We start from the raw sequence: 55,989 nt of genomic DNA, 5'->3' as shown, positions 1-55,989 counted from the left end.
TGGTGGTCACCGCAACGGCGGCGCTCAGCAAGCCCCGTCGTCTCCCACGCCACACAATGTTCATGGGAAGCCCTTTCTGAATCGCCCTCGCGAATGGCAGCACCCGGGCTGGAGCTGCCAAGATACAGATTGTGGTCGCTCGGTACCGTTTTGTCACGCCGTCCAGTGAATAACTAACAGTTGTTTCGGTAACGTTTGGTGCATGGCTGAGCACGGACGATCACGGTCCGCGACCGGCGTTGTTGCCGGTTCAACCGCTGTGACCAGTGCGAACGGTCCGCACACGAGCATGGACGCGGTGTGTGGGCGGTCGTATCCTGGCCGGTGCCACGCAGGTGGGTGCGTGCGCGAGATTCGCCGGAAGGTGTGACGGTGGCAGGCCCGACAACCGCAGGGCGTGACGCGTTCGTGGCTGCGTGGACCGACGTCCTCGCCGCGACCGGCTACGTCGCGACCGGCCGCGCCGACCTCGGCGCGGACCTCGAGGGGAACGCCGACACGCTCATCTCGGCACTGACCTCGGCGCCGTTCGACCCGGCGTCCGCCGAGCGGGTGGGCGCGGCGCTCGTGTCGCTGCGGTTCCTCGCCGCGGAGTCGCTCGCGGGGACGATCGAGCTGATCGGCACGCACTTCGCCGGGGAGCGGGTGCCCGCGGTCCAGGCCGCGGTGACCGCCGGGTTCGTGCGGGCCGCGCAGTCGCGGATCTTCAGCGAGCAGGAGGCGCTGCGGCGCTCGGCGCTGGAGGCCAGGGACGGTGCCGAAAGCGCGCGCCGGTCCAGTGAGGCCAGGTTCCGGGCGATGTTCACCTCCGCCGCCGTCGGCATCGGGATCACCGACACCCGAGGCAGGCTGCTCGAGGTCAACGGCGCGATGGCGGGCATGCTCGGCTACCGGCCCGAGCAGCTGCTCGACCTCAACCTCGTCGACTTCCTGCACCCGGACGACCCGCTGGAGCTGCGCAGGTTCTTCAACGAGATGGTCGCCGGGGAGCGCGACCACTACCGGATCGAACGCCGGTTCCGCAAACGCGACGGCTCTCCCCTGTGGACGAATGTGACCGTGTCGCTCGTGCGGGACGACGACGGCATGCCGCAGTACCTCGTCGGGATGGTCGAGGACAACACCGAGCGGCACGTGCTGTCGGAGAAGCTGCGGCACCAGGCCAACCACGACCACCTCACCGACCTCGGCAACCGGGCGCTGTTCACCGAGCGGCTGCACGCCGCGTTCGGCGGTTCGGCCGGGCGGCGGGTCGGGTTGTGCTACCTGGACCTGGACGGGTTCAAGGCCGTCAACGACACCCTCGGCCACGTCGTCGGCGACCAGCTGCTCGTCGAGGTCGGCAGGCGGCTCGACCGGCTGGTGTCGGCGCCGGACAGGCTGGTGGCCAGGATGGGCGGCGACGAGTTCGTGGTGCTGGTCGAGCACACCACCGGCATGGCCGAGCTGGTGGCGCTGGCCGAGCGGATCCTCGCGGAGATCGCCGCGCCGGTGCTGGTCGGCGGGCACCGGCTGACGGTGTCGGCGAGCATCGGCCTGGTCGAGCGGTCCGTGTTCGACGCCTCGCCCGCGGAGACCATGCGCGACGCGGACGTGACACTGCACTGGGCGAAAGTGGACGGCAAGAACCGCTGGGCGTCCTACGACCCGGAACGCAACGCACGCGAGATCGCCAGGATCACCCTGTCCAACGCGATGCCCGCCGCGCTGGAACGCGAGGAGTTCTACGTCGACTACCAGCCGATCGTGTCCCTCACGGACGGCACGCTGGTGGGCGTCGAGGCGCTGGTGCGGTGGGCGCACCCGGAGTTCGGCAGGCTCGGCCCGGACCGGTTCATCGGGCTCGCGGAGGAGACCGGGCTGATCGTGCCGCTGGGACTGTGGGTGCTGGAGACGTCGTGCAGGCAGGCGCTGAAGTGGGCGAGGACCCCGATCGTGAGCGTGAACCTGGCGGCCAGGCAGGTGGCCGAGCCGGACCTGGTGGCCGATGTTTCGGCGATCATCGAGCGGGTGGGTTTCCCGCCGTCGGCGCTGCAGCTGGAACTGACGGAGAGCGCGATCATGGGCACGACCGGCGAGCCGCTCTCCGCGTTGCGGCGGCTGGCCGACCTTGGCGTCCGCATCGCGATCGACGACTTCGGGACGGGGTACTCGAACCTCGCCTACCTGCGGCACCTGCCGGTGCACGCGCTGAAGATCGCCGGGTCCTTTGTGGAGGGTCTGCGGGTGGGGGCGGCGGACTCGGTGGACGCGCGGATCGTGACGGCGCTGGTGTCGCTCGCGCACACGCTGAAGCTGGACGTGATCGCGGAGGGGGTGGAGACCGGTGAGCAGGCGGAGCTGCTGCGGCACATCGGGGCGGACTCGGCGCAGGGCTGGCTGTACGCCAAACCCGGGCCACCGGAGGACGTCGAACGCTGGCTGACGTGAGGCCGGACCGGACTACCCGAGCGCGGCCGCCGGGAGCAGTGCCGTGATCGGGCCGATCGGGTTGATCACCAACGGATGACCGCCCAGCCGCGCGGCCAGCTCCCGCCCGGACACCTCCCGCCACCCCGGCCACGCCGCGGGCACGTGCGCGACCGACGTGCAGGCAGGCACCATGATCCGGCCCGAGCGGTCGGGGAAAGCGGTCACCGACCGGTCCTCCGGCGCCGTGGCGTACACCAGCAGCCGGGCCCGCAGCACCGCCGCCGGCAGCTCGGCCTCCGCCCGGTGCCCGGAGGTGATCCACTGCAACAACCGCTCCAGGCCGCTCGACGCGGCCGGCATCCGCAGTGCCGTCGGCGACGGGCGGTACTCGGTGTTGCGCCGGAACGTCGGGCCGATCTCACCGGCCGCGTCCACCCGGTACACGCCGACCACGCCCCACGGCGGGATGTCGGCGTCGGCGTCGAAGGCCGGGTCGATGACGTACAGCCAGGTGTTCGGGTTCGCCATCGCGCTGGCGCGCATCCGGGAGGTGATCTCGGGCGAGACAACGGGCGGCGGGGTGTCCGGCATCGGCCCATCGTAGGTCGGTACGTTGCGGTCATGCGCAGGTTGCTGCTCGTGACGGGACTGCTGCTCACCGCCGGTTGCACGGCGACCGAGAACGGGACCCCGACCACCGGGGACCAACCGACCACGACCACGACGACAACCACAACCACCACCGCGGAAACGCAGATCCGTCCCCGCGACATCGACATGGCCGGTGTGGACGTCTGCGGTCTGGTCGCGGCACTCCCGCTCACCACCTTCGGGCTCGACCAGCGGCCGCCGACCGGCGGCGAGTCGACCAGCTTTCCCGGGTCGCGGGACTGCTTCGCCAACGGCATCGCGGCCAACCTCGGGCTCACGCTGGTGGCGGTGGTCGACGAGGGCGCCGCCGACTACGCCGACGGTGCGAACGCCGAGGTCAGCGTGACCGAAGTGGACGGCTTCCCGCTCCACGTGCTGAAACCACCCGTCCCCGACAGCTGTTTCGGCGCGCTCGACGTCGCCGACGGACAGATGCTGTACGTCAACTACGGCCTCAGCGCACCAGGTGAGCAGCCGGTGACTCCACAAGCAACACTCTGTGAGCGGGTGCCGAGGATCGCCGCCGCGGCGCTCGCGCAGCTCTGAATCGAGTGAGTGTCCACCGGACGGTGGAATATCCCGTGAAAAGTTCTTCTGAGTATCGGGTTGCTGGTGGGAACCACTCCACGGCGTCATGCATCAGAGCTACAGTCGTCGCAATCGCACAGACTGAGGGAGACGAACCGTGTTCGTGGCAGATGGCGGTGGTGGTGGCGGGCGAGCGTTGTCGACTCCGGCGTTCTCCGGCCCTCAGACCCTGCACGTCGAGCCCTCCGCGATCCCGGAGGCGCTCAAGGCGTTCACCGACGCGTACGACCGCGTGTCACGCAAAGTCCGTGACCTCGCCAGTCTCCCGGTGCGGGAATGGGCGGGCGACCCGGTCAGCGGTGAGACGGCGACGCAGTTCGCCGAGCGCACCAACACCGGCGGCGCCGACTCCGCGTACGTGTGCCTGACCGGTTACCAGAAGCAACTCAAGGCAGCGATCGACTCGCTGACGAGCGCGCAGGAGGAATACCTGCGCGTCGAAGGCACGAACTCCGCCCGCTGGGGCAAGTACGACGGGTGAGAGGCGACTCCCATGGGTTACCGCTGGCGGGGCTACGAACACCCCGAGCTGTACAAGATGATCAACGCCGGGCCCGGTCCCAAGGCGTCGGACCCGCAGACGATGTACTGGACGTCGCTGTCCGAGGAGCTGGCGCAGGTCGACCAGGACCTCAACGCGCGGCTGACCCAGCTCGGCTCCCGCTGGGAAGGCAAGGCGTCCGAGAACGCGCAGACCGGCCTGACCCCGCTCGCCGAGTGGGCCGGTGACGCCGAGACGGGCTCGACCGTCATGAAGGTCTCGTCGGAGAACCAGGGCGAGTACATCGCCGACGCGCGGGCCAAGATGCCGGAGCCGATCGAGGTGACCACGCAGGCACCGTCCGGCTGGGACAAGTTCCTGGCGGGCGCCGCCGCGGCCACCGGCAACATCGGGCCCGCCGCGGACGTGGCCGCCCAGGCCGCCGACCACGAGGCGCAGGAGGCCGCGCAGAGCGAGGCCGAGCAGCGCGCCATCGAGACCATGCAGTCCTACGAGTCGAGCAGCATCTGGAACCGGGAGACGCTCGGCACGTTCGTCGCGCCGCCGGACGTCGTGGTGGCCACCCCGGCACCGCAGCCGACCGGCGGTGTCAGCCCGGTGCTGATCAACAACCTGTCGGTCGACCCCGGCTCGGACCCCGGCGGCGGCTCGGGCGGCGGCAGCGGCTCGAACCCCCCGTCCGTGCGGCAGCAGCCGCCGAACCTCCCGCCGAACACGGGCGGCGAGCTCGTTCCCGGCACCCCGCCGCCCGGCGGTGGCGGCGGCGGTGGTGGTGGTGGCGGCACGGTGATCACCAACCCCACCAACCCGGTCGGCACCCTGCCGCCCTCGGTGACCACCCCGCAGGACGTGTTCGTGCCGCCGACGACCGGGCCCAACACCCAGTTCCCGCCGCCGAACCAGTTCCCGACGAACCCGACGCCGACCCCGAACCCGGGCGGGCAGCCCCCGTTCCTCGGTACCGGCCCCAACCCGTTCGGCCCCGGCGACAACGCGAGCGACATCGCACGGCGTGCGCTGCCGCTGCGGCCGGGCCTGCCCGGCCAGGGCGGACCGTTCGGCCAGCACCCGTTCGGCGGTCCCGGCGGGCTGCCGGGTGGCGGCGCCGGCGCCGGTGCGCTGGACGGTGAGCGCGCCCCGTCGCAGCTCGGCCGCGGCGGGCTCGCCGGTGGCGCGGTCGGTGAGGGTGGCGTGGTCCGCAACGGGCCCGGCGCCGCCGGTGCCGCGGGCGGCCGCGGCGCGAACGGTGTGCACGGCCCGGCCGGTGCCGGTGGCCGGCGTGCCGACGGCGAGGACGACGACGAGCACTTCGCGCCCGACTACCTGCTCGAGAACGACGACGTGTTCGGCGACGACCGCAGGGTTTCGCCGACCGTCATCGGCGAATAGTCCGTTCCACCTGCGCGGGGAGTCGCCTCAGCGGCTTCCCGCGCGGATTTTCGTAGGTAGAGTTGCGCTGTGACCAGCACCTTCTCGATCGGTGACCGCGAGACCGCGCCGATCACGCTGTCGGCCCTCGAGCTCGACGTGCTGTGGGAGCACCTGCGGCTCGGTGCGCTGCCGCTCGTGGTGAAGGTGCCCTCACCGGGCAAGACGTTCGAGGAGCGGGAACGGATCGAGGCCCGGGTGTGGGCCGGCCTGGAAGCCCGAGGGCTCGGGCGGCCGGTCGACGTGAACCCGGAGATCGAGGCGCTGCTCACGGTCCTCGCCCGGCCGGAACGCGAGGTCGACGTGCGTGCCTACGTGGGCCGCAACGTGCGCGTGCTCGCCGCCTCCGCCGGGGAGTCCGCCGCGGTCGCCGAGCTGTCGGAGGGCTCGGTGACGTTGCGGTCGGCGTCCATGACCGGGCTGCCGTCCGCCGCGCTGGCCGTGCTGCCCTCGGTCGCCGCGGGGCCGGGTCAGTCGGTGACGCTGCGGACCGCCGACTTCGAGGCCGCCGCCAACGGGGCGGCCGGGACCCGGGAGGGCTTCGGGCACGCGCTGCTGTCCGGCGGGCTGCGGCCCGACGACGCCACCGCGCTGGCCGAGATGATCAAGGACGTGGCGCACATGGGGAACTTCGGCGCCGCCGCCCGCGACCGGTTGGGCAGACGCAGACGCGCGACCAGGGTGGTGTCGTTCTTCGACACGGAGGACGGCAGGTACGTGCAGGTCCGGCGGCCCGCGGACGACGGCACGCTGTGGACCACCATCTCGCCCGCCGACCTGCGCAAGCTCACCCACCACGTCGGTGAGCTGCTGGACGAGATCGTCGGCGAGGTGTCGCAGTGAGCTCTCCCATCGACCCCCGCGAGATGCGGGACGCGGTCGCCGCCGTCCTGCCGTGGGACGCACCTGCCCGCCCCGACCTGGCGAAGGCCGTGCGGCTGAGCCTGCGGACCCTCGCGCAGGTCGCGCCCGGCCGCAGCGTCGAGGTGCGGGTGCCGCCGTTCGCCGCCGTGCAGTGCGTCGACGGGCCGCGGCACACGCGTGGCACGCCGCCGAACGTGGTGGAGATGGATGCCCGCACCTGGCTGGAGCTGGCGTCCGGCAGTCTCCTGTGGACGGACGCGGTCGCGGCGGGCCGGGTGTCGGCGTCCGGGAACCGCGCGGACCTCGCCGCGCTGCTTCCGCTCGTCCGGCTCTAGTGTCCCGCGCCGGAAATCAGGCAACTAATTCGGCGGCCCAGCTTCCTGCTGGCGGCGTTGCCGGTCCGTCCGAGTACGATCCAGTACGAGGACGAACCGGCGCCTTGCCAGCAGAAACCTGGATTCACCGACTTAATCACCGCATTTCCGGCGCGGGACACTAGAAGATCCGGCCCAAGGTGTTGTCGTAGACCGACTTCCCGGCCTCCACGAGGCCGCCCGCACCGCCGATGAGGACGTCGCCCGCGTCGTTCAGCAGCTCGCGGCCGGTGTCCTTCAGCTCGTCCCAGGCGCCGTCCCAGTCGCCCTGCAACGCCTCCCGGCCCGCGTCCCACAGGCCGCCACCCGCGTCGGTCACCAGCTCGCCCGCGGAGTTCGTCTCCGGCGTGCCCTGCGTGACCGCGTCGTAGTTGCCGGTCGCGATGTTCGCCAGGTTGTCGAGCGACTGGTCGGAGTAGTACGTGCTGTGCGCGCCGAGCAGGTTGTCGTCGCCCTGCACGCCGAACTGGTTCGCGCCGAACTCCTCGTCGTACGGGCCGACCGCGCTGCCGTCCGCGGTGAACCAGCTGCCGCTCGTGCCCTGGACGACCGGGTCGTGCTCCGACACGCCCGCCCACACGTGCCCGGCACCCGGCGACAGTTGGTCCACAGTGGACGCACCGACACCGGGTGCGCCGAGGAAGGCCACGTCGTCGGCCGCGAGACCGTTCATGCCCGCGTAGCCGACCGTGGCGGCGCCGTAGCTGTGCCCGATGACCGTGATGTGCTGCCGCGTCTCGGCCGCCGCCCGGTAACCGTCCACATCGGACTTCAACTGCTCGCCGCCCGCGATGGCGTTGTCGGGGCTGACAACCGTGGTGTCCCAGGTGGGCGCGTCGTAGCCCAGCCACGCGATCGTCGCGTTGCCGCCCGGTCGCGCCTGGTCCATCGCGGCCCGCAGGTCCTGCGCGCTGTCGTTCGGGAACCCGTTCTCCAGCGTGGTCGCCGTGCCGGGAACCACCACGGCGACGTTGCTCGCCTGGTCGGGGTTCCCGTACGCGATGGCGAGCGTGCCCTCCTGCTTGCCGGGACCGACCGGGTCGTAGGACAGGACGTACGTGTCATAGCCCGACCGCATGGCCTCCTCGACCCGCGCGTTCGCCTCCGTCGCGTTGTCCAGCCACCGGTTCGTGTCCTGGCGCTGGTCCAGCAGGTCCGCCAGCGCCGGGTCCGCCCGCAGCGCGCCCTCGTCCGACGGGTCGATGCCCAGCTCGGCGGCCCGCGCGTCGATCTGGTTCGTCAGGTCGGTGTTCGCGGCGGCGAACCTGGTCAGGTCAGCGTCGATGCGGTGCTTGTTGGCCTCGTCGAGCACCGGCGCGGGCAGTCCGCCGAGGCGGCCTAGCGCCTCGAACCGGGTGGCCAGCAACTCGTTCCGCGTCGCCTCGTCCAGCGACCGCCACCACTGCGCGACCTGGCGCGGGTCGGTGCCGGGTGGCGGCACGGTGGCGCCGGACGCGCTGGTCAGGCCGCCGGTCGCGGCGGTGACGGTCGTGAAGGCGGGCCGGATGCCCCGCAGCGCGCCCGCGTAGGAGCGCAGCACTTCCTCGTAGCTGGTCTTCAGCTGGTTCAGCACCGAGGACGCCTGCGTGTCGGGGATGCCGCCCGCCCGGTACGCCCGGATGGTCTGGTCCGCGGCCGTGCGCATGCGGCCGTACGCCGCCGCGGCCGCCTCGACCACGGACATCGCGTCGCCAAGCCGGTCACCGGCCGCCGTGACGGCCTTGTTCGACGTGGTCAGCCGCGCGGCGAACGCCTGCGCCGCCGTGCCCGTCCACTCCGTGACCGGCTTCAGCTCCACGCCGGTGAGCAGGGTCCTCGCCGCGCCGACCGGTTCCAGCACGGCCAGGATCCGGCCGGTGTCGCCGGTCGCGAGCCGGGCGTACAGCTCTTCCGGGTCGCTCATACGCGGAACACGTCCTTCCTGACGTACTCGTCCGCGTTCTCGACCAGGCCGTCGCCGGTCTCGGTGACCCACGCCGCGCCACGTCTGATGTCCTCGGCGTGCTCGCCGACGAACTCGGCGAACGCCGCCGCCAGCTCGTACGCCGCGTCCACCTCGCCGAGGGCCGCCGGCACCAGCTGCGCCACCGACAGCCGCGCGGCCGCTTGGTCAACGGCTGCCGCGCCCGTGTAGAACCCACCCGACGCGGCGCGCAACGCCGCGGGATCAACCTCATAACCGTCGGCCACGGAACTGACCGTAACCCGGGGACGGTGGGCATAGGGTGGTTCCTCGAACACTGTGTGCGTACGGGAAGGACGACATCACGTGTGGACGGCCCGCCGGTGGACCGGCGTGTTCGCGCAGCAGGCGGGGCTGTTCCGTACCGCTGTCGCCACGGCAGCCCAGGCGGACGACGTACCGTCGTGCCCCGGCTGGACCTTCGCCGACCTGACCGTGCACGTCGCGCGGTTCCTGCACACGACGACCAGATACCTCACGAGTGGCTCGATCGTGGAACTGCGGCCGGTGCCGGTGCGCAGGGACGTCGACCCGGTCGTCTACCTCGACGAGCAGCTGGCCGCGGCCACGCAGGTCCTCAACAACACGTCCGGCAACCGTCCGGTGTGGACCTTCTCGCCCGCGGCACCCGACCTCGCGTGGGTGTGGCACCGGCGGGTGGCGCACGAGCTCAACCTGCGCCGCTGGGACGCGCAGGCCGCGCTGCGCACGCTCACGCCCACCGACCGCGAGCAGGCCGCCGACGCGATCGACGAGCTGCTCGGCACGCTGCTCGCCGCACGGCTGCGTGGTGACTCGCCGCCGAGGTACAGCGGTACCGCCGTCGTGTCCTGCACGGACGGTCCGCAGGCCTGGTACGTCCGGTTCGCGCCAGGTGAGGCACCCGAGGTGCGTGCCGCTGACCGGAACGAGAAGGCGGACGCGCGACTGTCCAATCGCACCGCGAACGTCCTCTACCAGTTGCGCGGGCGGATGCAGCTCGCCGGTGAGGGTGATCCCACAGTTCTGAAGGCGTTGCGGATGAGCTGAGCAGCTCTGGGTACGACCTACACTGGAAGTACCTGACACCGTTCTAACGGGGAGTTGCTCTCGGTGGTCACCGATCCGACCGTCATCGACCAGACCGACCAGATCGACCGACCCGAACCCGAGCCTCGTGAGGAGTGCGGCGTCTTCGGGGTGTGGGCAAAGGGCGAGGAAGTCGCCAAGCTCAGCTACTTCGGCCTCTACGCACTGCAGCACCGAGGACAGGAAGCCGCCGGCATCTCGGTGTCCGACGGTGAGAAGATCGTCGTGTTCAAGGACCTCGGACTCGTCTCGCAGGTGTTCGACGAGCAGGTGCTCGTCTCGCTGCAGGGGCACATCGCCGTCGGCCACTGCCGCTACTCCACGACCGGGTCCACGACCTGGGAGAACGCGCAGCCGACGTTCCGCACCACCGCCACCGGCAGTGGCCTGTCACTCGGGCACAACGGCAACCTCGTCAACACGGCCGAACTGCGCGACCGGGCCCGTGAGCTGGGCATCGCCACGAGCGGAGCCAACGCCACGGGCGCCACCAGCGACTCCGACCTGCTCACCGGCCTGCTCGCGGCGACGGCCGCGGACATCGGCATCGAGCAGGCCGCCATGAACCTGCTGCCGGACGTGAAGGGCGCGTTCTGCCTGGTCTTCGCGGACGAGACGACGCTCTACGCGGCCCGCGACCCGCACGGTGTGCGGCCGCTGGTGCTGGGGCGGCTCGAGCGGGGCTGGGTCGTCGCCTCCGAGACCGCGGCCCTCGACATCGTCGGCGCGTCGTTCGTGCGCGAGGTCGAGCCGGGTGAGCTGCTCGCCATCGACGAGCACGGGCTGCGGTCCTCGCGGTTCGCGAACCCCGAGCCCAAGGGCTGCGTGTTCGAGTACGTCTACCTGGCCCGCCCCGACACCACGATCGCGGGCCGGTCCGTGCACGCGGCCCGCGTCGACATCGGCCGCAGGCTCGCCGAGGAACAGCCGGTCGAGGCCGACCTGGTCATCCCGGTCCCGGAGTCCGGCACCCCGGCCGCCATCGGCTACGCACAGGGCTCCGGCATCGACTACGGCTCCGGCCTGGTCAAGAACGCCTACGTGGGCCGCACCTTCATCCAGCCGTCGCAGACCATCCGCCAGCTGGGCATCCGGCTCAAGCTGAACCCGCTGCGCGACGTGATCCGCGGCAAGCGCCTGGTCGTGGTGGACGACTCGATCGTGCGCGGCAACACCCAGCGCGCGCTGGTCCGCATGCTGCGGGAGGCCGGTGCGGTCGAGGTGCACGTCCGGATCGCGTCGCCGCCGGTGCGCTGGCCGTGCTTCTACGGCATCGACTTCGCGTCGCGGGCCGAGCTGGTCGCCAACGGCCTCGACCTCGACGGGATCCGCCGGTCGATCGGCGCGGACTCGCTCGGCTACGTGTCCCTCGACGGCCTGGTCGCGGCCAGTGAGCAGCCGCGCAGCAGGCTCTGCACGGCGTGCTTCGACGGCCACTACCCGATCCCCATCCCCGAGGAGGACCGGATCGGCAAGCACCTGCTCGAGAGCTTCGAGCGCGGGGTCGCGGGGTCCGCCGCCCCGGTCGTGCCTGCGGGGTACGGTGCCTCGGACGCACTCCAGCGTCCCTGACCCGAACCCGGAGCCATGACCGACACCAGCGCGACCCCCGAGCACCCGCACGCCACCTACGCGGCGGCGGGGGTGAACATCGAGGCAGGCGAGAAAGCGGTCGAGCAGCTCAAGCCGTTCGCCGAGAAGGCGACCCGGCCCGAGGTGCTCGGCGGCATCGGCGGCTTCGCCGGGCTGTTCAAGCTCAGGCTGGACCGCTGGAAGGAGCCGGTGCTCGCCTCGTCGACCGACGGGGTCGGCACCAAGATCGCGGTGGCCCAGGCGCTGGACGTGCACGACACGGTCGGCATCGACCTGGTCGCCATGGTCGTCGACGACCTGGTCGTGTGCGGGGCGGAGCCGCTGTTCCTGCAGGACTACATCGCGGTCGGCACGGTCGTGCCCGAGCGGATCGCGGCGCTGGTCAAGGGCATCTCGGAAGGTTGCGTCCAGGCGGGTTGCGCGCTGCTCGGCGGTGAGACCGCGGAGCACCCCGGCCTGATGGCCGACGGCGCCTACGACCTGTCCGCCACCGGCGTCGGTGTCGTGGAGGCCGACCAGGTGCTCGGCCCGGAGCGGGTCCGGCCCGGTGACGTGCTGATCGCCATGGGGTCGTCCGGCCTGCACTCCAACGGGTACTCGCTGGCCAGGCACGTGCTGCTGGAGATCGGCCGCATGCCGCTCGAGGGCCAGGTCGAGGAGTTCGGCCGCACGCTCGGTGAGGAGCTGCTCGAACCGACCCGCATCTACGCGAAGGACTGCCTGGCCGCGGCCGCCGAGGCCGAGGTGCGCACGTTCGCGCACATCACCGGCGGCGGCATGGCGGCGAACGTCGCGCGGGTCATCCCCAAGGGCCTGTCCGCGCGGCTGGACCGCGGCACGTGGACGCCCGCACCCGTGTTCTCGATGATCGCGCAGCGTGGCCGCGTCGACCGGGCCGAGATGGAGAAGACGTTCAACATGGGCGTTGGCATGGTGGCCGTGGTGGCCGCCGAGGACGCCGACCGGGTGCTGGCCGTGCTCACCGCGCGGCACGTGCCCGCGTGGGTGCTCGGCGAGGTCGCCCCGGCAGGCGACGACGGGGTGCGTGCCGAGCTGGTCGGCAACCACCCGAGGTTCTGAGACAACCGGACCCGGCGCGCCGCCGTATGACACCGGCGAGAGAGCGAGAGGAAGCCAAGGGGCGTGCTGCAGGACCGCGACGCGGAGTTCGGGGAGTTCCTCGACAGCCGGGCCGTCGTCATGCGGCGGACGGCGTACCTGCTGTGCGGAGGTGACTGGCATCGCGCGGAGGACTTGGTGCAGACAACGCTGACGAAGATCTACGTCGCCTGGCCCCGCATCCGCCGCGACGGCAGCGTCGACGCCTACTCTCGCAAGATCATGGTGCGGGCCGCGATCGACGAGTCCCGCCGCGCCTACCGCAGACGCGAGTCGGTGGTCGGGGACGTGCCCGAGGTGTCGGCCAGCCCGCCTGCCGGCGTCGAGGACGCCGTCGACGTCCGGCGCGCCCTCGCTCAGCTACCGGCAGGTCAGCGGGCCGTGGTGGTGCTGCGGTACTGGGAGGACCTGTCGGTCACCGAGACCGCGCACGCGCTTGGCAAGAGCGAGGGCACGATCAAGAGCCAGTCCGCGAAGGGCCTCGCCACGCTGCGCAGACTGCTCGGCGTCGACCTCGCCGAGGCGGGTGGGTCATGACCGACATCAAGGACCTCCTCGGCAAGGCCATCGGCGACGAACCGCCGATTGGCATCGACCGCGACGAGGTGTTCCGGGCCGGCAGGCAACGGGTCCGCAGACGCAAGGCACTGGCCGCGGGCGGAGTGGTGGCCGCGGTGGTCGTCGCCGCGGTGGGCGCCGCCACGCTGACGAACTTCGTCTCGCTGGACTCCGAGCCGACGCCCCCCGCGGTCGGCGACTCCCAGCACGCGCCCCCCGGCCCGGACCTGCCACTGCCGTCGACGCCGGTCTCCCAGAAGCCGCCGCCGCTGGGCCCGCGGCTGACGTCGCAGCATGCCGAGCAGCTGACAGACCGGCTGTTCCACTCGTGGTACGTGTCCAGCACCGAGGTGGTGCCGTGGCACGGTGACGCGACGCCCGGGTTCCGCGTCGAGGACGGCACCTACCGGTACCAGTCGGACCTCACGTCGCCGAACGCCGAAGGCGTCCTGCAGATGACGGTGGACTTCGTGGCCCCGGGCACCAAGGCTTCCTGCGGCGACATCCTGGGTCCGTACGACTCGTGCGCGGTGGTGCCGAAGGACGGTGTGGCGGTCGCGCAGGCCACGTGGAAGAGCCCGGCTGGTGAACGCCGCAACCTGGCGGTCACGGTACTGCCCGACGGGACGAGGGTCACCGCGATGACGTCCAACTTCTCGCGGCGGTTCTCCGACGCCGGGAAGGTGCCCTCTGGCGGGGAGCCAGTGCTCGACATGGAGAAGCTGACGACGGTGATGGTGAAGTCGGGGTTCAGTGTCTTCTGATCTGGTGGTGTCTTCGGGGTTCGTGATTCCCGGCACGGAGTTGCGTGAGCGGTTCTCGCGGTCGTCCGGACCCGGTGGGCAAGGGGTCAACACCGCCGACAGCCGCGTCGAGCTGTCGTGGGACGTGGCCGGATCGCCGTCGGTGCCGGAGTGGTTGCGGGACCGGCTGCTCGCCCGCCTGGGGCGGCGGTTGGCCGGTGGGGTGCTGACCGTGGCCGTCAGCACGCAGCGGGCGCAGCTGGCCAACCGTGCCGAGGCCCGCGAGCGGCTGGCGTCGTTGCTGCGGGCCGCGTCGTCGCCGCCACCACCTCGCCGACGGCCCACCAGACCGTCGCGCGGCTCGGTGGAGCGACGGCTGTCCGCCAAGAAGCAGCGCTCGCAAACCAAGAAGGGCCGTCGCCTGCGCTCCGACGAGTGACTCGCACCGTCCGACTAGTGTCCCGCGCCGGAAATCAGGCAACTGATTCGGCGGCCCAGCTTCCTGCTGGCGGCGTTGCCGGTCCGCCCAAGTACGATCCAGTACGAGGACGAACCGGCGCCTTGCCAGCAGAAACCTGGATCCACCGACTTAATCACCGCATTTCCGGCGCGGGACACTAGGCGCGCCAGTAGTAACGGCGTTCCGGGCGGCCCGTCCCGTACCGCAACCGGACGTCCGCCTGTGCCGTCGACACGAAGTGCTCCAGGTAGCGGCGGGCGCTGACCCGGGAGATGTCAGTCCTGGCAGCGCATTCCGCCGCCGACACGTCATCCGACGCGCGGAGCACCTCCTCCACCAGCGTCGCCGTCTCGCCGCTCAACCCCTTCGGCAGCGCACCCGCGCCCGCCGGACGGCCGCCGAACACCTGGTCCACATCGGACTGTCCGGCCTCCGACAACGCGCTCAACCTCTCGTGCAGGCCCGCGAAGTGCCGCAGCTGGTCGTACAGCGCCGCATACGTGAACGGCTTGATCAGGTAGTGCAGCACGCCGCCACGCATGGCCGCCCGCACGGTCTCCACGTCGTTGGCGGCACTGATCACGATCACGTCCGTGTCCGCCACCGCGCGCAGCTCGCGGAGGACCGAGACGCCGTCCCGGTCCGGCAGGTAGATGTCCAGCAGCACCAGGTCCGGGCGCAGGGCCTCGACGGCGCGAACGGCGTCGGCGCCCGTGTGCGCCACGCCCACCACCTCGAAACCCGGTGTCTTGCCGACATATCCACTGTGGACCTTCGCGACCATGAAGTCGTCGTCCACCACCAGGACCCGGATCACGCGCGCACCCCCAGCCGTGCCGTGAACACCGCGCCGGCCACGTCCACCGAACCGCCCCTGCGGCGGCACGTCTGTCTCGTCAGTGCCAGGCCAAGGCCGCGTTGCCCGCCTTCCTCCGCGGCCTTCGTCGTGAAGCCGCGGGTGAAGATCTCCTCCGCGATGTCCGGGGCCACGCCAGGGCCCGAGTCGGTGACCACCACCAGCACCTCGTCGTCGGTGTGCGTCAGGTCCACTTCTATCCAGCCCGCGCCCGGCAGCGCGTCGATCGCGTTGTCCACCAGGTTGCCCAGCACCGTCACCAGGTCCGCGGACAACCCGTCGTCCACCTCACCGAGGTGGCTGTCCGGGGTCAGGCGCAGGCCGACGCCGCGTTCGGTCGCGACGCTCGCCTTCGCGATCAGCAGCGCGGCGACCGCGGAGTCGTCGATGCGTTCGCTCACCTCGGTGTGCCACGCCTCGCGGGTGTGGCTCACGCGGTCGACGTACCGGCGCACCTCGTCGTACTCGCCCAGCTCGATGAGACCGGCGATCGTGTGGAGGCGGTTGGTGAACTCGTGTGCCTGCGCGCGCAACGCGTCCGTCGTGCCGCGGTTGGCGTCCAGTTCGTGTTGCAGCGTCACGATCTCCGTCCGGTCCCGCAGTGTCACCACCGAGCCGACCGCCGAGTCGCGCGACCGGATCGGCATGCGGTTCATGATCAGGACTCGGCCGCGGCGCAGGACGATCTGGTCGTTGCCCTCCGCCCGGCCGGTGAGCACGTCGACCAGCCGGTCGTTCAGCTCCAGGTCGTGCACCGAGCGACCGACCACGTCGGCCTGGAGCGACAGCAGACGCCGGGCCTGGTCGTTGACCAGCGTGATCCGGTGCGCGGTGTCCAGGCCGACGACACCCTCGCGAATGCCGTGCAGCATCGCCTCGCGGTGCTCGACGAGACCGGCGATCTCGCGGGGTTCCAGCCCGAACGTCTGCCGCTTCACCCGGCCGGCCAGCAGGAACGAGCCGACGACGCCGACGACCAGCGCGATGCCGAGGATGGTCAGCGCCTCGGCCGGGGAGCTGACGACGCCCTCCAGGAACGTCGGGGTCGCCACGCCTGCGGCCACGACGCCGACCACCTCACCCCGGTCGCTCATCACCGGCACGTGCGCGACGAGCGAGTCGCCGATGACGCCCACCCACGAGCGGCCCTGCCCGATCATCGAGTCGCCGAGGGGCAGTCTCGTGCCCAGTTCGTCCGGGTTCTGCGAGGTCAGGACGGTGAGATCCGGCCGCGCGATCGTGACGTACCCGGCGCCGGACAGGTTCCGCGCGCTCGTCGCGAACGACGGCAGCTGGTGGTAGCGCAGCGGGTCGGCCAGTGCCTCGCGGACGGTCAGCTGCGCGGCGACGTCCTCGGCGACCGACAGCACCCGGCGGCCCTCGACGTCGGTGAACGTCTTGTTCGACTGGATCGCCGAGAACCCCGCGACGGCCACGAGCAATGCGACGACGATCAGCAGCTGCCAGCCCAGCAGCTGCTTCGACAGCGGGCCGCGATCAGCCGTGACGACCTCCCCGTGACCACAACGACCACAACGACCGCTGTGCGACTAAAGACGACAAGAAGGTAACCCGGTGGGACCGTGAGCACGCAATCCCGGCGACGGGAGCGGAGCGACCCATCTCAACGCAGAGAGGCTCGTCAATGCGTGCTCAACCCTGGATCGCTGGACTCGCCGCGCTCGCGGCGGTCCTGCTGATACCGCCGCTGATCTCCTCCGGCGCGGACGACGACGCGGGCAGCCAGATCCGCGGCCTGCGGATCCTCGTGCCGAACACGCCGGGCGGCGGCTACGACATCACCGCCAGAACCGCGGCCAAGGCCGTCGAGGAAGCCGATCTCGCCAGGACCGTCGAGGTGTTCAACCTGCCCGGCGCGGGTGGCACGGTCGGGCTGGGCCGCCTGGTCAACGAGGCGGGCAACGACAAGCTGGTCATGTCGATGGGCCTCGGCGTGGTCGGCAGTGTCCACACGAACCACTCGCCGTCGTCCCTTCAGGACACCACGCCGATCGCGCGGCTGATCGAGGAGCCGGACATCGTGGTGGTGTCGAAGGATTCCCCGTACCAGGACATCGACCAGCTGATCGACGCCTGGAAGTCCGACCCCGGCGCGGTGCCGGTCGGCGGCGGGTCGTCACCGGGCGGGCCGGACCACCTCGCGCCGATGCTGTTCGCCAAGGCGATCGGGCTCGCGCCAAAGGACGTGCGGTACGTGTCCTACGACGGCGGCGGTGAGCTGCTGGCCTCCGTGCTGGGCGGCAAGATCGCGTTCGGCGTGTCCGGGGTCGGCGAGTACCGCGACCAGATCGAGTCCGGCGACCTGCGGGTGCTGGCGGTGACCAGCGCGGAACGGGTCGACGGGCTGGACGCGCCCACGCTTCAGGAGTCCGGTGTGGACGTCGACTTCACGAACTGGCGCGGGATCGTCGCGCCGCCGGGCATCTCGCAGAACGACACCGACCGGCTCGTGCGCCTGTTCACCGACCTGCAGGACACACCGCAGTGGAAGGAAGCGCTGGAGCGCAACGGGTGGACGCCCGCGTTCCAGGCGGGTGCGGAGTTCGGCGACTTCCTCGCGCGGGAGAACGACCGGGTCGCCGGTGTGCTGTCGGAGCTGGGGCTATGACCGAGACGACTGGGACGACCGAGAAGAAGGACCGCTCCGAGCTCGGCATCTGCGCGTTGCTCGCGGTGCTCGGTGTGCTGGTGCTGGTCGACGCGATCAACATCCCCACCGACTTCGCGCAGCGCGGACCGGTCGGGCCGAAGGCCGTGCCGGTCGTGGTCGGCGTGCTGCTGCTGGTGGTCGCCGTGCTGCTGGCGCGGGATGTGCTGCGTGGCGGCCGCGGCGAGGCCGAAGGCGGCGAGGATGTCGATCTGTCCGCACCCAGCGACTGGCGCACCGTGTTGCTGCTGTCGGCGGCGTTCCTCGCGAACGCGGCGCTGATCGGCGTGGTCGGGTTCCCGATCTCCGGCGCGGTCCTGTTCTGGGGCGCGGCGTACGCGCTCGGGTCCCGGGCGTTCGTGCGTGACCCGCTGATCGCCGCGGGCATGTCGATCGTGACGTTCGTGCTGTTCAACAACCTGCTCGGGGTGCCGCTGCCCGGCGGTCCGCTGATGGAGGTGTTCTGACGTGGACTCGCTGACACAACTGATCGACGGGTTCGGCACCGCGCTCACCCCGACCCACCTGCTGCTGGCCGCGGTCGGCGTCCTGCTGGGCACGTTCATCGGCGTGCTGCCGGGCATCGGGCCCGCGATGGCGGTGGCGCTGCTGCTGCCGGTGACGTACGGCCTGGACCCGACGGCCGCGTTCATCATGTTCGCCGGCATCTACTACGGCGGCATGTTCGGCGGCTCGACGACGTCGATCCTGCTGAACACGCCCGGGGAGAGCGCCGCGGTGGTGACGGCCATCGAGGGCAACAAGATGGCGAAGAGCGGGCGCGGGTCGCAAGCGCTTGCGGCGGCGGCGATCGGCCACTTCGCCGGCGCGATGATCGGCACGGTCGGCATCGTGGTGCTGGCGCCGTTCATCGCCGCGCACGCGGTCGACATCGGCGCCCCCGACTACTTCGCGATCATGATCCTGGCGTTCATCGGCGTCACGTCCGTGCTGGGTGCGTCGCGGATCCGCGGGTTCGCGTCGCTGCTCATCGGCCTGTCGATCGGGCTGATCGGGCTCGACGAGATGACGGGGCAGTCGCGGCTCACGTTCGGGTCGCTGGAGCTGGCCGACGGGATCGACGTCGTGATCGTGGCGGTCGGGTTGTTCGCGGTCGGCGAGTCGCTGTGGATCGCGTCGCGGTTGCGGCACGGCAACGACGGCCCGATCCCGGTCGGCAGGCCGTGGCTCGGCCGCGACGACCTGAAGCGCACGTGGAAGCCGTGGCTGCGCGGCCCGGTGATCGGGTTCCCGTTCGGCGCGATCCCGGCAGGCGGCGCGGAGATCCCGACGTTCCTGTCGTACGTGGCGGAGAAGAAGCTGTCCAAGCACCGCGACGAGTTCGGCTCGGGCGCCATCGAGGGCGTGGCGGGCCCGGAGTCGGCGGCGTCCGCGTCGGCGTCGGGCACGCTGGTCACGATGCTGACGCTCGGACTGCCGACGACGGCGACGGCGGCCGTGATGCTGGCGGCGTTCCAGCAGTACGGCATCCAGCCGGGCCCGCTGCTGTTCGAGCGCGAGGCGGACCTGGTGTGGGGCCTGATCGCGTCGCTGTTCGTGGGGACCGTGTTGTTGCTGGTCCTGAACCTGCCGCTGGCGCCGGTGTGGGCGAAGCTGCTGAAGATCCCGCGGCCCTACCTGTACGCGGGGATCCTGTTCTTCGCCTCGGTCGGCGCGTACGCGGTGAGCGGTCAGGTCGTGGACCTGATCGTGTTGTTCGTGATCGGTGTGCTCGGATTCGCGATGCGCCGGTACGGACTGCCGATCCTGCCCGCGGTCATCGGGGTGATCCTCGGTCCGGCGGCCGAACAGCAGATGCGGCGGGCGCTGCAGATCTCCGACGGGTCGCTGACGGGCCTGGTGAACACGACGTTCTCGGTGGTCGTGTACGCGATCGTCGTGGTCATCCTGGTGTGGCCGCTGGTACGCCGGTTCACGCGGTCGCGGCAACCGGTTGGGTGATTTACATCCGCGGCAGGGAACCTGACACTAATTCACGTCCGGTTCCCTGCCCGGAGGTCAACGACGATGCGCCGGCTGGTTCTGCTCGTTCTGCCCGTTCTACTGGCCCTGTCGGTGCCGGGAGTGGCCTCGGCGGCCCCGGCCAAGTACGTGGCTCTCGGTGACTCGGCCGCGTCCGGCCCGCTGATCCCGCTGCCGGACCTGTCGATGCCGGGCTGTTTCCGCTCCACCGCGAACTACCCGAAGCTGGCGGCGGCCCAGCTCGGGCTGGCGCTGACCGACGTGACCTGCTCGGGTGCCGACACGAACGACATGTTCAACCCGCAGGAGACCGACCTCGGCACCGCGCCGCCGCAGCTGGACGCGCTGACCGCCGACACGTCCGTGGTGACGCTGCAGATCGGCGGCAACGACGCCGGGCTCGTGGGTCTCGCGGAGTCGTGCCTGAACATCTGGCCGGAGTGGCTGTCCGGCTCGTCGTGCGCCGACGAGTACACGGCGGGCGGGCGTGACGTGTACGGCGAGCGGGTGTCGAACGTGCGGCCGCGCGTCGACGCCGTGCTGGCGGCGATCCACTCCAGGGCCCCGTCCGCGCGGGTGTTCGTGGTCGGCTACACGACCTACCTGCCGCAGAACGGCTGCTACCCGAGGGTCCAGGTGTGGCCCCGCGACGCGAACTACATCCAGGCCAAGATCGACCAGCTGAACCAGGTCCTCGCCGACGCGGCCGCCGCCGGTGGTGCGTCCTATGTGGACATCCGCACGCCGGGCATCGGCAAGGACGTGTGCAAGTCGGCGTCGGTGCGGTGGACGGAACCGTTCATCCCGGAGAACGTGGCGGCCCCACTGCACCCGAACGCGACGGGCATGCGCGGCATGGCGACGGTGGTGGGCGCGGCGATCGCGGGTTGACGGCTTGGCCGCCGGCCCCCGATTTCCAGCCTACGGCAGGGCGCCGACAGTTTTCGGTGCGTGCGTGAGGGTTGTCCACAGGTGGGGCAGTTGTCCCCAGGGGCATCCACAACCGCACTGTTCGTCGGTGCCCCCCGTTACGCTGGATTCCGGGGGCCGGAGGCCGCCCGCCGGGGGCGTGCGCTGGGCTGGTGTCGGCGAGCGAGGCCGTGGGCCACCGAACTACTGAGTGCGCGGTGGCCCGGTGGTCGCGCGGACGACCAGCGTCGGCTGGACCACCAACCGTGCCGCCGCTGTCCGTTCACCGCGGACCCGGGAGATCAACGCCGTCGCCGCCAACCGCCCCATCTCCTCCCTCGGCTGGTCGATCGTCGTCAGGCCGATGTGCCGCAGACCCGCGAGCCACGTGTTGTCGTACCCCACCACCGACACGTCCTCCGGCACCCGCAGCCCCGCCTCCGCCAGCGCCGACAGCACCCCCACCGCGTTGAGGTCGTTCGCCGCGAGCACCGCCGTGAACGGGCTGCGCAGAGAACGAACCGCCGCGGCACCGGCGGCTTCCGTGTACTCGCCGCGCGCCACCCTCGGTGTCAGTCCGTGCCGGGCCATCGCGACCTGGTACCCCGCGCGCCGCGGCGCCGCCTGCGAACCCGAGCCGCCGTCGATGTGCACGATCTCGCGATGTCCCAGTGCTACCAGGTGATCCACGGCCAGCGCGGACCCGGCGCGGCCGTCGTCGTTCACAGTGTCCACAATGGACAGACGAGACGACCGGGACACCAGCACCAGCGGGACGTCCGCCGCCGCCGTGATCGCCGAGGACGCCACCACCGGGCCCAGCAACGCGATCCCCGCCGGCCGGAACGACGTCAGCGACCGCAGTGCCTGCTGTTCCCGCGACGGGCTCCGGCCACCCGTGTTGATCACCAGCTCGAAGCCCGCGGCACGGGCGTGGCCGTCGAGGCCGTCGACCACTTCGGCCCAGAAGGGGTTGTGCAGGTCCGACACCATCACGCCCAGCACGTGCGAGGTCCGCGACGCCAGCGATCTCGCCATCGCGTGCGGCGAGTACCCCAGCTCCGCCGCCGCTTCGAGCACCGCCGTGCGCCGGGCCGCGCTGACCTTCGGGGAGCCGCGCATCACCAGCGACACGAGCGCCCGGGACACGCCCGCCCGCGCCGCGACGTCCTCCATCGTGGGGCGGGCCAACGCGGCGACCTCCTTGACACTGCTGTGACGGCCATTACAGGATAGGCGGATTAGAGCGCTCCAACGCAAGGAGCAGTATGCGGATCGGTGTCGCGGGAGTCGGACGGATCGGGACCATGCACGCGGCGAACCTCGCCGCGTTGGCGCAGGTGGACGAGGTTCTGCTCTACGACCCGATCGCCGGGCGCGCCGAACAGGCGGCCACGTTGCCGAAGACCCGCGCGGTCCCGGAGCTGGCCGGCCTGCTGAGAGAGAGCGACGGCGTACTCGTCGCCACGCCCACCGACACACACCCGGACCTCGTCCGCGCCTGTCTCGCCGCGAACACGCCCGTGTTGTGCGAGAAGCCGATCGCCGCGGACCTGCGGGCGATGTCCGCGCTGGTCACGGAGATCGAGGCGGCGTCGGTGCCGGTGCTCGTCGGGTTCCAGCGGCGGTTCGACCCGGACATGGTCGAGCTGCACCGCCGCGTCGGCGCCGGTGAGCTGGGCGCGATCTACCACGTGCGCGCCACCGGGTTCGACGCGGAGCCACCGGATTTCTCCTACCTGCCCGGTTCCGGCGGCATCTTCCGCGACCTGCTCATCCACGACCTCGACGCCGTGCCGTGGCTGGTCGGCGAGCCGGTGGTGGAGGTGTACGCGTCCGGTTCGGTGCTCGTCGACGAGGCGTTCGCGGCCGCCGACGACGTGGACAACGCGGTGGTGCTGCTCAAGTTCGACGGCGGCGCGCACGCGGTGCTGACCGGTGGGCGGCACGACCCGCTCGGCTACGACCACCGCATCGAGGTGCTCGGCGCCAAGGACTCCGTGGCCGTCGGGCTCGACGAGCGCACCCCGCTGAACGGCGCCGCGAACGCGTACCCCGGCTTCCCCGACCGGTTCCAGCGCGCCTACCGCAACGAGATGCACGTGTTCACCGACGTCGTCGCCGGCCGGGCGGAGAACCCGTCCCCGGCACGCGACAGCCTCATCAGCCTCCGGCTCGCTGAGGCGTGCGAACAGTCCCGCCGCACCGGCAAACCCGTGCGGACTCATCAGTGGAGCACAGCATGACGAAGGTCGCGGCGGCGCCGATCTCGTGGGGTGTCTGCGAAGTGCCGGGGTGGGGGCGGGTGCTGCCGCCGGAGACGGTGCTTGGCGAGATGGCCGCGCTCGGCATCACCGCGACCGAGCTCGGCCCGCCCGGCTACCTGCCGACCACCGCGTCCGACCTGGTCACGGCGCTGGACGGGTACGGGCTCGGTCTCGTCGGCGGGTTCTTCGCCACCGCGCTGCACGACGCCGGTGAGTCTACTGTGGAGGATGCGGCCGAGGTTGCCGAGCTGCTGGCGCACGCCGGTGGCGGGGTGCTGGTGCTCGCCGCCGCCACCGGGCTCGACGGCTACGACGAGCGGCCCGCCCTGTCGGACAAGGAATGGGCGACGCTGATCGACAACAGTGCGCGCATCGCGGAGCGCGCCGCCGCGCTCGGGGTGCGGACCGTGCTGCACCCGCACGTCGGCACGCACGTCGAGACTTACGCCGAGGTGGAGCGGTTCGTGCACGACTCCGACCTGCTGCTGTGCATCGACACCGGGCACCTGCTGATCGGCGGCACCGACCCGGTCGACCTCGTGCGCCGCCACCCGAGACGCGTCGGGCACGTGCACCTCAAGGACGTCCGCGAGGACCTCGCCGAACGCGTGCGGACCGGCGACCTCACGTACACGCAGGCCGTCAAGGAAGGCATCTACGTGCCACTGGGCGCCGGTGACGTCGACCTGGCCGCCATGCTGAAGTTGTTGCGCGACAACGACTACGACGGCTGGTACGTGCTCGAGCAGGACACCGCGCTGCCGGCCGACACGGCGACCGACCCCCTCCCTCGTGCGCACACCAAGCAGAGCCTGGATCATCTGGCACGACTCATGGCCTAGGGCGAAGCGACCCATTCAACACAGCCAACAGGAGACAAGACAACGATGTCGACGACCTCCGCCCGGGCACGACGAGCGTTATGGGTGGCCGCCGCGGCCTTCCTGCTCGCCGCGTGCACCGGGCCGTCAGCGGACACCGGTCCGGAGGAACCCGCTGCCGACAGCGGAGGGGTGGACTCCACCGCCCCACTGGACTTCGCGGTGATCACCCACGGCAGCGAGGGTGACGCCTTCTGGAGCGTCGTGCAGAACGGCGCACAGGACGCCGCCCGCGACCTCGGCGTGGAGGTCAGCTACCTCGCCGACGGCGACGCGGGCGCGCAGTCCAAGCTCATCGACAACGCCGTGGCTCAGGGGAAGACCGGCCTCGTCGTGTCGATGGCGAACCCGGACGCGCTCAAGTCGTCCATCGAGGCCGCGGTCCGCGCGGGCATCCCGGTGATCACGATCAACTCCGGCGCCGACCGCAGCACGGAGTTCGGCGCGATCACGCACGTCGGCCAGGATGAGACGGTCGCGGGCGAAGCCGCCGGTGAACGGCTCAAGGGCGAGGGCAAGAAGAAGATCCTCTGCGTGATCCACGAGGCAGGCAACTCCGGCCTCAACGACCGCTGCGAAGGCGCCAAGCAGGGCTTCGGCGGGAACGTCACGAACCTGCAGGTCGACGTCGCCAACCCGACCGACGCCGAGGCCCGCATCCGCGGCGCGCTGCAGACCGACTCGGCGATCGACGGGGTGCTGACGCTGAACTCGCAGGTCGCCGACCGCGCGGTCGCCGCGGCCGAGTCCGCGGGCTCGGCGGCCGAGGTCGCCACGTTCGACCTGAACACCGACGTCGTGAAGTCCATCCAGGACGGGAAGATCCTGTTCGCCGTCGACCAGCAGCAGTACCAGCAGGGCTACGTGCCGATCGTGATGCTGAAGCTGTACCGGGAGAACGGCAACACGCTCGGCGGCGGGCAGCCGGTGTTCACCGGCCCCGGGTTCGTCGACAAGTCGAACGCCGACCAGGTCGAGACCTACACCGAGCGAGGCACCCGATGACCGTCTCGGAGTGGAGTGAAGGAGCGGGCACCGCCTGGACTGAGGAGCGCGCGCAGGCGCGAGGGACGAGCGCCGAGCACGCGGCGAGGGAAGGCGGTGTCTGAGCGGATGAACGCAACGACAGATGTCACAGACGAAAGGGTCGCCCAGGACCACCTCGCGCAGCGGTTGGTCGTCCGGCCCGAGATCGGCGCACTGATCGGTGCGCTCGTGGTGTTCCTGTTCTTCACGTTCGTGACCGAGAAGTTCTTCACCATGGGCGGCGTCGCCACCTGGCTGGACGACTCGGCGACGCTCGGGATCATGGCGGTCGCGGTGGCGCTGCTGATGATCGGCGGCGAGTTCGACCTGTCCGCCGGCGTGATGACCGCGTCGACGGCACTGGTCACGGCCATCTTCGCGACACAGGTCGGGCTCAACGTGTGGCTCGCGCTGCTGCTGTCGCTGATCTTCGCGCTCGGTGTCGGCGCGCTGAACGGGTGGCTCGTGGTCCGGACCGGGCTGCCGAGCTTCATCGTCACGCTCGGCACCTTCCTCGCCCTGCAGGGCCTGAACCTGGGTGTCACCCGGCTGGTGACGAACAGCGTGCAGGTCTCCGGGATGCGCAGGGCCGACGGCTACGAGTCGACCGGGTTCGTGTTCGCGTCGACGTTCGACATCGGCGACACGTCGTTCCGGATCTCCATCATCTGGTGGCTCGGGTTCGCCGCGCTGGCCGCGTACATCCTGGTGCGCACGAAGTTCGGCAACTGGATCTTCGCGGTCGGCGGCTCGGCACCCAGCGCGCGGGCGGTCGGCGTGCCGGTGGCGCGGACGAAGATCCTGCTGTTCATGACGACCGCGGCCGCCGCGTGGCTGGTCGGGTCGATCAACATCCTGCGCTACACGACCGCGCAGGCCAACGAAGGCATCGGGCTGGAGTTCCAGTACATCATCGCGGCCGTGATCGGCGGCTGCCTGCTGACCGGCGGCTTCGGCTCGGCGATCGGCGCCGCGATCGGCGCGCTGATCTTCGGCATGGCCCGGCAGGGCATCGTGTTCGCGAACTGGAACTCCGACTGGTTCATGCTCTTCCTCGGCATCATGCTGCTCGGCGCGGTGCTGGTGAACAACACCTTCCGGCGGCGAGCGGAAAGGGTGCGGCGGTGAGCGGAGCCTGCGGAGCGAACCATCGAACACAGGGCGACCGCGTGCGGTCGCTCCGAGCCTGCGAGGAGCGATCGTGAGTGCACTGCTCGAGGTCGACGGGATCGGCAAGAACTACGGCAGCGTGATCGCGCTGCGGGACGTGTCGACGGTCGTGAACGCGGGCGAGGTGACCTGCGTGCTCGGCGACAACGGGGCGGGCAAGTCCACGCTCATCAAGGTTCTGGCCGGGGTGCACCAGCACGACCGGGGGCGGCTCCTGGTCAACGGCACGGCGACCCGGTTCACCTCGCCCCGCGACGCGCTGGACGCCGGGATCGCGACGGTCTACCAGGACCTCGCGGTCGTGCCGCTGATGTCGGTGTGGCGGAACTTCTTCCTCGGCTCCGAGCCGACGGTCGGCGTCGGCCCGTTGCAGCGGCTGGACCGGAAGCGTGGCAAGCAGATCGCGAAGGAAGCGCTCGCCGACATGGGCATCGACCTGCGCGACGTGGAACAGCCGGTCGGCACGCTGTCCGGTGGTGAGCGGCAGTGCGTGGCGATCGCCCGCGCCATCCACTTCGGCGCGAAGGTCCTGATCCTCGACGAGCCGACCGCCGCGCTCGGCGTGAAGCAGTCCGGGGTGGTGCTGCGGTACGTGGCACAGGCGCGCGACCGCGGCCTCGGGATCGTGCTGGTGACGCACAACCCGCACCACGCCTACCCCGTCGGCAACCGGTTCCTGCTGCTCAAGCGCGGCGCGAGCCTCGGCTGCATGGAAAAGTCGGAGATCACGATCGAGGAGCTGACCCGGCAGATGGCGGGCGGCGCGGAGCTGGAAGCCCTGGAGCACGAACTGCGGGAGGTAGCTGCGGAGTGAGAGTGACGGAGCGGCTGACAGTCCGATCGACGCTGGCACAGGCGCTGGTTCGCTGGCTGCTGGCGCAGCGAACCGAGCTGATGGACGGGACCGAGGCGCCGCTCTTCGCGGGCGTGTTCGCGATCTTCGGGCACGGGAACGTGCTCGGCATGGGCACCGCCCTGTCCGAGCACCCCGAGCTGCCGGTGTGGCGTGGCCAGAACGAGCAGGGCATGGCGCTCGCGGCGGTCGGCCTCGCGAAGGCCACGCACCGGCGGCAGGTGGGCGTCGCGACGTCGTCCATCGGGCCGGGCGCGCTGAACATGGTCACCGCGGCCGGGGTCGCGCACGCCAACCGCCTTCCGCTGCTGCTCCTTCCAGGCGACACGTTCGTCAGCCGTGCGCCGGACCCCGTGCTGCAACAGGTGGAGCACTTCGGTGACGGCACGGCGACCGTCAACGACGCGTTCCGTGCCGTGAGCCGCTACTTCGACCGGATCACCCGGCCAGAACAGCTGCTGTCGGCGCTGCCGCAGGTGGCCCGCGTGCTGACCGACCCGGCCGACTGCGGGCCGGTCACGCTGGCGCTGCCGCAGGACGTGCAGGCGGAGGTGTTCGACTTCCCGGCCTCGCTGTTCGAGCCGGTTGTGCACCGCCCGCAGCGGCCCCGCCCGGACCAGCGCACGCTGTCGCACGCGGCCAACCTGCTGCGGGCGAGCCGCAGGCCGCTGCTGGTCCTGGGTGGCGGGGTCCGGTACTCGGGCGCCGCGCGGGTCGCGCTGGCGTTCGCCGAACGCCACGGCGTGCCGGTCACCGAGACCACCGCGGGCCGCACGCTCGTGCCGCACGACCACCCGCTGTACGCGGGCCCGCTCGGCATCACGGGGTCGTCCTCGGCGAACGCGCTGGCGGCCGACGCGGATCTCGTGCTGGCCGTCGGCACCCGGCTGCAGGACTTCACGACGGCGTCCTGGTCGGTGTTCTCGCCGGACGTGCGCCTGGTCAGCGTCAACACGGCCCGCTTCGACGCGGTCAAGCACGGCGGCCTCGCGGTGGTCGGCGACGCCCGCGAGACCCTCGACGAGCTCTCGGTCGACTCGTGGCCGGTCGACAAGCACTGGACCACCCGCGCCAACGTCGAACGGTCCCGCTGGGACGACTACATCTCCGGGCTGCGGCGGCCCGGCACCGGCCTGCCGACATACGCGCAGGTCGTGGGCGTGGTGAACGAGGCAGCCGAGCCGGGTGACTACGTGATGACCGCGTCCGGCGGCCTGCCGGGCGAGCTGATCGGCGGCTGGCGGGCGGCCCATCCGGGCATGGACGTCGAGTACGGCTTCTCGTGCATGGGCTATGAGCTGGCAGGCGCGTGGGGCGCCGCGATCGGGCACACCGGCGGCGTCGTCACCACACTGCTCGGGGACGGCTCGTACCTGATGCTCAACTCGGAGCTGTACTCCGCCGCGTTCGCCGGGCACGGGTTCGTGGCGGTGGTGTGCGACAACGACGGCTACGCCGTGATCGACCGGCTCCAGCGCGGCAACGGCGGGTCGGCGTTCAACAACATGTACGCCGACTGCCGCACCGCGCACGCGCAACCGCCCAGAGTGGACTTCGCGTCGCACGCCGCAGCGCTGGGCTGCGCCGTGCTCACGGCCGACACGCTCGACGGCCTCGCGGCCGCGTACGCGCAGGCTCGCACCCACGCGCGCGCGGGCACGCCAGCAGTGGTCGTGATCCGCACGCATCCCGCGTCGTGGACGGACGCCGGCGCCTGGTGGGAGGTGGGCGTGCCGGAGATCTCGACGAACGCCGAGATCACCGAGGCACGCACAGCGTCGGACAAGGCCAAGGAAGGCCAGGTCCGCTACCTCAAGCGTCCGTGATGAAGAGGCTCAACGACGGTAGTCGTCGTCGTACTCGTCGTCGTACGCCTCGTCGCCGTTGCCATCATCTGAGGACTTGCTCCCAGAAAGCTCGCGTTGAAGAGCTTCGAAGTCCGTATCACGAGTGCTGTATTTGAGCTCTCGGGCTACCTTGGTCTGCTTAGCCTTCGCCCGGCCGCGCCCCATGGCTCGACCCCCTCGCACAGTTGCGGGGCGGCCGGGGGAAACGGCGGCCCCGCTGATCTCGACAACTGGTTCCTGCCAACTACCGTACCGTGCCGAGGGGGTTCAGTGCGAAGGGGCACGGTGTTCGAGTGCCGACTGATCGCGTTCGGCAGAACCGTGCAACCATGCCAACCGTGCCTCGACCGTTCGTCGCCTACCTCCGGGTGTACGAACCGTTGTCAGCATTCGACTCGGACGTAGCCGACCGCCTGCGAGAAGCGGTACAAAACGGACAGTTGGACTACGCATCGGTTGCGGAGCGCGAGCGAGACCTGTGGTTCAGATCACAGCTGTCCCAACCGCCGACGCTGCTGCCGGGCGAGCTGGCGAACGGTTCGCCGTCCCCGCGCGCGCAACGCGAGGTGCTGGTGCTGGATCCGGCCGAAGTGCCCGGCACCGTCGGCGCGGGTCCGCTGGTGTGCCCGATGGACATCCGGGCCCGGTCGGCCGCCGCCCTGGTGGGCTTCCTGTCGACCGCCCACCCGTCGCTGAAGGCGGTCGCGCTGACGGCGTCCGAGGACAGCGTGCGCGAGAAGGCGACCCGGGTGCTGGCCGAGCTCCCCAGTGGCGCCGTGCACATCGTGTCGACGACCTGGACTGTGCCGTTGCCGTGGTTCACGCTGGTCGATCCGGCGACCAGGCACCTGGTGCTGGCCCCGAGGGACGATTCCCGGCGGCAGGTGTGCTGGCGGGTGGCGATGCCGGACGCCAGGGAGCGGGTGGCCAAGGCCCATGCGCTGGCCACCGAGGCCATGGGCGAGCAGGGGCCGACGAAGGTGCTGGAGGACACCGGGCGGTGGCTGGAGCACTTCGACGAGCAGTCGGCGGTCGAGCTGGACTACGGCGGGTTGGTGCAGTTGCTCTCGGACGAGGAACTGCAGGAGGACACGTCCGCCGCCGATGTCAACGCGATCGTGGACGCGTTGGAGCGCGAGGACGTCGAGGAGATCGCGTCCCGGTTCGAGAAGCTCCGCGACTTCTGGGGCGACCTGGCGGTCCGAGAACGCTTCAACTGAGGCTGTGGACTGGCGTGGTCGCCGCACTGCGCGGGTGTTCAGGCCTTGTCGTCGTCGCCGCGTTCGGCGGCCAGCAGGGTGTCCACCGAGGCGCTGCCTGCCCGGTAGCGCGCCCCGATCTCGTCGTTCAGTGCGTCGACGACCTTCTGGACCTCGCGCCTGCGCAGGGAGACCGACTCCTCCTCCGCCGCGTACGTGCGCAGCGCGAGGTCGAGCCGCTCGTCCGGTAGCGATGCCACATCGGACAGGTCGGCGTCCGACACCAGCGCTTCGACGTGCCTGCGGTGGGCCTCCGCGCGGGAGGGCTCCAGGGCCTGGTGGCGGCCGGAACCCGACGGCGCGGGGCCGACCACGTTGTCCGCGAGGATCTCCACCAGCCGTTCCACCACCGAGCTGGAGCCGCCCTCGCTTCTGCGCTTCTGCTCGGCCTTCACGATGTCGATCCGCCCGTGCAGCAGCCTGCGCAGGTAGGACAGGTCGGTCTCCTCCTGGGCGGCGTCGTCCCGACGGCTGCGCACCTCGGCCAGGTCGAGCTGGTCGAGTTTCTGCACATAGTCCGGCGCGAGCACTCGGTCGATACGCCTGCGTCCACCGGGACGGACTTCGATCACGTGCCTATCCTCCGGTACGCGGCCCCGTGCCGCCAACCTCGCAAGTCAGTTGCTTTGGGCAACCTTCAACAGCGTACGCACCTCGTCGGCCGGCATGGGCGGGCGCTGGGCGATCTTCGCCAGGCCTGCGGCCCGTGCGACCAGCTGGGCGTTGTCGCGGACGCGTTCGCCGCGGGCGTAGGACACCGTGTCCTCCATGCCGACCCGCAGGTGACCGCCCGCCGACAGGGACGCGAGCATCACCGGCAGCGAGGTGCGGCCGATGCCGGTCGCCGAGAAGGTGGCGCCGTCCGGGATCATGCGCAGGGCCGCGACCAGCGTCTCCGTGTCGCCCGGCATGCCGCCCGGGACGCCCATGACCAGGTCGACGTGCACGTGGCCGCCCGAGGGCAGGCCGTGCTGGTCGAGCAGCCGGTGCAGGCTGGCGAGCTGGCCGAGGTCGAAGATCTCGTACTCGGGCACGATGCCGCGGTCCCGCATCCGCTTGTGCAGCTCGACGACGAACTCCCAGCGGTTCATGAACACGTCGTCGCCGAAGTTGACCGTGCCCATCGTGCAGCTGGCCGAGTCGGGCATCGCGTCGAGCACGCGGAGGCGGTGCTCCTCCGGGTCGGTGACCGCGCCACCGGTGGACAGCTGCACGACCAGCGAGGTCTCCTCGCGCAACGCGGCGACGGTGTCCTTCAGCCGCTGCAGGTCGAGCGTCGGCCTGGCGTCCGCGCCGCGGATGTGGACGTGGATCATCGCGGCGCCGACGCGCTCGCAGTCCTTCGCGGTCCGGACCAGCTCCTCGATGGTGACGGGGAGGTTGGGTACGTCGGACTTCGCGTGCTCCGCGCCGGTGGGCGCGACGGTGATCAGGGTGCCGGTGGACATGGCCGCGATCGTATGCGATCCAGGCCGCCGGTTCCCGCGCTCGAACCCCGGCCGAGCCGGTCGCGGGCATCGCCGGACAGCCGACCTCGCTCAGCCGCGCAGGCGGCGGGCGGCCTCGCGACCCAGGCCCGGTGTCGCCTCCGGGACCGCGTCCGGGTCGATGGCGGCCTGGACCACGCGGTCTTCCGCGCCGGTGAGCAGTTCCGCGTCCAGCGGCACCGAGTACTTCACCAGCGCCAGCGCGATCGGGCCCAGCTCGTGGTGTCGCACCACCGACCCGACCCGGCCGACCGTCCGCTCGCCGTGCCGTACCGGGTCGCCGGTCTCCGGCAGCACCTCCGGGGAGCCGTCCAGGTGCAGCAGCAGCATCCGCCGCGGCGGGCGGCCCACGTTGTGCACCTTCGACACGGTCTCCTGGCCGCGGTAGCAGCCCTTCGCGACGTGCGCCGCCACGTGCACCCAGCCCACCTCGTGCGGGATCGTGCGGTCGTCGGTGTCGAGGTCCATGCGCGGCCGTGCCGCCGCCACGCGGAACGCCTCGTAACCCCAGCTGCCCATCGGCCGCGCGCCCGCCTCGGTGAGGCGGGTCCACCAGTCGTTCTTGGACGCACGCGGCACCAGCAGGTCCACGCCCAGCGCGCCGCGCCGGACGATCACGTCCGAGCCCAGCACCGCGCCAGGGGACACCGGCAGGCCCACCGCGGCCAGCACCTCGTCCGTCGACGGCCCGAGCAGTGTCAGCACCGCGCGCTCGGCCGTCGCGTCGCGCAGTTCGACCTTCGACCAGAACACCATCGACTCGAGGTACTCCAGCAGCGTCTGCCGCCCGCCGCGCACTCCCGTGGCGTGCGCGCCCGGGTCGGTGTCGAGCCACACGGTGTCACCGAGGTGGGCGACCTCCATGTGCGCGTCGACGCGGCCCTGGCTGTCCAGCACCAGCGCCTCGGTCACGGTGCCGTCGGGGAGGTCGGTCATGTGCTGGGAGATGACCAGGTGCAGCCACGACAGCCGCTCCGGCCCGGTGACCGCGATGACCTCCCGGTTGGCCCGGTCGACCACGGCGACCTTGCGTGCGGCGGTCCGCTGCTCGGCGAACGGGTCGCCGAAGTGCCACGGCACACCCGCGTCCGGCGAGCCTTCCGGGGCTTCGACCGCGGTCATGGGATCTCCTTCTGGCAGTTCTCGCACAGGCCCGACAACGCGAGGTGGCTCGCATCAAGTGCGAACCCGAAGCGGGCGCGGAGTGTTCCGCGCAGGTCGTCCATCACCTCGCACGGCACCTCGAGGACCCGGTCGCAGCGGTGGCAGACGAGGTGGACGTGCTTGTGCTCGTGGACGGAGTAGTTCGGGGCGCCGTGCCCGAGGTGCGTGTGCCGGACGACACCGAGCGACTCCAGCAGCTCGAGCGTGCGGTACACGGTGGTGATGTTGACCGTCGGCGTGCTGCGCTGCACGTGCTGGCAGACCTGTTCCGGAGTGGCGTGCTCCAGTTCGAGCAGCGCGTCGAGCACGAGCTGGCGCTGCGGTGTCATCCGCATGCCCCGCTCGTGCAGTGTGGTCTTCAGCTGCGCGCGTTCCTCCTGGATGTTGGTCTCCACAACCTCGATCGTAGGCCCGCGTACGCTTTGCCCATGCGCGTGCTGGTGATGCTCGACGGGACAGTTACCGATGCGGAGACCCCGCTGATCCGGGTCGACGACCTCGGTATCACCCGGGGCGACGGCGTGTTCGAGACGATCCTCGTGGTCGGCGGCAAGCCCCGTGAGCTGGGCCCGCACCTCGACCGGCTCGCCCGCTCGGCCGCCATGCTGCAGCTGCCCGTGCCCGACCGCGCGGCGTGGGAACGGTGCGTCCAGCTGGTGCTGGACAACTGGCAGGGCGGCGACGAGATGGCGCTGAAGCTCGTCTACACCCGAGGCCCGGAGTTCGGCGACGGCAGCCCGACCGGCTACGCGATGGGCCTGCCGATCGGCGAGAAGGTGCGCGCGGCCCGCGAGTCCGGGGTGACGGCGGTGCTGCTGGACCGCGGCTACGACCCGGAGATCGTGGCGCGGGCGCCGTGGCTGCTGCTGGGCGCGAAGTCGTTGTCCTACGCGGTGAACATGGCCGCGTACCGGCACGCCGAGTCGGTCGGCGCGGACGAGGTGATCTTCGTGGCGACGGACGGCTCGGTGCTCGAAGGGCCGACGTCGAACGTGGTCACCGCGACCGGCAACACGCTGCGCACCACGCCACCGTCGAGCGGCATCCTCCGCGGCACCACGCAGGGCGCGCTGTTCCGGGCCGCGGAGCGCGCGGGCTGGGTGACGAAGGTCGAGCCGATGACGGTGCGGGAGCTGAAGGACGCGGAGGCCGTGTTCCTGGCGTCGAGTGTCCGGAAGATCACGCGGGTGCACACGCTCGACGGGGTGGTGCTGCCGGACAGTTCCGCGCTGCACAAGGAACTGAACGCGCTGTACGAGTCGGAGTACTGACCCGCTGGCTCCCGTGCCGGATCCGCGGCTGCCCGATCGGAGCCCGGGACCGGTGAGGTGGGGCGGCCTCCGGCCCCCGGTCACCACGCTACGGCACGGGACCGACAGTTTCGGGCGGTGCGGGGCGGTGCTGTGGACAAGTCCGTCTGCTGTGGACAACTCGTGGTCGAGCCGTCGTCGTTGTCGGTGTGCCCCGTTACGCTGGATTTCCGGGGGGCGAGGGCCACAGTTGATCTTTCCGCGCGGTCCGGTGCGCGGGGACGGGCCGCCACCTCTGGACGGCGTCGCGAGCCCGCCGACGAGGCACGGGAAGGTGCCGGAGGTCAGCCCGCGACGCGCCGCAGGTAGGCGGAGGTGTGGGGCTGGAGCGGCTGGCCGACCATGGCGCGTTCCTCGACATACGCCAGGTCACCGTTGTTGACCAGGCCGTACAGGCGCTTCGCGCCGTTGACCTCCTTGGCCGACGCCGTCCGCATGGTGACGTCCGTGGCCAGCTCCCACGAGGTCTGCGTGCGGGACTCGCCGTAGAAGATCTCGATCACGCCGGTCGCGTGCGTGAGCAGCAGCTCGATCGTCCCGTCTGGCTGCGGGCGCCACCAGCCCATCTCGCGGGCCGCGGGCCGGATCACCTTGCCGTCGGCGTCGAGGAGCCACGCGCGGCTCTCGTAGTACACGAACGGGCGGCCGTCGTGCGCGAACACGATCTGCTGCCCGAAGTGCTGGTCGGAGATCGTCGGGTACACGACCTCGCCCTCGCCGCGCCACACACCGATCAGCGGCAGCAGTGGCAGGAGCGCGTCGTGCAGGTTCGGGCCCTCGCGCAGGTTCGCCGTGTCGCCGTCGATCGGCAGGTCCGGCCACTGCGGGAGGTTGCGCTCGCGGGTGGTGTTCGCGCGCTCGGCCGCGACACGCACCGCCTCGTCGCCGCTGCCAGGAACGGGCTGGTCAGGCGTGGTCATGAGGGTCGTCCGGCGACGCGCACGGCCACGCGTCCGAGGAGGGCGGTGCCTGCCAGGGCGGCGGCGATCAGCGACAGGGTGACGAACAGTTCCACCCGGAGAGGATATGGCAACGCGGGGCGGCCGAGTTCAGGCCGCCCCGCGTTTCGACACAGAGCCGTCAGGCGACCGACACGGCCACCGGGTGCAGGCCGGGCCCGTCGGCGGTCACCTTCGCCTCACCATTGCCGGAACGGTGCAGCGCACGCACCGTCCACTGGCCCGGCGCGGCGAAGAACCGGAAGTCACCGTCCTGTGAGGACACCACCTCGGCGGTGAACTCGCCGCTCGCGTCGAGCAGCCGGACGTACGCGCCGCCGACGGGCGCGCCGTCCGCGGTCACCTTGCCACCGAGCACGATCTCCTTGCCGAGGTCGATGCCGGCGGGTAGCACCGCGGTCTGCTCGGGCGCCCCGCAACCGTCGTTGGCCATGTGCGTATCTCCTTCAGGGACTTCAGTGGGTGCCAGGGCCGACCTCGACCGGCACGCCCACGAGTGAGCCGTACTCGGTCCAGGACCCGTCGTAGTTCTTGACATCCGAGTAGCCGAGCAGCTCGTGCAGCGCGAACCAGGTGTGCGAGCTGCGCTCACCGATGCGGCAGTAGGCGATGGTGGCCTTGCCCTCGTCGATCCCGGCGTCGGAGTACAGCTCGCGCAACTCGTCGTCGGAGCGGAACGTGCCGTCCTCGTTGGCCGCCTTGCTCCACGGCACGTTGATCGCCGACGGGATGTGCCCGCCGCGTTGCGCCTGCTCCTGCGGCAGGTGGGCGGGGGCGAGCAGCTTGCCGGAGAACTCGTCCGGCGACCGCACGTCGACCAGGTTCTTGGCGTTGATGGCCGCGACGACCTCGTCGCGGAACGCGCGGATCGCCGGGTCCTGCTCCTGGGCCTTGTACTCGGTCTCGGCGCGGGACACCGCGTCGGAGGACAGCGGGCGCCCGTCGAGCTCCCACTTCTTGCGGCCGCCGTCGAGCAGCTGCACGTTCTGGTGGCCGTACAGCTTGAAGTACCAGTACGCGTAGGCGGCGAACCAGTTGTTGTTACCGCCGTACAGGACCACGCGGTCCTCGTTGCCGATGCCCTTGGCGGACAGCAGCTTCTCGAAGCCCTCGCGGTCCACGAAGTCGCGGCGCACCGCGTCCTGCAGCTCGGTCTTCCAGTCGATCTTCACCGCGCCGGGGATGTGCCCGCCGTCGTACGCGGAGGTGTCTTCGTCGACCTCGACGAACACCACCCCGGGGGTCTCCAGGTTGTTCTCGGCCCATTCGGCCGTGACCAGCACGTCTTCGCGGCTCATCGGAGCGCTCTCTCCTTCGTTGGGGTGAATCGACGGATCAGCAGATAGGTCTCGCAGCCGAGGCAGAACGCGAACGCCGCGTTGAGGAACGCCGCCGCCAGCGCGAACGCGGTCGCCACGGTGCCCAGTGCGGTCAGGCCGGTCGCGTAGCCGAGCACGCCCACCACGGCGAACCCGAAACCGACGCCCTGCGCGAACCGCAGTGGGGCCGTGTCCTCACGCTCGTCGGTCGGCCCGAGCCTCGGCGCGACGAACGTGCGGTAGAGGATCGAGTAGGGCGCGACGCCGAAGCCGGCGAACGCGCCGATGGCGAACACCACGGCCTGCGCGGCGAGCAGTGGCCACCACCCGGTGACCAGCACGACCGCGAGCACCGCGGTCGTGACCCACGCGGCGAAGCGGGGTCCTCGGGGATCGACTCGGGATGGTCCAGCGGACATGGCGGCACCTCCTGACTGCACGGCTGGGAAACCAGCCGGACGGCGGCCAGAGAGAAAGGGGGCCGTCCGGGTCAGTCAGATGCCAGACACAGGCTGGAGTCGACGCGGCAGTAGTCGACCGCGCGGCGCCTGGTCAGCAAGGTGAACACGCTTAGCACAGTACCGCCGGATCCCTGCTGCTGGGCGGGGCGTCCACGTAGTGGGACTACGTCAGATGGGGTTGAAGCGCGGCCAGCAACTCGTCCCGCCGGGGCACGCCGCCGACCCGCAGGATCTCGGTGCCCGACCGGTCGACGGCCAGCGTCGTCGGCGTCCGGAGAACGGCCAGCTCCTTCGCCAGTTCCGGCCGCTCGGTGAGGTCCAGCTCGGTGTGGTGCAGCCCGTCCGTGCGGGACGCGAGGTCGGACAGCAGGACCCGCGTGTGCCTGCACGGCGCGCAGAAGGTGGTCGACAACTGGACCAGCGTCACACCACCCGGCGCCAGCACCGAGGTGATGTCGGCGGGCAGGTCCGAGGTGGCGACGGTGGCGACAGTGGCGGCGGTGGTGCGGACGCGGCCGTTGCGGGACCTCATGACCAGGCCTGCGACGGTGGCGAGCACGAGCGTGCCCACCAGCACCAGCACCCCGGTCATGACCGCTCCCTACTGGCCGCCGAGCACCACGTCGCTCGCGGTGCCCTTCACCGACAGTACGCCGGAGTCCACAGTGACCGCGGTCGGTGTGACGGTGAACGGCAGCTCACCGGGGTCGAGGGTGAAGGTCAGCGCCTGCTTGGCGGCCGCGTCGAGGACCGGCGGCAGCTCGCCGGCGCCGAGCACCGAGTTCCGCAGCTCGAGACGGCCGGGAGTGAACGTCATCTTCGCGTCGACCAGGGAGATGATCCCGAACGCGCACAGCTCGGTCTCGTCGCCGCCGATGTCGACGGTCGCGCAGATCCGGGTGCCCGCGGTGGTGTCCTCGATCTCCGCCTCGGCCGCGCGCTCGGCGGCCTCCTGCTGGGCGTCGGTGCGGTCGTCGGGGTCGGTGGCGACGTCCTGCTCGCTGACCGGGTCGATCGTGAGGTTCGTGATGGACCGGATCGCGGCGTTCTTGTTCGCCGCGACCGCGCGGTTCACGTCCGAGGCCTTGACCTTGACCTGGCCCTCGACCTCGCGGACCTTCACTTCCTTGAGCGAGCCGGACACCAGCTCACCGAGCGGTGCCTGCACGTCCCGCAGCTCGATGTGCACCTCGAGGTCGCGCAGCGTGTCCTCGACCGGCACGCCCTTCGCGTCGATCATGACGTGGCCGTACTCGCCGGAGATCGCCTGCGCCAGGAACGAGAAGCCGCCGACCTTGACCGACGGGTCGTCGGCGAGGTTGAACTGGTCGCGGGCCCGCTTGGACACCTGGTACTCGAACATGGCCGCGGCGCCGAAGTCCGCGACCACCAGCAGCCCGAGCAGCACGACGAAGGTGATGACGAGTCTGCGGACCGTCTTCCTGCGCTTGCGCGGCGCGGGCCGGGACGGTGTCTGCGTCATCGAGGTCATACTGCCAATCGCTCTCTGTGTTTGTCAGGTCGCTTCGCTCGTCCGCCAGCACGCTGTCTTCCCTCGTCGCGTGCTCGGCGCTCGTTCCTCGCGCCTGCGCGCGCTCCTCGGTCCAGACGGCGCCCGCTCCCTCGCTCCCGCTCCCGTGTTCGTGTGAAGCCAGTCGCCGACCTGGTCCACCAGCTCCGGTGTCATCGCGGTCTCCGCGTGGCGCATGCCGTCGAGCGCCCACAACTCCGTGCCACCGGCGCGGTGCAGCGCCAGCGCGTGGTCAACCGGTACGTAATGATCCTCGGTCCCGTGCACGATCAGCACCGGGGTGGGGGCGATCCGGTCGACCACCTCGACCGGCGACGGCGGGATGGCCGTCAGCGGCGGTGCCATCCGGACCCGCAGCGCGCGCATGGCCGCGCGTCCGTGCGGCTGCTCAGCCAGCCAGAACAGGCGGCGCATGGCCTCGGTGTCCCTTGTCCACCAACGACTCGCGGCGCTGACCGCCGCGACGGCGTCCGGCCGGTGGTTGCCGGTGGCGGCGTGCATGATCGCGACCGTGCCGCCCATGGAGAAGCCGAGCGTGGCGACGTGGTCGGCGTGCTGCCGTGCCGTGTGGACGGCCGCGTCGAGGTCGAGGACCTCGGCGGGCCCCGCGGTGCAGCGGCCGCCGGAACGACCGTGCCCTCGGAAGTCGAGGGCGATCACCGTGTGCTGCCGCGCGAGGCGCCCGAGGATGCGAAAGACGAACGGTTTGCGGACGTGATTGGTGAATCCGTGGCCCACCACGACGGCGGTCACGTTACGTCCATGTTTCGGTCGCAACATCAGTCCCGTCAGCCTCACACCGTCGCTGGAACGTTGGTGCAGACGTGTGACGCATGTGTCACGACCAGGACATTCGCTCGCCACACCGGCTATTCTCCCGGAAAGCCACGGAGCGTATCCAGAGAGGGCGGGCCCCCATGAGCCTCGACCTGCTGCTGCTCACCGCGGACCCAACGCCGGGCTCGGTTGTGCCGTCACTGATGTTGCTGCCCCACCACGTGCGCACCCAGGCGCCCGAGGTCACCGCCCTCCTCGAGGCCGGTTCCCGGGATGTCGTCCTGGTCGACGCGCGGACCGACCTCGCCGCCGCGAAGAGCCTCTGCAGGCTGCTCACTTCCGGCGGCGACAGCGCCCCGGTCATCGCCATCGTCAACGAGGGCGGCCTCGTGGCCGTGAACTCGGAATGGCGTGTCGACGACATCCTGCTCCCCACCGCGGGCCCGGCCGAGGTGGACGCCCGCCTGCGGCTGCTGACCTCGCGCGGCCCCGCGGGTGCGCCGGGCGCGGACGGTGCCCTGCGACTGGGCGAGCTGGTCATCGACGAGGCCACCTACATGGCTCGCCTGCGCGGCCGTCCCCTCGATCTCACGTACAAGGAGTTCGAGCTGCTCAAGTACCTCGCGCAGCACGCGGGCCGGGTGTTCACCCGCGCGCAGCTGCTGCAGGAGGTCTGGGGCTACGACTTCTTCGGCGGCACCCGGACGGTGGACGTGCACGTCCGGCGGCTGCGCGCGAAGCTCGGTACCGAGCACGAGCAGATGATCGGGACCGTGCGCAACGTGGGTTACAAGTTCGTCCAGCCGCCGAAGGCCTCGCTCGGCGCGGAAGAGACCACAGAAAAGACCGCCGACGTCACCTGAGACACCGGAACGGCGGTCTCGTCCGACAGGGACGGGACCGTCGTCGCTGTGTGCGGATCGCACGTGCCGCGCTCTCCCGGACACGGCGGACCCCGATCCCGGTACGGTCGAAGCGTGGAACTGATCTGGCTGGACGACGCGGACGACACCATCCCCCCGTTGCTCGCCGCGGTGCGGGAAGCCGACGGGGTGCCCGAGGCGTCCGCCGACGGAGCGCTGCCACCCGAGTTCCGCACCGGTCGTCACCTCGTCGCGTGGGACGGCGGCACCACCGTCGGCTACGCGCACGTCGACCAGCGGGGCGACGCGTTCGGTAACCAGATCATCGAGTTGTTCGTCCACCCCGCGCACCGGCGCCGGGGGATTGGGACCGCGCTCGTCGACGAGGTACTCACCATCGCCAGCCCGCTACGCCTGTGGTCCCACCGCGACCACCCCGGCGCCGCGCGGATCGCGGAGAGACGCGATCTGGCACGCGTGCGTGAGCTATTACAGATGCGGCTCGACAACTCCGTGGAACTGCCCGTGCAAACGAACCCGGGTGTCACGGTGCGCACGTTTATGCCCGGGCGGGACGAACAAGCCGTGGTCGACGTCAACAAGCGCGCGTTCGACTGGCATCCCGAACAGGGCATGCTCACCGTCGCGGATGTCGAGGCGACCGAAAAGGAGCCCTGGTTCGATCCGGGCGGATTCTTCCTCGCCGTCGACGAACAGGACAAAGTGGTCGGGTTTCACTGGACGAAGGTCCACCCGGATGGCACCGGTGAGGTGTACGTCGTGGGCATTCACCCGGACGCGCAGGGCGGTGGGCTCGGTCGTGCGCTCACGCTGACGGGACTGCACCACCTGCGAGGGCTGGGCGTGTCGGAGATCATCTTGTACGTTGAATCCGACAACGCGCCGGCCTTGGCCGTGTATCGCCGATTGGGCTTTTCCGTGGCGTACACGAATGTCGCCTACCAGCGGTAGTAACTCAATTACCGTTAGCGCAAGCAACAAAGGTCACAATCTGGCGTTGTTCACCTGGTGTTCACCTCAACACCCGGACCTGTCCATTCCGCTTCCATAGCGTCCGCGCCGTGCCCGCAGTCGGGAGGATGTGGGCGCATCAACAGACATCGAGATACCTCGAGAGGACCCAGTGAAGCGCATCCGCTACGGCCGCATCGCGGCCCTCGTCACTGCAAGCGCAGTGGCGCTCACGGCCTGCGGCTCCGACCCCGAAACCTCTTCGGGGAGCAACAACGACGGTGGCTCGGAGAGCAGCCTGTCCGGTGAGCTCGCCGGTGCCGGTGCGAGCTCGCAGGAATCCGCCATGAACGCCTGGCGGTCGGGCTTCGGGTCGGCGAACCCGGATGTCACCGTCAGCTACGACCCGGCGGGCTCGGGTGCCGGCCGCACGCAGTTCGGCGAGGGTGCGGTGGCTTTCGCGGGCTCCGACGCGGTGATGGACGACGAGGAGCGGGCCGCCGCCAAGGAGGCCTGCGGCAGCGACGCGATCCACCTGCCGCTGTACATCAGCCCGATCGCGGTCGTCTACAACCTCGAGGGCGTGGACAACCTCCAGCTCTCGCCCGCGACGATCGCTGGGATCTTCAACCAGCAGATCAAGAAGTGGAACGACCCGAAGATCGCAGCGGACAACCCGGGCGCGTCGCTCCCGGACCAGGCGATCACGCCGGTGAACCGGTCCGACGAGTCGGGCACCACGGAGAACTTCACCGAGTACCTCGCCGCCACGGCAGGCGAGGCCTGGCCGCACGAGCCGAGCGGTGACTGGCCGGTGGGCGGCAGCCAGTCCGCGCAGGGCACCTCCGGTGTGGTGCAGACCGTCGAGGGTGGCCAGGGCACCATTGGCTACGCGGACGCGAGCAAGGCTGGCAACCTGGGCGTCGCCAAGGTCAAGGTCGGCGACCAGTTCGTGGAGTACTCGGCGGAGGCCGCGGCCAAGGTCGTCGACGCGTCGCCGAAGGTCGAGGGCGGGCCGGAGCACGACCTCGCCATCGAGCTCCAGCGGGACACCACCGCCGAAGGCACCTACCCGATCGTGCTGGTTTCCTACACCATCGTGTGCAGCGACTACACCAACGCCAAGGCCAACATGGCCGGCAAGGGCGAGCTGGTGAAGGCGCTGGTCGGCTACATCGCGAGCAAGGAAGGCCAGGAGGCCTCGGCCGGTGCGGCCGGCTCGGCGCCGATCTCCGACGCGCTGCGTGCGGACGTCGAGGCCGCGCTCGAGGCCATGAAGGTCTGACGCAGCACGTGGACGGACCAGTTGTCGCGGTCTGACAGTCCGTACGGGTGGCCACCTGGCGTGGCCATCCGTACGGCGCAGTCCACTCCCTTCCCGCAACCGGAGAACACACAGTGACCACCACGGGCGAACCGAAGGCGAAGTCCTCGACGCCACCGCGGGGCAAACAACCAGGACCACCGCGACGACCAGGCGATGTGATCTTCAGCGGCGCCGCCAAGGGCGCGGGCGTGCTGATCCTCGCGATCCTCGCGGCCGTCGCGATCTTCCTGTTGGTGAACGCATGGCCGGCGATCAGCACGCCGACCGACGAACTCTCCGAATCGGTCCATTGGATCAAGGAGGGTGACTCCCTCCTCGACTATGTCGGCCCGCTGGTGTTCGGCACGGTCCTCGCGGCGCTCATCGCGCTCATCATCGCGACACCGGTCGCCATCGCGGTCGCGCTGTTCATCTCGCACTACGCCCCGCGCAAGCTCGCGCAGATCTTCGGCTACGTCATCGACCTGCTCGCCGCCATCCCCAGCGTCGTGTACGGCCTGTGGGGCGCGCTGTGGCTGATGCCCCAGATGTTCCCGGTCTTCGAGTGGCTGAGCGAGTACCTCGGCTTCATCCCGATCTTCCAGGGGCCCGCGGCCAGCCCACCCCGCACCATCCTGACCGCGGGCATCGTGCTGGCCGTAATGATCCTGCCGATCATCACGGCCGTGTCGCGCGAGGTGTTCCTGCAGACGCCGACGCTGCACCGGGAGGCGGCGCTCGCGCTCGGCGCGACCCGCTGGGAGATGATCCGGATGGCGGTGCTGCCGTTCGGCCGCTCCGGCATCATCAGCGCGGCGATGCTCGGCCTGGGCCGCGCGCTCGGTGAGACGATGGCGGTCGCCATGGTGCTCTCGCCAGGGTTCGTCTACTCGTTCTTCATCCTCCAGGCGGGCCAGCAGCAGAACATCGCGGCCAACATCGCGCTGAAGTTCCCCGAGTCGAGCGGGCTCGGCGTCAACGTCCTGATCTTCACGGGTCTGGTGCTGTTCGCGATCACCCTTCTCGTCAACATGATCGCGCGGTGGATCGTCTCCCGGCGCGCCGAGTTCTCGGGGGCGAACTGATGGCCACCGTCCAGACCCCGCCGTCCGTCGAACTCAGCTCGCCGGGGCTTACCCGCGGCAAGCTGCCCAGGTATGCCCCGGTCGTACTGCTGGTGCTGTCCTTCGCGGCGGTGGGCGGACTGTTCGCCGCGCTCGGCTCGTTCAGCGTGCCGCTCACGGTGTTCCTCGGCATCATCCTGTACGCCGTGGTGATCCTCGTGGTCACCACGTTCGTCGAGGGTGCCCGGGCGGCGCGGGACCGGCTCGCCACCACGCTGATGTACAGCGCGTTCGGCCTCGCCGTCGTGCCGCTGGTCAGCCTGCTGTGGACCGTTCTCGAGAACGGCCTCGAGCGGTTCAACGGCTACTTCCTCACCACCACGATGCGCGGCGTGTTCGGCGGCATGGACGCCGGCGGCGCCTACCACGCGATCATGGGCACGCTGGAGATCACGGCGTTCGCCACGGTCATCTCGGTGCCGATCGGCATGCTCACCGCGATCTACCTGGTGGAGTACGGGCCGAAGAGCAAGCTCGGCCGCGGCATCACGTTCTTCGTGGACGTGATGACCGGCATCCCGTCCATCGTGGCCGGTCTGTTCGCCTACGCCCTGTTCGTGCTGTTCTTCGGCCCTGGCGTGCGGATGGGCGCGGCAGGCTCGGTGGCACTGGCCGTGCTGATGATCCCGGTCGTGGTGCGGGCCTCGGAGGAGATGCTCAAGCTGGTGCCGAACGAGCTGCGTGAGGCGGCCTACGCGTTGGGCGTGCCCAAGTGGCTCACGATCGTCAAGGTGGTGCTCCGGACGGCGGCGGCGGGGCTGGTGACCGGTGTCATGCTGGCCATCGCCCGCGTGATCGGCGAGACCGCGCCGCTGCTGATCGTGGCCGGCGTGGTCGACTCGGCCAACTTCGACCTGTTCGAGGGCCGGATGATGACCCTGCCGGTGTTCGTGTACGGGCAGTACACCCAGGGGCTCGCGCCTCCGGGGCCGGACAGCATCATCACCATCAACTACGACCGGGCATGGGCCGCGGCGCTGACGTTGATCCTGATCGTCATGGTGCTCAACCTGATCGCCCGGATCATCGCCCGTATCTTCTCGCCCAAGACCGGCCGTTGAGGCACACGACAAGGACTATCGATGGCTAAGCGACTGGACATCTCCGACCTCAACATCTACTACGGCGACTTCCTCGCGGTGGAGGGTGTGTCCATGGCGGTCGAACCACGGGCCGTGACGGCGTTCATCGGGCCGTCCGGATGCGGCAAGTCAACCGTCCTGCGGTCCCTCAACCGCATGCACGAGGTGATTCCCGGCGCCTACATCGAGGGCAAGATCGCGCTCGATGGCGAGGACCTGTACGGACGGGACGTCGACCCGGTGCGGGTGCGCCGTTCCATCGGCATGGTGTTCCAGCGACCCAACCCGTTCCCGACCATGTCGATCCACGCGAACGTGATCGCCGGGATGAAGCTGAACAACCAGCGCATGTCGAAGGCGCAGGCGGACGAGGTCGTGGAGACGTCCCTGCGCGGGGCGAACCTGTGGAGCGAAGTGAAGGACCGCCTCAACAAGCCGGGGTCGTCGCTCTCGGGTGGACAGCAGCAGCGCCTGTGCATCGCCCGTGCGATCGCCGTGCAGCCGGACGTGCTGCTGATGGACGAGCCGTGCTCGGCGCTCGACCCGATCTCCACGCTCGCGATCGAGGACCTGATCGGCAAGCTGAAGCAGGACTACACGATCGTCATCGTCACGCACAACATGCAGCAGGCCGCGCGCGTCAGCGACCAGACCGCGTTCTTCAACCTGGCGGGCGTCGGCCAGCCCGGCAAGCTGATCGAGATGGACGCGACGGAGAAGATCTTCTCCAACCCCAACCAGAAGGCCACGGAGGACTACATCTCCGGCCGCTTCGGCTGAGCCACGAGGGTCCACCTGGATGGCCCGCGAGTCCGGCCCGGACTCGCGGGCCGTCCGCGTCGCACACCCCGGTCCCGGCGTTTACTTTGGGGAACCTTCCAGTGCCGGTTTGCGTCAGAATGTGGCTCGCACAGGGGTTGGCCGCGAAGGGTAGGGGCGAATGCTTGACGCAGGTGGCGGTGGGGGCTTCGGGAAGATGGCCGCGTCCATGAAGGGGCTGCAGCAGGCCGCCGCGGACGGGTCGTTCGCCGTCAGCGAGACCGGTGGCAAGGCGTTGCTCGTGGCCATCCGCGAGATGGCCAAGTGGGTCGACGACAACATCGCCGACCTCGGCACGCTCTCCCGGTCCCCGCAGCTGGGCTCCAGCCACGGCGCCGAGGCCATGAAGCCCTACGTGCGGGAGGTCGCCACCGACCAGCAGGGCTTCCTCACCATGCTGCGCGAGTTCCGCGCGTCCCTCGTCGACGCCGAGGCGGGCGTGGTCGGCGCGATGAACAACTACCGGCACATCGAGTCGTCCGTGGAGAGCACCTTCCGTGTCTAGAGCGCTCCTGGCGGTGGTCGCCGCGTTCCTCGTCCTCCTGTCCGGCTGCGCGGAGCAGACCGAGGGCACACCGACGGGCGGGACCACCGGCACCAACCGGCCACCGGCCATCACCACCGACCCCGGCGCGCCGACGGAGTCCGACGACCCGCCGACCGGCGGGGACGAGCCGTCCGTGCTCGCCGACGTCGACCCGTGCGGCCTCGTCGACCAGTCCGGGCTCGACTCCCTCGGCCTCACCGGTGGCGAGGAGAAGGAGATCGGCGGGGCGCGGGTCTGCCGCTGGCGGCACGACGGCCCCTCCCTAGACCAGAGCTTCACGGTCTCCGTCGAGGTGTTCGACTCGAACGGCCTCGCCGACCTCGCCGAGAACACCACCGTCCAGCAGTTGCCGAAGGTGGGCGCGCACGACGCGGTCTCCTTCGTCGACGCCGCCGGGGTCTGCGGTGTCAGCCTCGGTGTCGGCGAGGACGCGCGCGTCGACAGCACCGCCGTCGGCGGTGACCAGCAGCAGGGGTGCGGTCTCGCGCAGCAGCTCGCCACCCTCGTCGAACCGAAACTGCCCTGAGGACACGCCATGGCCAGAAACCACCAGTCCCGGGACGACGTGTCCGACCCGTACAGCCCGGACTACGACCCGACGAGCCCGGACTACGACTCGACCCGGGACCCGAGCAGCTCCACCTACATCGACCGCCGCGACACGTCGCAAACCGGTGCGCAGACCGAGCGGAACGCCGAGGCCCAGGTGGACCGCGAGGTCGGCGAGGGCACGCTGCTCGACCGGCTGATCGACATGTTCAACCACGGCGACCGCGTGTCGGACACGTACAACAACGAGATGAACGCGCGCGCCGCGGAGCTCGCGGCAGGCGTGCAGACCCGTGAGGGTCCGATCATGATGTGCGCCAACTACATGGCGACGCCGCACGGCCAGCTGAAGACCATGGTCACCGAGGACGTGGACCCGGACAGCGTCGGCGAGGCGGGCGACCTGTGGATCTCGGCGGGCAACGCGATGATCCGCTTCCAGTCCGGGGTCGCGTCGGCCATCAACAACAGCGAGACCGACTGGCAGGGCTCCGCGGGTGACTCGGCGCGCACGTTCATGGCGCAGGTCGGCAACTGGGTGGGCGCCGCGGGCCAGAGCGCGCAGCTCGCAGGCACGCAGACGAACCTGCAGGCCTCCGCGCTCGCCACGGCGAAGCGGGAGATGCCGGAGCCGGTGAACTTCGACGTCGACGCCGCCAACCGGGACCTGCAGACCGAGTCGAACCCGTTCGAGCTGATCCGCAAGCTCAACGACTACCAGGCGCAGTACGACGCGCAACAGGCCGCGCACGAGCGCGCGGCCGGCGTCGTCAACACGTACGACAGCGGCCTGTCCGGCGCGAGCACGATGCCCGCGTTCGGCCCGCCGCCGACGTTGTCCAGCAGCTCGACGGGCACGACGACCCTCGAGAGCACGAACGTCGGCAACACCGGCACGAACACCCCTGCCACCACCACGCCCGGCACCTTCACGTCCCCGCCGTCGAACGGCACGAACCCGCCGCCGGGCGGCAACCCGACCGTGCCACCGGGTGGGCCCGGCGGTCCTGGCGGCCCGAACGTGCCCGGCGGACCGGGCGGCTCCGGCGGTCCCGGTGGCCCAGGCGGGTCGAACCCCGGGATCCCGGACATCCCGGGCGGCCCGAACCTCCCCGGCGGCCCGAACCTCCCCGGCAGCCCCAACGGACCGGGCGGCAGCGGCACCACCCCGAGCGGTGACCTGCCCAACCTGCCCGGCCCCGGACAGTTCCCGAACAACCCGCTCCCCGGCCCGGGTGGCGGTGGCGGCCAGAACCCGGGGATCCCGCCGTTCCCGGTCACCGGTCTGCCCGGCCCGAACGGCGGCGGTGACCACGGTCGCGGCAGCGGTCCGGGTGGACGTGGGTTCGGGCCCGGCGGCGGGTACGGCGGCGGCCCCGGTTCCGGCGGGTACGGCAGTGGCTCCGGCGCGGGCGGCGGTCAGGGCGCGGCGGGCCGCGGTCCCGGCGTCGGCGGCATGGGTCCCGGCGGTGCGCTCGGCGACGGCGGCGCGGTACGCGGCGGGGCCGCGGGTGCGGGCCGCGGTGGTGCCGGTGGCGGCATGGGCCCGCTCGGCGGCCGGCGCGGCGATGGCGAGGAGGACGAGGAGCACAAGCGGCCGTCGTTCCTCGTCGAGGGCGACCCGGACGCCGTGTTCGGCACCGACCAGATGACCGCGCCCCCCGTGATCGGTGAGTGATGGCCGGGTACATCCTCACGCTGCGCGAGGTGGACGTGCTGGCGCAGACACTGGACGTCAACGTCCGGCAGTTCCCGTTCGAGATCCCGAGCTTCGGTGAGTTCCAGGTCGACCGGCAGCGCATCGCCCGCGAGGTGTTCCTCGACCTGGGCAGGCGCGGCCTGATCCGCGGCGCCGACATCGACCCGGAGCTGGTCCGCGCGTTCACGGTCCTGTCGCGGCCGGTGATCACCGTGGCCGCGATGGGCACGGTCGAGCAGACCCGCAAGCTGTACGCGCGGGCCGCGACCGACGGCGAGCGGGGCGTGCTCGCGGTCAAGGAGGGCGAGCGGTTCCGGCTCGAGCTGATCCGGCCGACCGCGCTCGCGATCTCACTCGTCGGGCTGCTGCCGAAGACGGCGGCCGGCCCCGGCCAGTCGGTGACGGTCACCCGCCCCGGCCCGGTACCGCTGGAGCAGGACGACTTCCTCGCACCGGTGTACGGCGGTGGCTCAGGCGACCAGCAGCTGCGGATCGCCGCGAGCTACCTCGCCAGGCCGCGCACGGGGACCGGGTTCTTCTCCGTCTCCGGCCGCGACCGGCGCACCGGCAAGGAACTGCGCGCCGGCAACCTCACCTGGATCGACACCGACGCGGGCCGGTACCTGACGCTGTCCCGTCCGGCGGGTGAGGACGGGCAGGTACGCAGCACGTTCAGCCCGGCTGACGGGTCCCGGCTGGCACTCACACTGGGCGAGATGATCGAGTCGGTGGCTCCGCTGGCTCGCCGCTAGCGCCGCCCGGACACGTGACGAAGGACCCCTCCAGCACGCTGGGCGTGACGAAGGGGTCCTTCATCGCACGGGCTCGGGGGCCGGGGCGTCGGGCTCAGACGTCCTCGTCCTCCGCGTAGCCGGGCATCCGGCCGGTCACCACGAACACGACGCGCTTCGCCACCGACACGGCGTGGTCGGCGTAGCGCTCGTAGAAGCGGCCGAGCAGGGTCACGTCCACCGCGGCCGCGACGCCGTGTGACCAGTCCTTCTCCATGATCACCGAGAACAGCTGCCGGTGGAGGTCGTCCATCTCGTCGTCGGCCTCTTCGAGCGAGCGGGCCTGGTCGATGTCCTTGTTCAGGATGACCTGCTCCGCGTCGCGGGCCAGTTCGACGGCCACGCGGCCCATCTCGGAGAAGTAGGGGCGGATCTGCTCCGGCAGCACGGGGTTCGGGTGGCGGCGGCGGGCGGCCTTCGCCACGTGCAGCGCCAGGTCACCCATGCGCTCCAGGCTCTCGGCCGCGTGGATGGCGGCGAGGACCGTGCGGAGGTCGGTGGCCACCGGCGCCTGCAGCGCGAGGAGCGCGTAGGCGTGTTCCTCGCAGGACGACCGGGCGTCGTCGATCTTGGCGTCGTCGCCGATCACCTGTTCGGCGAGGCCGAGGTCGGTGTCCAGCAGCGCCCGGGTGGCGAGCTCCATCGCGGTCGCGGACATGGAGCACATGTTTGCCAGCTCTTCCGCGAGCTGACCGAGTTCGACATGGTAGGCCTCACGCATGGCGACAGCCTACGGGCGAGTGCGCACGCCAACGGCATTGCTGGATGAATCCCGGGTGAACCCCCGGCCACCAATCGGGTGATGGTCTGTCAGGCGCGCCCTACGCGCACGAAACGTCACCGGCGTTGACGGTGGAGAGGTTGTCCGGCACCTCGGCGGTCTTGCCGCCCCCGTTCGGTGACACGACCTCGCCGTCGAAGCCCGGTCCGACCACCAGCATGATCGCGCCCGCCATCGACGGGTCCTCCTGCAGCACCGAGCCGGGCACGGCCGCCTGGAGGGTCTGCGCCTCGGCGATGCGTTCCTTGCCGTACTTGATGACCGCGGTCTTGTCGATGTTCTCCGGCGCCGCGTCCACGCGCATGATCTGGAAGCCGTACTCGGCGAGCGCGTCCGCGGTGTCGCCCGCGATGCCGCCGGTCTCGTTGCCGCCGTTCAGCACCTGGATCTTGATGGTCTTCGGGTCGACCGGGCCCTGTGGCTGGTCCTGCTGGAGGGTCGACTGCCGAGGAGTGCCCTTCGACGCGTCGTCGGCGGGTTTCTTCGGGGTCTCGCCCGGCAGCGGGGTGTCCTGGCGGATCGCCTCGAACAGCGCGTTGGTGTCCTCGACGCGCAGGTCCTCGTTGCCGCGCTCGTTGGACTCGCCGACGGTCGGCACGGTGATGAACGTGACCCGGCCGGCCTCGACGCCCTGCATCGACTGGCCGAGCGTGAACAGCTGGTCCACGCCCACGTTGTCACCGAAGGTGGCCTTCGAGAACGCGTCGACGAAGGCGGTCAGCTTGCCGGGGTCGAGCAGCACCTCGCTCGACATCGCCTTGCGCAGCAGGGAGGACAGGAACCGCTGCTGGCGGATGATGCGGCCGTAGTCGGAGGTCACGTCGCCCTCGACCTTGCGGGCGCGCACGAAGTTCAGCGCCTGGTCGCCCGAGAGCTTCACGTTCTTGCCCGCCTCGGGCACGATCGTGCCGAGCGTCTCGTCCTTCATCGGCTGCTCGACGCACACCTCGACGCCCTCCACGGCGTCGACCATTTCCTTGAAGCCGTGGAAGTCGATGCCGACGAAGTGGTTGATGGCGAGACCGGACAGCTCCTGCACCATCTTCGTCACGCACTTGGGCCCGCCGACCTGGTAGGCCGTGTTGATCTTGACCTGTTCCTCGGCCGGGTGGGTCTCGCCGTTCAGCTCACCGGACTTGGCGTCCCAGCCCTCGCACTCGGGGCGGGTCACCTCGAGGTCGCGCGGAAAGGAGACGACCACGACCCGTTCCCGGTTCTTCGGGATGTGCGCGATCATCACGGTGTCGGACCGCGCGCCCTGAATGGTGTTCTCGTCGCCGACGCCCTCCTCGGCGGCCGCACCCGCGCGGGTGTCGGAGCCGACGAGCAGGAAGTTCTCGTCACCGAGCTGTGCCTCGGCGTCCTGGATGGCCTTGGAGTCGGGGTCGAGCGCGTCGACGGTGGTCGCCGCCGCGTCGATGTAGGCCTTGAAGCTCCACCCGGCCGCGGTCCCCACGAACACGAGTGCCGCGAAGAAGACGACGAACGCCTTGCCCGCCGACCCCTTGCCCCACTTCTTGCGCTTCTTCTTGCGCAGGCGGCCCTTGGGCTCCTCGTCCTCCGGCCTGGCCTCGTCCTCATCGGGGATGACGGGGATCCGCATCGCCATCGACTGCTGGGCGTCCAGCTCGTCGAGGCGGTCCATCTCGCTGTCGTCGTTCTGCCATGGCCGGAGCTTGCGGCGCTTGGCCTTCTTCTCCCGCTCCTCGGCCTTGATCTCGTCGTGGACGGCGGAGAAGCGCGCGAGCGTGTGGTCGATGGTGCGCCGCTTCTGCACCTCCTCGCCGATGGCCTCCATCTCGGTGGTCATCGACACGAGGTCGTCGTCACCACGCGGCGGCAGCGGCGGCGGGACCGGCGGCACACCGGTGCTCCTCGGCCGCGCGTCCGGCGCGTCGATCGCGGCCGGGGTCAGCCTCGGCTCGGAGATCGGCTCACCGGGCCACTGGCCGGGCGGCGGCGTCGGCGGACCCTGGCGGCCGGGGACCGGGTAGTGCGCGGACGTCTCACCGGGGCGGCGCCCGTTGAGGGGCGTGTCGTCGCGGGGGAAGGGAGGTTCGCCGGGGAAGCCGTTGGGGTCGCCGGGGACCGGGTGGTGGGCCGAGGCCTCACCGGTGCGACGGCCACCCGGGATCGGGTGGTGCGCGGACCCCTCGCCCGGCCTGCGGCCGCCCGGGATCGGTGCCTCACCGGGACGGCGGCCGTTCAGGGGGGCGTCGTCGCGGGGGAACACGGGCTCCCCGGGTGCTTCGGACGGGAAGCCGATCGGGTCGGGGACGGCGCGGTGGGCCGACGCTTCGCCTCGGCGCCGAGGACGGGGGCGTGGCGCGGGAGCCTGGGGGGCTTCGCCGGGGAAGCCGGGCTCACCCGGGACGGCGTGGTGCCCGGAGGCCTCACCCGTCCGGCGGCTGCCGGGGTGGGGGACGTCGGCAGGCGCGTCCGGGAAGAACGCGTCGGGGCCGCCGCGGCGTGCGCCGCGGGGATCCGCGGGCAGGTCCGCCGGGAAGCCGTCGCCGCGCCGGGCCCGCGGGCCGGAGCCCTCCCCGGGGATGTCCGCCGGGAAGCCGGGGGCCTCGCCGCGCCGGGCGTGGGAGCCGTCGCCGGGTGCGTCGGGGAAGAAGGCGTCGGGGCCGCCGGGGCGGCCGTTGCCGGGACCGTCCGGGAGGAAAGCGTCGGGGCCGCCTGCTCGGCGGCCGTTGCGGCCGTCACCGGGAGCTTCTGCCGGGAAGCCGGGGGCCTCACCGCGCCGGGCGTGGGAGCCGTCGCCGGGGGTTTCCGGGAAGAAGGCGTCGGGGCCGCCGCCTGGGCGGCCGTTCCCGGGGCCTTCCGGGAGGTAAGCGTCGGCAGCGCCGCCGCGGCGTGCGCCGGGCAGGTCCGCCGGGAAGCCGGGGGTGTCCGGGAAGAACGCGTCGGGGCCAGCGCCTGCCCGGCCGGGTGCGTCCGGAGGGAAGCCTGCGGCGTCGCCGCGGCGGGGACGGGGACGGGGGCCGGAACCTTCGCCACGGCGGCGGGGCTCGGCGGGCAGGTCCGCGGGGAAGCCCGCTGGTTCGCCGCCTCGGCGGCCGTTGCGGGTGGCCTCGCCGGGGTGGGGAGCGGCGGGCACGGCGTGGCGCCGGGGCCCGGAGCCCTCGCCGGGAACGTCCGGTGGGAAGGCGTGGTGGCCACCATCGGGGGCGAACGTGTCGGGGGCGAACGTGCCGGGGGCGAACGCGTCGGGAGTGGCCGGCGGGGCCGCGTGGTGGCTGTTGGGGCCCGGGGTTTCCGCTGCTCGGCGACCCTTGCGGGCGGCCTCGCCCGGGTGGGGCCGGCGACCGGGCGCCGCGGTGTCCTGCGGGAAACCGTTGCGGTCGGCGCGGCGGCCGGGGCGGGGCCTGTCGTCGCGGGGGAAGTCGGAGGACTCGCCGCTCAGGGCGTCCGCGATCGAGGGTGGGGGCGGCGCCTGGCGCCGGGGTGTCTCGCCGGGGTGGCCGTGGCCCGCGGGGCCCTCGGCGCCCTGTCTGTCCTGACGGGCGCGGCGGCCGCTCACCAGCGCGTTCTGCTGCAGCTGTTGCGGGTCGACCGGTGTCAGGTCCGACCTCGACGCGGTGTGTTTCTGCACCAGGTCGGCCACGGACAACCCGCCACCGGCCTCCATCGAACGCCTGCGGCGCCTCGGTTTGTCCTCACCGGGAGCGGCGCCGTCCTCGCGACGGTGCCGCCTGCCGTACTCGTGCGGATCGCGGGTGCCGCCGAGGCGTTCGTCGTCGGGCACCCGGACTCCTCTCACCTCGTGTACGGGCCACTGTTTCGTGGCTCTTTCTTTATCAAGACGTTGTGTGTCGCACCTTGGTTGCGAACCCACAGTGTTCTAGTGCCGCCCAGATAGTACGGACGGATGGCACTTCTGACGACTGCCAACCGAAAATCGCTCACTATCTGTGGGCAACTGGCCTCCATCGGATAGCCCGATCGGGGTATCGCCGTCGCGGCCCTAAATGTTATCGAACCGACGCAAGAGCGCGGTCAAGGGTGACCGGAACTAGCCGCGCCGACTTCGTTGCCCGGCCGCGCCGGAGAGGCGGACCTGGCCTCCGACACGGTAGGCCACGCTGTTGCGGCCCGACTGCTTGGCCGTGTACAGGAGCCCGTCCGCGAGCCGGAGCTGCTGCTCGGGACTGGTGACGCCGCTGGTCCCGGACTCGTGCGCGACGCCTATGGAAACCGTCACACGCAGGCCCCGGACGATCGAGGACCACGCGAACTGCTCGACCCGCGCCCGTGCCGCCTCGGAGACCGCCCACGCGGCCGCGCCGTCGAGGCCCGGCAGCATGAGCACGAACTCCTCGCCGCCGTACCTGGCGCAGAACCCGCCCTCCGGCAGGCCCACCTGGAGCAGCTCGACCACCTGCTGCAGCACCCGGTCGCCGACGAGGTGACCGAACGTGTCGTTCACGCGCTTGAAGAGGTCGAGGTCGACGAGCGCCACCGCGAACTCGCCGCGCGGGTCGTCCACCTCCAGGAGCCGCTGGTCGAGGTAGCGGCGGTTGTAGCTCGCGGTGAGCGCGTCGCGGATGCTCTGCTCACGGGCTTCCGCGTGTTCCCTGCGCAGCCGGGCGACCTCCTGCCGGAACTGCTCCGGCACCTGGGGCGGCCGCTCCGCCGTCGCGAGGTCCAGCGCGTGCCGCAGGTGCTCGTACGCCTGCCGCCACTCGCCGCGCGACGCCAGCAGGGAGGCGATGGACTGGTGCAGTTCGACCAGGCTCATCTCTTCCGACTCGATGTGCGCCTCGAGCAGGGACTCCCGGGCCTCGTGCCAGGTCTCGTTCCGGGGCTCGGCACGAACGTGCTCGCCGCGCCGGGACGGGTGCTGGATGGGTACCGTCGGCTCGTTGATCCTGCGTTCCCGCCATCTGGGGTCCCGCCGGACCGGCTCTGGCTGGGTGTCCACTGCTGCCATACGCGCTCACCTCCCTACCTGGTCTGTTTCGACGGGAGGCGTAGCGGTCTTGAGATGTTGGCGGTTGCGTGTTCGGATTTCCCCCTACTGGTGGAACTCCGACTGCTCCGAACCAGTGACGGCTGCTCCGGACGGTTGGCGGAACGCGCATCTGCCGCCGATGTGGTCGCGGAGCGTCACTGACCTGTGGGACACGGCGCGAAGCCGTACGCCTTGTCCTCGAGCACGACCACCCGCTGGGACCCGATCTGCTCGCCGAGCAACGCGCCGTCCTGCCGGATGCTGACCGACACGCCGAGGACGTACACCAGTCCACGCGGGTGTGCCGCGTCGCGGCCCGCGTCCGGCGGCACCCAGTCCGGGTCCACTCGCAGCGTCGACATGGCGGGGTCGACGTTGAGCGTCAGGTCGCCCAGATCGCACAGTTCGTCCGCGTAGTCCGGGTGCTGGCTGCGGCGCAGGAAGTCCCGCTGCGTGGCGGGGCCCTCCTCGGCCGCCGCGTTCAGGTCGTCGAAGTACGCCTGCACGAGCTCGCGGTCGTCGTCCGGGGAGGCCGCGGGCAGCGCGACACCCGCCACTGCCGAGCTGCAGCCCGCGATCAGCAGGCCTGCGAGCCCGAGGACGGCGAACAGGACGCGGCGCATGTCGTTCCCCCGGGGAGTGCGGTGTGGTTCCAGGCTAACCGTGTCTAGGCGGGCTCGATGCGATAACCGAAACCCCGCACGGTGTGGATCATGGGCGGGTGCCGCAGCTTGCGGCGCAGCTGGGTGATCACCACGTCGAGCACATTGGACGCGGGGTCGACGAACGGGTCCCACACCTCTTTGATGAGGTCGGCGCGGTGCACCGGCGTGCGCTGGCGCGCGACGAGCAGGCGCAGCACGTCGAACTCCTTGCCCGTCAACGTGAGCAGCACACCCGCGCGCCGCACCTCGTGCCGTCCACTGTCGACCTCCAGGTCGCCGCAGCGCAGCACCGGTGGCAGCCCGCTCGCCACGCGTCTGCACAGCCGCCGCACACGCGCCTCCAGCTCCTCGACCGCGAACGGCTTCACCAGGTAGTCGTCGCCGTGCTCGAGACCGGCGATGCGGTCGGCGACGGTGTCCCGCGCGGTCAGGAACAGCACGGGCACGGCGGGGCGCCGCACGCGGACGTAGTGGAGGGCGTCACCGGAGGGCAGCATGCGGTCGAGGACGGCGCAGTCGTAGGAGTTCACCGACAGCGCCTCGTCGGCGGCGGGCAGGTCGCCGACCGCGTCCACGGCGAACCCTGCCGCACGCAGCGACCCGGCGATCGCGATCCGCAGGTTCTCATCGTCCTCGACCACCAGTACCCGCACATATCCGACAGTAACGATGCTCGCTCCGCATGCTCTGCTCGGCTGCGATGCTCGCTCCGCATGCTCCGCTCGGCTGCGATGCTCGCTCCGCATGCTCCGCTCGGCTGCGATGCTCGCTCCGCATGCTCCGC

At 70.9% G+C, this 55,989-nt stretch carries 58 protein-coding genes (1 of these 58 running past the window's edge); 34 read left to right on the top strand and 24 right to left on the bottom strand.

From position 1 onward, the window contains the following. Positions 1-64: the beginning of a lysozyme gene (locus FHR82_RS13335; RefSeq protein WP_184810702.1), read on the bottom strand. Its footprint begins 800 nt before the window's first position; the window shows 64 of its 864 coding nt (coding positions 1-64); the start codon lies at positions 62-64; its stop codon lies off the left edge, out of view. Between the two features lie 308 nt (positions 65-372). On the opposite strand from FHR82_RS13335, the gene FHR82_RS13330 reads away from it, so the two are divergent. Further along, positions 373-2,430, top strand: coding sequence for a putative bifunctional diguanylate cyclase/phosphodiesterase (locus FHR82_RS13330; protein WP_311771053.1), 2,058 nt, complete (start codon positions 373-375; stop codon positions 2,428-2,430). 12 nt (positions 2,431-2,442) lie between these two features. Here FHR82_RS13330 and FHR82_RS13325 read toward each other — a convergent pair whose 3' ends face one another. Then, the gene (locus tag FHR82_RS13325; protein WP_184810700.1) at positions 2,443-3,003 is read right to left on the bottom strand and encodes a type VII secretion system-associated protein; all 561 of its coding nucleotides are present in this window, start codon (positions 3,001-3,003) and stop codon (positions 2,443-2,445) included. 30 nt (positions 3,004-3,033) lie between these two features. On the opposite strand from FHR82_RS13325, the gene FHR82_RS13320 reads away from it, so the two are divergent. The 5 genes from FHR82_RS13320 to FHR82_RS13300 all read left to right on the top strand — a co-directional run bounded on the left by FHR82_RS13320 (position 3,034) and on the right by FHR82_RS13300 (position 6,780). Further along, entirely contained in the window at positions 3,034-3,609 is a 576-nt protein-coding gene (locus FHR82_RS13320; protein ID WP_184810699.1) for a DUF3558 family protein, read from the top strand. 139 nt (positions 3,610-3,748) lie between these two features. After that, entirely contained in the window at positions 3,749-4,132 is a 384-nt protein-coding gene (locus FHR82_RS13315) for a transcriptional regulator (protein WP_184810698.1), read from the top strand. Positions 4,133-4,144: 12 nt separating this feature from the next. Beyond that, positions 4,145-5,542 carry a hypothetical protein gene (locus tag FHR82_RS13310; RefSeq protein WP_184810697.1) on the top strand — a complete coding sequence of 466 codons (1,398 nt, stop codon included), beginning with the start codon at positions 4,145-4,147 and terminating at the stop codon, positions 5,540-5,542. Positions 5,543-5,611: 69 nt separating this feature from the next. Continuing rightward, positions 5,612-6,424 carry an ESX secretion-associated protein EspG gene (locus FHR82_RS13305; RefSeq protein WP_184810696.1) on the top strand — a complete coding sequence of 271 codons (813 nt, stop codon included), beginning with the start codon at positions 5,612-5,614 and terminating at the stop codon, positions 6,422-6,424. A gap of 23 nt (positions 6,425-6,447) precedes the next feature. Continuing rightward, positions 6,448-6,780, top strand: a complete 333-nt coding sequence (locus tag FHR82_RS13300) for a sterol carrier family protein (RefSeq protein WP_184811496.1) — start codon at positions 6,448-6,450, stop codon at positions 6,778-6,780. A gap of 160 nt (positions 6,781-6,940) precedes the next feature. On the opposite strand, the gene FHR82_RS13295 is transcribed toward FHR82_RS13300, so the two are convergent. Together FHR82_RS13295 and FHR82_RS13290 are read right to left on the bottom strand one after the other, a co-directional pair. Next, entirely contained in the window at positions 6,941-8,722 is a 1,782-nt protein-coding gene (locus FHR82_RS13295) for an alpha/beta hydrolase (protein WP_184810695.1), read from the bottom strand. Next, complete coding sequence (locus FHR82_RS13290) at positions 8,719-9,009, bottom strand: hypothetical protein (RefSeq protein ID WP_311771052.1); 291 nt, start codon at positions 9,007-9,009, stop codon at positions 8,719-8,721. The genes FHR82_RS13295 and FHR82_RS13290 overlap by 4 nt, the downstream gene beginning before the upstream one ends. Positions 9,010-9,088: 79 nt before the next feature. Between FHR82_RS13290 and FHR82_RS13285 the strand changes: the two genes are divergently transcribed. The 6 genes from FHR82_RS13285 (at position 9,089) to arfB (ending at position 14,302) form a co-directional block, all read left to right on the top strand. Next, positions 9,089-9,811 (top strand): maleylpyruvate isomerase N-terminal domain-containing protein, encoded by a 723-nt coding sequence (locus FHR82_RS13285; protein ID WP_184810694.1) that lies wholly within the window; start codon positions 9,089-9,091, stop codon positions 9,809-9,811. A 63-nt stretch (positions 9,812-9,874) separates the two neighbouring features. Then, positions 9,875-11,422, top strand: coding sequence for an amidophosphoribosyltransferase (purF, locus tag FHR82_RS13280; protein ID WP_184810693.1), 1,548 nt, complete (start codon positions 9,875-9,877; stop codon positions 11,420-11,422). A gap of 15 nt (positions 11,423-11,437) precedes the next feature. Continuing rightward, on the top strand, positions 11,438-12,523 hold the full coding sequence (purM, locus tag FHR82_RS13275) for a phosphoribosylformylglycinamidine cyclo-ligase (protein WP_184810692.1): 1,086 nt from the start codon (positions 11,438-11,440) through the stop codon (positions 12,521-12,523). Positions 12,524-12,589: 66 nt separating this feature from the next. Next, positions 12,590-13,099, top strand: a complete 510-nt coding sequence (locus FHR82_RS13270) for a SigE family RNA polymerase sigma factor (protein WP_184811494.1) — start codon at positions 12,590-12,592, stop codon at positions 13,097-13,099. After that, entirely contained in the window at positions 13,096-13,884 is a 789-nt protein-coding gene (locus FHR82_RS13265) for a hypothetical protein (protein WP_184810691.1), read from the top strand. Before FHR82_RS13270 ends, FHR82_RS13265 begins: the two co-directional genes overlap by 4 nt. Before the next feature lies 1 nt (position 13,885). Beyond that, on the top strand, positions 13,886-14,302 hold the full coding sequence (gene arfB / locus FHR82_RS13260) for an alternative ribosome rescue aminoacyl-tRNA hydrolase ArfB (RefSeq protein ID WP_184811493.1): 417 nt from the start codon (positions 13,886-13,888) through the stop codon (positions 14,300-14,302). Positions 14,303-14,480: 178 nt separating this feature from the next. Here the strand turns inward: arfB and FHR82_RS13255 are convergent, their stop codons facing one another. Together FHR82_RS13255 and FHR82_RS13250 are read right to left on the bottom strand one after the other, a co-directional pair. Continuing rightward, positions 14,481-15,140: a response regulator gene (locus tag FHR82_RS13255; RefSeq protein WP_184810690.1), complete on the bottom strand. Its 660-nt coding sequence runs from the start codon at positions 15,138-15,140 to the stop codon at positions 14,481-14,483. Beyond that, on the bottom strand, positions 15,137-16,621 hold the full coding sequence (locus FHR82_RS13250) for a sensor histidine kinase (RefSeq protein ID WP_225944014.1): 1,485 nt from the start codon (positions 16,619-16,621) through the stop codon (positions 15,137-15,139). The genes FHR82_RS13255 and FHR82_RS13250 overlap by 4 nt, the downstream gene beginning before the upstream one ends. A 203-nt stretch (positions 16,622-16,824) precedes the next feature. Between FHR82_RS13250 and FHR82_RS13245 the strand changes: the two genes are divergently transcribed. The 4 genes from FHR82_RS13245 to FHR82_RS13230 all read left to right on the top strand — a co-directional run bounded on the left by FHR82_RS13245 (position 16,825) and on the right by FHR82_RS13230 (position 20,721). Continuing rightward, the gene (locus FHR82_RS13245) at positions 16,825-17,808 is read left to right on the top strand and encodes a Bug family tripartite tricarboxylate transporter substrate binding protein (protein ID WP_184810689.1); all 984 of its coding nucleotides are present in this window, start codon (positions 16,825-16,827) and stop codon (positions 17,806-17,808) included. Then, complete coding sequence (locus FHR82_RS13240) at positions 17,805-18,314, top strand: tripartite tricarboxylate transporter TctB family protein (protein ID WP_184810688.1); 510 nt, start codon at positions 17,805-17,807, stop codon at positions 18,312-18,314. The genes FHR82_RS13245 and FHR82_RS13240 overlap by 4 nt, the downstream gene beginning before the upstream one ends. Before the next feature lies 1 nt (position 18,315). Continuing rightward, positions 18,316-19,809: a tripartite tricarboxylate transporter permease gene (locus tag FHR82_RS13235; protein WP_184810687.1), complete on the top strand. Its 1,494-nt coding sequence runs from the start codon at positions 18,316-18,318 to the stop codon at positions 19,807-19,809. 66 nt (positions 19,810-19,875) lie between these two features. Beyond that, on the top strand, positions 19,876-20,721 hold the full coding sequence (locus tag FHR82_RS13230) for an SGNH/GDSL hydrolase family protein (RefSeq protein WP_184810686.1): 846 nt from the start codon (positions 19,876-19,878) through the stop codon (positions 20,719-20,721). A 222-nt stretch (positions 20,722-20,943) separates the two neighbouring features. Here the strand turns inward: FHR82_RS13230 and FHR82_RS13225 are convergent, their stop codons facing one another. Next, the gene (locus FHR82_RS13225; RefSeq protein WP_184810685.1) at positions 20,944-21,930 is read right to left on the bottom strand and encodes a LacI family DNA-binding transcriptional regulator; all 987 of its coding nucleotides are present in this window, start codon (positions 21,928-21,930) and stop codon (positions 20,944-20,946) included. A 77-nt stretch (positions 21,931-22,007) separates the two neighbouring features. On the opposite strand from FHR82_RS13225, the gene FHR82_RS13220 reads away from it, so the two are divergent. The 6 genes from FHR82_RS13220 (at position 22,008) to iolD (ending at position 28,762) form a co-directional block, all read left to right on the top strand. Further along, complete coding sequence (locus tag FHR82_RS13220) at positions 22,008-22,985, top strand: Gfo/Idh/MocA family protein (protein WP_184810684.1); 978 nt, start codon at positions 22,008-22,010, stop codon at positions 22,983-22,985. Beyond that, on the top strand, positions 22,982-23,848 hold the full coding sequence (locus tag FHR82_RS13215; protein ID WP_184810683.1) for a TIM barrel protein: 867 nt from the start codon (positions 22,982-22,984) through the stop codon (positions 23,846-23,848). Before FHR82_RS13220 ends, FHR82_RS13215 begins: the two co-directional genes overlap by 4 nt. Before the next feature lie 45 nt (positions 23,849-23,893). Next, positions 23,894-24,892: a sugar ABC transporter substrate-binding protein gene (locus tag FHR82_RS13210; protein ID WP_184810682.1), complete on the top strand. Its 999-nt coding sequence runs from the start codon at positions 23,894-23,896 to the stop codon at positions 24,890-24,892. A 108-nt stretch (positions 24,893-25,000) separates the two neighbouring features. Continuing rightward, on the top strand, positions 25,001-26,041 hold the full coding sequence (locus FHR82_RS13205; RefSeq protein ID WP_184810681.1) for an ABC transporter permease: 1,041 nt from the start codon (positions 25,001-25,003) through the stop codon (positions 26,039-26,041). A gap of 73 nt (positions 26,042-26,114) precedes the next feature. Then, the gene (locus FHR82_RS13200; protein ID WP_184810680.1) at positions 26,115-26,897 is read left to right on the top strand and encodes an ATP-binding cassette domain-containing protein; all 783 of its coding nucleotides are present in this window, start codon (positions 26,115-26,117) and stop codon (positions 26,895-26,897) included. An 80-nt stretch (positions 26,898-26,977) separates the two neighbouring features. Continuing rightward, positions 26,978-28,762: a 3D-(3,5/4)-trihydroxycyclohexane-1,2-dione acylhydrolase (decyclizing) gene (gene iolD / locus FHR82_RS13195; protein ID WP_376706420.1), complete on the top strand. Its 1,785-nt coding sequence runs from the start codon at positions 26,978-26,980 to the stop codon at positions 28,760-28,762. A 9-nt stretch (positions 28,763-28,771) separates the two neighbouring features. Here the strand turns inward: iolD and FHR82_RS13190 are convergent, their stop codons facing one another. Then, on the bottom strand, positions 28,772-28,948 hold the full coding sequence (locus FHR82_RS13190) for a DUF3073 domain-containing protein (protein ID WP_184810679.1): 177 nt from the start codon (positions 28,946-28,948) through the stop codon (positions 28,772-28,774). Positions 28,949-29,121: 173 nt separating this feature from the next. Between FHR82_RS13190 and FHR82_RS13185 the strand changes: the two genes are divergently transcribed. Next, positions 29,122-30,003, top strand: coding sequence for a DUF8083 family protein (locus FHR82_RS13185; protein WP_184810678.1), 882 nt, complete (start codon positions 29,122-29,124; stop codon positions 30,001-30,003). Between the two features lie 38 nt (positions 30,004-30,041). Here the strand turns inward: FHR82_RS13185 and FHR82_RS13180 are convergent, their stop codons facing one another. The 4 genes from FHR82_RS13180 to FHR82_RS13165 form a co-directional block, all read right to left on the bottom strand. Beyond that, on the bottom strand, positions 30,042-30,614 hold the full coding sequence (locus FHR82_RS13180) for an RsiG family protein (protein WP_184810677.1): 573 nt from the start codon (positions 30,612-30,614) through the stop codon (positions 30,042-30,044). Positions 30,615-30,659: 45 nt separating this feature from the next. After that, on the bottom strand, positions 30,660-31,490 hold the full coding sequence (locus FHR82_RS13175) for a beta-keto acid cleavage family enzyme (RefSeq protein ID WP_184810676.1): 831 nt from the start codon (positions 31,488-31,490) through the stop codon (positions 30,660-30,662). 90 nt (positions 31,491-31,580) lie between these two features. Next, entirely contained in the window at positions 31,581-32,651 is a 1,071-nt protein-coding gene (ygfZ, locus tag FHR82_RS13170) for a CAF17-like 4Fe-4S cluster assembly/insertion protein YgfZ (protein ID WP_184810675.1), read from the bottom strand. After that, the gene (locus FHR82_RS13165; protein ID WP_184811490.1) at positions 32,648-33,028 is read right to left on the bottom strand and encodes a Fur family transcriptional regulator; all 381 of its coding nucleotides are present in this window, start codon (positions 33,026-33,028) and stop codon (positions 32,648-32,650) included. The genes ygfZ and FHR82_RS13165 overlap by 4 nt, the downstream gene beginning before the upstream one ends. A gap of 93 nt (positions 33,029-33,121) precedes the next feature. Here FHR82_RS13165 and FHR82_RS13160 point away from each other — a divergent pair, with 93 nt between their 5' ends. Continuing rightward, on the top strand, positions 33,122-33,964 hold the full coding sequence (locus FHR82_RS13160) for an aminodeoxychorismate lyase (RefSeq protein ID WP_184810674.1): 843 nt from the start codon (positions 33,122-33,124) through the stop codon (positions 33,962-33,964). 323 nt (positions 33,965-34,287) lie between these two features. Here FHR82_RS13160 and FHR82_RS13155 read toward each other — a convergent pair whose 3' ends face one another. The 7 genes from FHR82_RS13155 to FHR82_RS13125 form a co-directional block, all read right to left on the bottom strand. Then, positions 34,288-34,923, bottom strand: a complete 636-nt coding sequence (locus tag FHR82_RS13155; protein WP_184810673.1) for a heme-binding beta-barrel domain-containing protein — start codon at positions 34,921-34,923, stop codon at positions 34,288-34,290. Between the two features lie 160 nt (positions 34,924-35,083). Beyond that, positions 35,084-35,395, bottom strand: a complete 312-nt coding sequence (locus FHR82_RS13150; RefSeq protein ID WP_184810672.1) for a DUF1416 domain-containing protein — start codon at positions 35,393-35,395, stop codon at positions 35,084-35,086. 22 nt (positions 35,396-35,417) lie between these two features. Beyond that, positions 35,418-36,260: a sulfurtransferase gene (locus tag FHR82_RS13145; protein ID WP_184810671.1), complete on the bottom strand. Its 843-nt coding sequence runs from the start codon at positions 36,258-36,260 to the stop codon at positions 35,418-35,420. Further along, on the bottom strand, positions 36,257-36,700 hold the full coding sequence (locus tag FHR82_RS13140) for a DUF4395 domain-containing protein (RefSeq protein WP_184810670.1): 444 nt from the start codon (positions 36,698-36,700) through the stop codon (positions 36,257-36,259). The genes FHR82_RS13145 and FHR82_RS13140 overlap by 4 nt, the downstream gene beginning before the upstream one ends. A gap of 205 nt (positions 36,701-36,905) precedes the next feature. Beyond that, complete coding sequence (locus FHR82_RS13135) at positions 36,906-37,334, bottom strand: TlpA family protein disulfide reductase (protein WP_184810669.1); 429 nt, start codon at positions 37,332-37,334, stop codon at positions 36,906-36,908. Between the two features lie 9 nt (positions 37,335-37,343). Continuing rightward, positions 37,344-38,225 carry an LmeA family phospholipid-binding protein gene (locus FHR82_RS13130; protein ID WP_184810668.1) on the bottom strand — a complete coding sequence of 294 codons (882 nt, stop codon included), beginning with the start codon at positions 38,223-38,225 and terminating at the stop codon, positions 37,344-37,346. Between the two features lie 33 nt (positions 38,226-38,258). Beyond that, positions 38,259-39,071 carry an alpha/beta hydrolase family protein gene (locus tag FHR82_RS13125; RefSeq protein WP_311771050.1) on the bottom strand — a complete coding sequence of 271 codons (813 nt, stop codon included), beginning with the start codon at positions 39,069-39,071 and terminating at the stop codon, positions 38,259-38,261. Positions 39,072-39,190: 119 nt separating this feature from the next. Here FHR82_RS13125 and FHR82_RS13120 point away from each other — a divergent pair, with 119 nt between their 5' ends. From FHR82_RS13120 to FHR82_RS13075, 10 genes are all read left to right on the top strand, one after another. Further along, positions 39,191-39,913, top strand: a complete 723-nt coding sequence (locus FHR82_RS13120) for a winged helix-turn-helix transcriptional regulator (RefSeq protein WP_184810666.1) — start codon at positions 39,191-39,193, stop codon at positions 39,911-39,913. Positions 39,914-40,027: 114 nt separating this feature from the next. Continuing rightward, the gene (mshD, locus tag FHR82_RS13115) at positions 40,028-40,885 is read left to right on the top strand and encodes a mycothiol synthase (protein WP_184810665.1); all 858 of its coding nucleotides are present in this window, start codon (positions 40,028-40,030) and stop codon (positions 40,883-40,885) included. 172 nt (positions 40,886-41,057) lie between these two features. Next, on the top strand, positions 41,058-42,170 hold the full coding sequence (pstS, locus tag FHR82_RS13110; protein ID WP_184810664.1) for a phosphate ABC transporter substrate-binding protein PstS: 1,113 nt from the start codon (positions 41,058-41,060) through the stop codon (positions 42,168-42,170). Between the two features lie 197 nt (positions 42,171-42,367). Next, a complete protein-coding gene (gene pstC / locus FHR82_RS13105; protein ID WP_311771049.1) occupies positions 42,368-43,276 on the top strand; it encodes a phosphate ABC transporter permease subunit PstC in 909 nt (302 codons plus the stop codon). Beyond that, a complete protein-coding gene (pstA, locus tag FHR82_RS13100; RefSeq protein WP_184810662.1) occupies positions 43,276-44,376 on the top strand; it encodes a phosphate ABC transporter permease PstA in 1,101 nt (366 codons plus the stop codon). Before pstC ends, pstA begins: the two co-directional genes overlap by 1 nt. Positions 44,377-44,397: 21 nt before the next feature. Beyond that, positions 44,398-45,177 carry a phosphate ABC transporter ATP-binding protein PstB gene (gene pstB, locus FHR82_RS13095; RefSeq protein WP_184810661.1) on the top strand — a complete coding sequence of 260 codons (780 nt, stop codon included), beginning with the start codon at positions 44,398-44,400 and terminating at the stop codon, positions 45,175-45,177. A gap of 160 nt (positions 45,178-45,337) precedes the next feature. Then, entirely contained in the window at positions 45,338-45,721 is a 384-nt protein-coding gene (locus FHR82_RS13090; protein ID WP_225944013.1) for a hypothetical protein, read from the top strand. After that, positions 45,714-46,289: a DUF3558 domain-containing protein gene (locus tag FHR82_RS13085; RefSeq protein WP_184810660.1), complete on the top strand. Its 576-nt coding sequence runs from the start codon at positions 45,714-45,716 to the stop codon at positions 46,287-46,289. The genes FHR82_RS13090 and FHR82_RS13085 overlap by 8 nt, the downstream gene beginning before the upstream one ends. 9 nt (positions 46,290-46,298) lie before the next feature. Then, positions 46,299-47,990 (top strand): PPE domain-containing protein, encoded by a 1,692-nt coding sequence (locus FHR82_RS13080; protein ID WP_184810659.1) that lies wholly within the window; start codon positions 46,299-46,301, stop codon positions 47,988-47,990. Continuing rightward, the gene (locus tag FHR82_RS13075) at positions 47,990-48,763 is read left to right on the top strand and encodes an ESX secretion-associated protein EspG (protein ID WP_184810658.1); all 774 of its coding nucleotides are present in this window, start codon (positions 47,990-47,992) and stop codon (positions 48,761-48,763) included. The genes FHR82_RS13080 and FHR82_RS13075 overlap by 1 nt, the downstream gene beginning before the upstream one ends. Positions 48,764-48,857: 94 nt before the next feature. Here FHR82_RS13075 and phoU read toward each other — a convergent pair whose 3' ends face one another. The 5 genes from phoU to FHR82_RS13050 form a co-directional block, all read right to left on the bottom strand. Then, a complete protein-coding gene (gene phoU, locus FHR82_RS13070) occupies positions 48,858-49,523 on the bottom strand; it encodes a phosphate signaling complex protein PhoU (protein ID WP_184810657.1) in 666 nt (221 codons plus the stop codon). Between the two features lie 100 nt (positions 49,524-49,623). Then, complete coding sequence (locus tag FHR82_RS47395) at positions 49,624-53,334, bottom strand: LCP family protein (RefSeq protein WP_184810656.1); 3,711 nt, start codon at positions 53,332-53,334, stop codon at positions 49,624-49,626. 267 nt (positions 53,335-53,601) lie between these two features. After that, positions 53,602-54,327 carry a GGDEF domain-containing protein gene (locus FHR82_RS13060; RefSeq protein ID WP_225944919.1) on the bottom strand — a complete coding sequence of 242 codons (726 nt, stop codon included), beginning with the start codon at positions 54,325-54,327 and terminating at the stop codon, positions 53,602-53,604. A gap of 368 nt (positions 54,328-54,695) precedes the next feature. Then, entirely contained in the window at positions 54,696-55,163 is a 468-nt protein-coding gene (locus tag FHR82_RS13055) for a hypothetical protein (RefSeq protein ID WP_184810654.1), read from the bottom strand. Positions 55,164-55,207: 44 nt separating this feature from the next. Then, positions 55,208-55,858 (bottom strand): response regulator transcription factor, encoded by a 651-nt coding sequence (locus tag FHR82_RS13050; protein ID WP_184810653.1) that lies wholly within the window; start codon positions 55,856-55,858, stop codon positions 55,208-55,210. Positions 55,859-55,989: the final 131 nt, after the last annotated feature.

The organism is Actinophytocola algeriensis (assembly GCF_014203735.1).
In the GTDB taxonomy this organism is placed as follows: domain Bacteria; phylum Actinomycetota; class Actinomycetes; order Mycobacteriales; family Pseudonocardiaceae; genus Actinophytocola; species Actinophytocola algeriensis.
Note: the sequence above shows the minus strand (reverse complement) of the source record. Positions and strands in the feature narration are given on the sequence as shown.

What these genes read in the sequence shown, in the direction of transcription:
- FHR82_RS13325 (WP_184810700.1), bottom strand. Translation starts at nt 3,003, where the DNA reads ATGCCGGACACCCCGCCGCCCGTTGTCTCGCCCGAGATCACCTCCCGG.
- FHR82_RS13320 (WP_184810699.1), top strand. Translation starts at nt 3,034, where the DNA reads ATGCGCAGGTTGCTGCTCGTGACGGGACTGCTGCTCACCGCCGGTTGC.
- FHR82_RS13310 (WP_184810697.1), top strand. Translation starts at nt 4,145, where the DNA reads ATGGGTTACCGCTGGCGGGGCTACGAACACCCCGAGCTGTACAAGATG.
- FHR82_RS13300 (WP_184811496.1), top strand. Translation starts at nt 6,448, where the DNA reads ATGCGGGACGCGGTCGCCGCCGTCCTGCCGTGGGACGCACCTGCCCGC.
- FHR82_RS13295 (WP_184810695.1), bottom strand. Translation starts at nt 8,722, where the DNA reads ATGAGCGACCCGGAAGAGCTGTACGCCCGGCTCGCGACCGGCGACACC.
- purM (WP_184810692.1), top strand. Translation starts at nt 11,438, where the DNA reads ATGACCGACACCAGCGCGACCCCCGAGCACCCGCACGCCACCTACGCG.
- FHR82_RS13265 (WP_184810691.1), top strand. Translation starts at nt 13,096, where the DNA reads ATGACCGACATCAAGGACCTCCTCGGCAAGGCCATCGGCGACGAACCG.
- FHR82_RS13245 (WP_184810689.1), top strand. Translation starts at nt 16,825, where the DNA reads ATGCGTGCTCAACCCTGGATCGCTGGACTCGCCGCGCTCGCGGCGGTC.
- FHR82_RS13240 (WP_184810688.1), top strand. Translation starts at nt 17,805, where the DNA reads ATGACCGAGACGACTGGGACGACCGAGAAGAAGGACCGCTCCGAGCTC.
- FHR82_RS13230 (WP_184810686.1), top strand. Translation starts at nt 19,876, where the DNA reads ATGCGCCGGCTGGTTCTGCTCGTTCTGCCCGTTCTACTGGCCCTGTCG.
- FHR82_RS13220 (WP_184810684.1), top strand. Translation starts at nt 22,008, where the DNA reads ATGCGGATCGGTGTCGCGGGAGTCGGACGGATCGGGACCATGCACGCG.
- FHR82_RS13215 (WP_184810683.1), top strand. Translation starts at nt 22,982, where the DNA reads ATGACGAAGGTCGCGGCGGCGCCGATCTCGTGGGGTGTCTGCGAAGTG.
- FHR82_RS13210 (WP_184810682.1), top strand. Translation starts at nt 23,894, where the DNA reads ATGTCGACGACCTCCGCCCGGGCACGACGAGCGTTATGGGTGGCCGCC.
- FHR82_RS13205 (WP_184810681.1), top strand. Translation starts at nt 25,001, where the DNA reads ATGAACGCAACGACAGATGTCACAGACGAAAGGGTCGCCCAGGACCAC.
- iolD (WP_376706420.1), top strand. Translation starts at nt 26,978, where the DNA reads ATGGACGGGACCGAGGCGCCGCTCTTCGCGGGCGTGTTCGCGATCTTC.
- FHR82_RS13190 (WP_184810679.1), bottom strand. Translation starts at nt 28,948, where the DNA reads ATGGGGCGCGGCCGGGCGAAGGCTAAGCAGACCAAGGTAGCCCGAGAG.
- FHR82_RS13175 (WP_184810676.1), bottom strand. Translation starts at nt 31,490, where the DNA reads ATGTCCACCGGCACCCTGATCACCGTCGCGCCCACCGGCGCGGAGCAC.
- ygfZ (WP_184810675.1), bottom strand. Translation starts at nt 32,651, where the DNA reads ATGACCGCGGTCGAAGCCCCGGAAGGCTCGCCGGACGCGGGTGTGCCG.
- FHR82_RS13165 (WP_184811490.1), bottom strand. Translation starts at nt 33,028, where the DNA reads ATGCGGATGACACCGCAGCGCCAGCTCGTGCTCGACGCGCTGCTCGAA.
- FHR82_RS13160 (WP_184810674.1), top strand. Translation starts at nt 33,122, where the DNA reads ATGCGCGTGCTGGTGATGCTCGACGGGACAGTTACCGATGCGGAGACC.
- FHR82_RS13155 (WP_184810673.1), bottom strand. Translation starts at nt 34,923, where the DNA reads ATGACCACGCCTGACCAGCCCGTTCCTGGCAGCGGCGACGAGGCGGTG.
- FHR82_RS13150 (WP_184810672.1), bottom strand. Translation starts at nt 35,395, where the DNA reads ATGGCCAACGACGGTTGCGGGGCGCCCGAGCAGACCGCGGTGCTACCC.
- FHR82_RS13145 (WP_184810671.1), bottom strand. Translation starts at nt 36,260, where the DNA reads ATGAGCCGCGAAGACGTGCTGGTCACGGCCGAATGGGCCGAGAACAAC.
- FHR82_RS13140 (WP_184810670.1), bottom strand. Translation starts at nt 36,700, where the DNA reads ATGTCCGCTGGACCATCCCGAGTCGATCCCCGAGGACCCCGCTTCGCC.
- FHR82_RS13135 (WP_184810669.1), bottom strand. Translation starts at nt 37,334, where the DNA reads ATGACCGGGGTGCTGGTGCTGGTGGGCACGCTCGTGCTCGCCACCGTC.
- FHR82_RS13130 (WP_184810668.1), bottom strand. Translation starts at nt 38,225, where the DNA reads ATGACGCAGACACCGTCCCGGCCCGCGCCGCGCAAGCGCAGGAAGACG.
- FHR82_RS13120 (WP_184810666.1), top strand. Translation starts at nt 39,191, where the DNA reads ATGAGCCTCGACCTGCTGCTGCTCACCGCGGACCCAACGCCGGGCTCG.
- pstA (WP_184810662.1), top strand. Translation starts at nt 43,276, where the DNA reads ATGGCCACCGTCCAGACCCCGCCGTCCGTCGAACTCAGCTCGCCGGGG.
- pstB (WP_184810661.1), top strand. Translation starts at nt 44,398, where the DNA reads ATGGCTAAGCGACTGGACATCTCCGACCTCAACATCTACTACGGCGAC.
- FHR82_RS13090 (WP_225944013.1), top strand. Translation starts at nt 45,338, where the DNA reads ATGCTTGACGCAGGTGGCGGTGGGGGCTTCGGGAAGATGGCCGCGTCC.
- FHR82_RS13080 (WP_184810659.1), top strand. Translation starts at nt 46,299, where the DNA reads ATGGCCAGAAACCACCAGTCCCGGGACGACGTGTCCGACCCGTACAGC.
- FHR82_RS13075 (WP_184810658.1), top strand. Translation starts at nt 47,990, where the DNA reads ATGGCCGGGTACATCCTCACGCTGCGCGAGGTGGACGTGCTGGCGCAG.
- phoU (WP_184810657.1), bottom strand. Translation starts at nt 49,523, where the DNA reads ATGCGTGAGGCCTACCATGTCGAACTCGGTCAGCTCGCGGAAGAGCTG.
- FHR82_RS13060 (WP_225944919.1), bottom strand. Translation starts at nt 54,327, where the DNA reads ATGAGCCTGGTCGAACTGCACCAGTCCATCGCCTCCCTGCTGGCGTCG.
- FHR82_RS13055 (WP_184810654.1), bottom strand. Translation starts at nt 55,163, where the DNA reads ATGCGCCGCGTCCTGTTCGCCGTCCTCGGGCTCGCAGGCCTGCTGATC.